Origin of the sequence: Streptomyces sp. NPDC047453 (assembly GCF_040643155.1) — a bacterium.
In the GTDB taxonomy this organism is placed as follows: domain Bacteria; phylum Actinomycetota; class Actinomycetes; order Streptomycetales; family Streptomycetaceae; genus Streptomyces.
This window is the reverse complement of record NZ_JBEYTS010000026.1, coordinates 1-56515: the sequence shown is the minus strand read 5'-3', so window position 1 is coordinate 56515 and position 56515 is coordinate 1. Positions and strand designations below refer to the sequence as shown.

At 68.5% G+C, this 56515-nt stretch carries 53 protein-coding genes and 1 tRNA gene (1 of these 54 cut by a window edge); 10 read left to right on the top strand and 44 right to left on the bottom strand.

The window, feature by feature from the left end; all coding sequences use genetic code 11:
- From ABZ818_RS22730 to ABZ818_RS22720, 3 genes are all read right to left on the bottom strand, one after another.
- Positions 1 to 351 carry the 5' portion of an ATP-binding protein gene (locus ABZ818_RS22730; RefSeq protein ID WP_361417406.1) on the bottom strand. Its footprint begins 2352 nt before the window's first position, so only the first 351 of its 2703 coding nucleotides appear in the window; the start codon lies at positions 349 to 351; its stop codon lies beyond the left edge, outside the window.
- A 351-nt stretch (positions 352 to 702) separates the two neighbouring features.
- On the bottom strand, positions 703 to 1026 hold the full coding sequence (locus ABZ818_RS22725; protein ID WP_141358314.1) for an STAS domain-containing protein: 324 nt from the start codon (positions 1024 to 1026) through the stop codon (positions 703 to 705).
- A gap of 144 nt (positions 1027 to 1170) precedes the next feature.
- On the bottom strand, positions 1171 to 2019 hold the full coding sequence (locus ABZ818_RS22720; protein WP_361417403.1) for a 3-hydroxyacyl-CoA dehydrogenase family protein: 849 nt from the start codon (positions 2017 to 2019) through the stop codon (positions 1171 to 1173).
- Between the two features lie 267 nt (positions 2020 to 2286).
- Here ABZ818_RS22720 and ABZ818_RS22715 point away from each other — a divergent pair, with 267 nt between their 5' ends.
- Positions 2287 to 2859, top strand: a complete 573-nt coding sequence (locus ABZ818_RS22715) for a cob(I)yrinic acid a,c-diamide adenosyltransferase (RefSeq protein ID WP_361417400.1) — start codon at positions 2287 to 2289, stop codon at positions 2857 to 2859.
- Positions 2860 to 2893: 34 nt separating this feature from the next.
- Here the strand turns inward: ABZ818_RS22715 and ABZ818_RS22710 are convergent, their stop codons facing one another.
- Positions 2894 to 3472 carry a hypothetical protein gene (locus ABZ818_RS22710; protein ID WP_361417397.1) on the bottom strand — a complete coding sequence of 193 codons (579 nt, stop codon included), beginning with the start codon at positions 3470 to 3472 and terminating at the stop codon, positions 2894 to 2896.
- 151 nt (positions 3473 to 3623) lie between these two features.
- Between ABZ818_RS22710 and ABZ818_RS22705 the strand changes: the two genes are divergently transcribed.
- The 3 genes from ABZ818_RS22705 (at position 3624) to ABZ818_RS22695 (ending at position 7429) form a co-directional block, all read left to right on the top strand.
- Positions 3624 to 4799 (top strand): histidine kinase, encoded by a 1176-nt coding sequence (locus tag ABZ818_RS22705; protein ID WP_361417393.1) that lies wholly within the window; start codon positions 3624 to 3626, stop codon positions 4797 to 4799.
- Positions 4796 to 5437: a response regulator transcription factor gene (locus tag ABZ818_RS22700; protein ID WP_361417390.1), complete on the top strand. Its 642-nt coding sequence runs from the start codon at positions 4796 to 4798 to the stop codon at positions 5435 to 5437. The genes ABZ818_RS22705 and ABZ818_RS22700 overlap by 4 nt, the downstream gene beginning before the upstream one ends.
- Before the next feature lie 165 nt (positions 5438 to 5602).
- Positions 5603 to 7429, top strand: a complete 1827-nt coding sequence (locus ABZ818_RS22695; protein ID WP_361417387.1) for a glycoside hydrolase family 18 chitinase — start codon at positions 5603 to 5605, stop codon at positions 7427 to 7429.
- Between the two features lie 87 nt (positions 7430 to 7516).
- On the opposite strand, the gene ABZ818_RS22690 is transcribed toward ABZ818_RS22695, so the two are convergent.
- The 25 genes from ABZ818_RS22690 to ABZ818_RS22570 form a co-directional block, all read right to left on the bottom strand.
- Positions 7517 to 7963, bottom strand: coding sequence for a DUF2550 domain-containing protein (locus tag ABZ818_RS22690; protein ID WP_361417383.1), 447 nt, complete (start codon positions 7961 to 7963; stop codon positions 7517 to 7519).
- A 130-nt stretch (positions 7964 to 8093) separates the two neighbouring features.
- On the bottom strand, positions 8094 to 8468 hold the full coding sequence (locus ABZ818_RS22685) for a F0F1 ATP synthase subunit epsilon (RefSeq protein WP_361417380.1): 375 nt from the start codon (positions 8466 to 8468) through the stop codon (positions 8094 to 8096).
- A gap of 110 nt (positions 8469 to 8578) precedes the next feature.
- Complete coding sequence (gene atpD / locus ABZ818_RS22680) at positions 8579 to 10015, bottom strand: F0F1 ATP synthase subunit beta (protein ID WP_361417377.1); 1437 nt, start codon at positions 10013 to 10015, stop codon at positions 8579 to 8581.
- Positions 10015 to 10932 carry a F0F1 ATP synthase subunit gamma gene (locus tag ABZ818_RS22675; RefSeq protein ID WP_361417374.1) on the bottom strand — a complete coding sequence of 306 codons (918 nt, stop codon included), beginning with the start codon at positions 10930 to 10932 and terminating at the stop codon, positions 10015 to 10017. Before ABZ818_RS22675 ends, atpD begins: the two co-directional genes overlap by 1 nt.
- 21 nt (positions 10933 to 10953) lie before the next feature.
- Entirely contained in the window at positions 10954 to 12546 is a 1593-nt protein-coding gene (atpA, locus tag ABZ818_RS22670) for a F0F1 ATP synthase subunit alpha (RefSeq protein WP_361417371.1), read from the bottom strand.
- Positions 12547 to 12684: 138 nt separating this feature from the next.
- Entirely contained in the window at positions 12685 to 13500 is an 816-nt protein-coding gene (locus ABZ818_RS22665; RefSeq protein WP_361417541.1) for a F0F1 ATP synthase subunit delta, read from the bottom strand.
- 2 nt (positions 13501 to 13502) lie between these two features.
- The gene (locus tag ABZ818_RS22660; RefSeq protein WP_361417368.1) at positions 13503 to 14045 is read right to left on the bottom strand and encodes a F0F1 ATP synthase subunit B; all 543 of its coding nucleotides are present in this window, start codon (positions 14043 to 14045) and stop codon (positions 13503 to 13505) included.
- Positions 14046 to 14087: 42 nt separating this feature from the next.
- The gene (gene atpE, locus ABZ818_RS22655) at positions 14088 to 14318 is read right to left on the bottom strand and encodes an ATP synthase F0 subunit C (protein ID WP_030672351.1); all 231 of its coding nucleotides are present in this window, start codon (positions 14316 to 14318) and stop codon (positions 14088 to 14090) included.
- A gap of 74 nt (positions 14319 to 14392) precedes the next feature.
- The gene (gene atpB / locus ABZ818_RS22650; RefSeq protein ID WP_361417365.1) at positions 14393 to 15214 is read right to left on the bottom strand and encodes a F0F1 ATP synthase subunit A; all 822 of its coding nucleotides are present in this window, start codon (positions 15212 to 15214) and stop codon (positions 14393 to 14395) included.
- Between the two features lie 225 nt (positions 15215 to 15439).
- On the bottom strand, positions 15440 to 15886 hold the full coding sequence (locus tag ABZ818_RS22645) for a hypothetical protein (RefSeq protein ID WP_361417362.1): 447 nt from the start codon (positions 15884 to 15886) through the stop codon (positions 15440 to 15442).
- Positions 15887 to 16187: 301 nt separating this feature from the next.
- A complete protein-coding gene (locus ABZ818_RS22640) occupies positions 16188 to 17591 on the bottom strand; it encodes an MraY family glycosyltransferase (protein ID WP_361417359.1) in 1404 nt (467 codons plus the stop codon).
- Positions 17592 to 17730: 139 nt separating this feature from the next.
- Positions 17731 to 18969, bottom strand: a complete 1239-nt coding sequence (gene glyA / locus ABZ818_RS22635) for a serine hydroxymethyltransferase (protein WP_361417537.1) — start codon at positions 18967 to 18969, stop codon at positions 17731 to 17733.
- A 542-nt stretch (positions 18970 to 19511) separates the two neighbouring features.
- Positions 19512 to 20144, bottom strand: a complete 633-nt coding sequence (locus ABZ818_RS22630) for a protein-tyrosine-phosphatase (protein ID WP_361417356.1) — start codon at positions 20142 to 20144, stop codon at positions 19512 to 19514.
- Positions 20141 to 20788 (bottom strand): L-threonylcarbamoyladenylate synthase, encoded by a 648-nt coding sequence (locus ABZ818_RS22625; RefSeq protein WP_361417353.1) that lies wholly within the window; start codon positions 20786 to 20788, stop codon positions 20141 to 20143. Before ABZ818_RS22625 ends, ABZ818_RS22630 begins: the two co-directional genes overlap by 4 nt.
- 52 nt (positions 20789 to 20840) lie before the next feature.
- The gene (gene prmC, locus ABZ818_RS22620) at positions 20841 to 21680 is read right to left on the bottom strand and encodes a peptide chain release factor N(5)-glutamine methyltransferase (RefSeq protein ID WP_361417534.1); all 840 of its coding nucleotides are present in this window, start codon (positions 21678 to 21680) and stop codon (positions 20841 to 20843) included.
- Between the two features lie 95 nt (positions 21681 to 21775).
- Positions 21776 to 22843: a peptide chain release factor 1 gene (prfA, locus tag ABZ818_RS22615; protein ID WP_361417350.1), complete on the bottom strand. Its 1068-nt coding sequence runs from the start codon at positions 22841 to 22843 to the stop codon at positions 21776 to 21778.
- A 117-nt stretch (positions 22844 to 22960) separates the two neighbouring features.
- On the bottom strand, positions 22961 to 23185 hold the full coding sequence (gene rpmE / locus ABZ818_RS22610; protein ID WP_014675000.1) for a 50S ribosomal protein L31: 225 nt from the start codon (positions 23183 to 23185) through the stop codon (positions 22961 to 22963).
- A gap of 171 nt (positions 23186 to 23356) precedes the next feature.
- Positions 23357 to 24496 carry an LCP family protein gene (locus ABZ818_RS22605; protein ID WP_361417347.1) on the bottom strand — a complete coding sequence of 380 codons (1140 nt, stop codon included), beginning with the start codon at positions 24494 to 24496 and terminating at the stop codon, positions 23357 to 23359.
- Between the two features lie 408 nt (positions 24497 to 24904).
- Positions 24905 to 26926: a transcription termination factor Rho gene (gene rho, locus ABZ818_RS22600; protein WP_361417344.1), complete on the bottom strand. Its 2022-nt coding sequence runs from the start codon at positions 26924 to 26926 to the stop codon at positions 24905 to 24907.
- A gap of 417 nt (positions 26927 to 27343) precedes the next feature.
- A complete protein-coding gene (gene thrB, locus ABZ818_RS22595) occupies positions 27344 to 28273 on the bottom strand; it encodes a homoserine kinase (RefSeq protein WP_361417341.1) in 930 nt (309 codons plus the stop codon).
- Between the two features lie 693 nt (positions 28274 to 28966).
- Positions 28967 to 30025, bottom strand: coding sequence for a threonine synthase (gene thrC, locus ABZ818_RS22590; RefSeq protein WP_361417338.1), 1059 nt, complete (start codon positions 30023 to 30025; stop codon positions 28967 to 28969).
- A 6-nt stretch (positions 30026 to 30031) separates the two neighbouring features.
- On the bottom strand, positions 30032 to 31324 hold the full coding sequence (locus ABZ818_RS22585; protein WP_361417335.1) for a homoserine dehydrogenase: 1293 nt from the start codon (positions 31322 to 31324) through the stop codon (positions 30032 to 30034).
- A gap of 209 nt (positions 31325 to 31533) precedes the next feature.
- Positions 31534 to 32925: a diaminopimelate decarboxylase gene (gene lysA / locus ABZ818_RS22580; protein ID WP_361417332.1), complete on the bottom strand. Its 1392-nt coding sequence runs from the start codon at positions 32923 to 32925 to the stop codon at positions 31534 to 31536.
- A gap of 26 nt (positions 32926 to 32951) precedes the next feature.
- The gene (gene nrtL, locus ABZ818_RS22575; protein WP_361417329.1) at positions 32952 to 34001 is read right to left on the bottom strand and encodes an ArgS-related anticodon-binding protein NrtL; all 1050 of its coding nucleotides are present in this window, start codon (positions 33999 to 34001) and stop codon (positions 32952 to 32954) included.
- A gap of 191 nt (positions 34002 to 34192) precedes the next feature.
- Positions 34193 to 34714 (bottom strand): response regulator, encoded by a 522-nt coding sequence (locus ABZ818_RS22570; protein WP_361417326.1) that lies wholly within the window; start codon positions 34712 to 34714, stop codon positions 34193 to 34195.
- A gap of 61 nt (positions 34715 to 34775) precedes the next feature.
- Between ABZ818_RS22570 and ABZ818_RS22565 the strand changes: the two genes are divergently transcribed.
- A tRNA-Arg gene (locus ABZ818_RS22565) sits at positions 34776 to 34847 on the top strand.
- 172 nt (positions 34848 to 35019) lie between these two features.
- Here ABZ818_RS22565 and ABZ818_RS22560 read toward each other — a convergent pair.
- From ABZ818_RS22560 to ABZ818_RS22500, 13 genes are all read right to left on the bottom strand, one after another.
- On the bottom strand, positions 35020 to 35400 hold the full coding sequence (locus ABZ818_RS22560) for a DUF6083 domain-containing protein (RefSeq protein WP_361417323.1): 381 nt from the start codon (positions 35398 to 35400) through the stop codon (positions 35020 to 35022).
- A 192-nt stretch (positions 35401 to 35592) separates the two neighbouring features.
- Complete coding sequence (locus ABZ818_RS22555) at positions 35593 to 36966, bottom strand: tyrosine-type recombinase/integrase (RefSeq protein WP_361417320.1); 1374 nt, start codon at positions 36964 to 36966, stop codon at positions 35593 to 35595.
- Positions 36963 to 37151 (bottom strand): helix-turn-helix domain-containing protein, encoded by a 189-nt coding sequence (locus ABZ818_RS22550; protein ID WP_361417317.1) that lies wholly within the window; start codon positions 37149 to 37151, stop codon positions 36963 to 36965. Before ABZ818_RS22550 ends, ABZ818_RS22555 begins: the two co-directional genes overlap by 4 nt.
- On the bottom strand, positions 37148 to 38527 hold the full coding sequence (repSA, locus tag ABZ818_RS22545) for a replication initiator protein RepSA (protein WP_361417314.1): 1380 nt from the start codon (positions 38525 to 38527) through the stop codon (positions 37148 to 37150). Before repSA ends, ABZ818_RS22550 begins: the two co-directional genes overlap by 4 nt.
- A complete protein-coding gene (locus ABZ818_RS22540) occupies positions 38520 to 38705 on the bottom strand; it encodes a hypothetical protein (RefSeq protein WP_361417311.1) in 186 nt (61 codons plus the stop codon). Before ABZ818_RS22540 ends, repSA begins: the two co-directional genes overlap by 8 nt.
- Positions 38706 to 38790: 85 nt before the next feature.
- Positions 38791 to 39342, bottom strand: a complete 552-nt coding sequence (locus tag ABZ818_RS22535; protein ID WP_361417308.1) for a GGDEF domain-containing protein — start codon at positions 39340 to 39342, stop codon at positions 38791 to 38793.
- 85 nt (positions 39343 to 39427) lie between these two features.
- Complete coding sequence (locus ABZ818_RS22530) at positions 39428 to 39751, bottom strand: SpdD-like protein (RefSeq protein WP_361417305.1); 324 nt, start codon at positions 39749 to 39751, stop codon at positions 39428 to 39430.
- Between the two features lie 22 nt (positions 39752 to 39773).
- Positions 39774 to 39929 (bottom strand): hypothetical protein, encoded by a 156-nt coding sequence (locus tag ABZ818_RS22525; protein ID WP_361417302.1) that lies wholly within the window; start codon positions 39927 to 39929, stop codon positions 39774 to 39776.
- A gap of 12 nt (positions 39930 to 39941) precedes the next feature.
- Positions 39942 to 40133 (bottom strand): mobile element transfer protein, encoded by a 192-nt coding sequence (locus ABZ818_RS22520; RefSeq protein WP_361417299.1) that lies wholly within the window; start codon positions 40131 to 40133, stop codon positions 39942 to 39944.
- A gap of 21 nt (positions 40134 to 40154) precedes the next feature.
- A complete protein-coding gene (locus tag ABZ818_RS22515) occupies positions 40155 to 40841 on the bottom strand; it encodes a DUF2637 domain-containing protein (protein WP_361417296.1) in 687 nt (228 codons plus the stop codon).
- Positions 40841 to 41326 carry a hypothetical protein gene (locus ABZ818_RS22510; protein WP_361417293.1) on the bottom strand — a complete coding sequence of 162 codons (486 nt, stop codon included), beginning with the start codon at positions 41324 to 41326 and terminating at the stop codon, positions 40841 to 40843. Before ABZ818_RS22510 ends, ABZ818_RS22515 begins: the two co-directional genes overlap by 1 nt.
- A gap of 78 nt (positions 41327 to 41404) precedes the next feature.
- Positions 41405 to 42760, bottom strand: a complete 1356-nt coding sequence (locus ABZ818_RS22505; protein WP_361417290.1) for an FtsK/SpoIIIE domain-containing protein — start codon at positions 42758 to 42760, stop codon at positions 41405 to 41407.
- A 3-nt stretch (positions 42761 to 42763) separates the two neighbouring features.
- Positions 42764 to 43117 (bottom strand): hypothetical protein, encoded by a 354-nt coding sequence (locus ABZ818_RS22500; RefSeq protein ID WP_361417287.1) that lies wholly within the window; start codon positions 43115 to 43117, stop codon positions 42764 to 42766.
- 155 nt (positions 43118 to 43272) lie between these two features.
- Between ABZ818_RS22500 and ABZ818_RS22495 the strand changes: the two genes are divergently transcribed.
- The 3 genes from ABZ818_RS22495 (at position 43273) to ABZ818_RS22485 (ending at position 45601) form a co-directional block, all read left to right on the top strand.
- The gene (locus ABZ818_RS22495) at positions 43273 to 43644 is read left to right on the top strand and encodes a GntR family transcriptional regulator (RefSeq protein ID WP_361417284.1); all 372 of its coding nucleotides are present in this window, start codon (positions 43273 to 43275) and stop codon (positions 43642 to 43644) included.
- 234 nt (positions 43645 to 43878) lie between these two features.
- Positions 43879 to 45093, top strand: a complete 1215-nt coding sequence (locus ABZ818_RS22490) for a helix-turn-helix transcriptional regulator (RefSeq protein ID WP_361417281.1) — start codon at positions 43879 to 43881, stop codon at positions 45091 to 45093.
- A gap of 19 nt (positions 45094 to 45112) precedes the next feature.
- A complete protein-coding gene (locus tag ABZ818_RS22485) occupies positions 45113 to 45601 on the top strand; it encodes an NUDIX hydrolase (RefSeq protein ID WP_361417278.1) in 489 nt (162 codons plus the stop codon).
- Positions 45602 to 46480: 879 nt separating this feature from the next.
- On the opposite strand, the gene ABZ818_RS22480 is transcribed toward ABZ818_RS22485, so the two are convergent.
- Entirely contained in the window at positions 46481 to 47269 is a 789-nt protein-coding gene (locus ABZ818_RS22480) for a hypothetical protein (protein WP_361417275.1), read from the bottom strand.
- A 786-nt stretch (positions 47270 to 48055) separates the two neighbouring features.
- Between ABZ818_RS22480 and ABZ818_RS22475 the strand changes: the two genes are divergently transcribed.
- On the top strand, positions 48056 to 52891 hold the full coding sequence (locus ABZ818_RS22475; RefSeq protein ID WP_361417272.1) for a type ISP restriction/modification enzyme: 4836 nt from the start codon (positions 48056 to 48058) through the stop codon (positions 52889 to 52891).
- Between the two features lie 320 nt (positions 52892 to 53211).
- Positions 53212 to 54138 (top strand): DUF4365 domain-containing protein, encoded by a 927-nt coding sequence (locus ABZ818_RS22470; RefSeq protein ID WP_361417269.1) that lies wholly within the window; start codon positions 53212 to 53214, stop codon positions 54136 to 54138.
- A 273-nt stretch (positions 54139 to 54411) separates the two neighbouring features.
- On the opposite strand, the gene ABZ818_RS22465 is transcribed toward ABZ818_RS22470, so the two are convergent.
- Positions 54412 to 55530: a hypothetical protein gene (locus ABZ818_RS22465; protein WP_361417266.1), complete on the bottom strand. Its 1119-nt coding sequence runs from the start codon at positions 55528 to 55530 to the stop codon at positions 54412 to 54414.
- Positions 55531 to 56515 lie beyond the last annotated feature (985 nt).

The following is a 56515-nucleotide window of genomic DNA, read 5'->3' as shown; positions in this document are numbered from 1 at the left end:
CCGTACCAGTTGCTCGCGCTCGTCCTGGCGCTCCAGGAGCGGTTGGGCGGACGGCGCCGGGCCGGCCGGGACGGGCGGCCCCGCCACGCGGTCGTGCTCCGCGCGCTCGGCCGCTGTGTACTTGCGCGGCCGGTCGGGGTGCTCCCCGGGCGGGCAGGCCTCGATCTCGCTGCCGTCCACGGGGTTGACGGTGAGCAGGAAGTCGCCCGAGACGAGCCGCGCCGTACGGGCCGGTGCGGGTGCGTGCTGGACGAAGTCGGATGCGAGGGAATCCCTGGGTGGGCGCCGGCTCGGCACGTGGCCGTCGCCGCCATGGCCCATGTCCTCGGGTTCCCGGGTGTTCGGGTCCATAGGTTCCAAGCCCCCCAAAAGCGTCGTGTGCCGACGACGGCCGGCCCCTCCCGGCCTTGCCGCACACCGCGCTGTCGCTTCTGGTCCGGGCCCGCTCGAGGGTTGCTGAGCTGCGGGCGACCGAACCCTAAACCTTCGGCCAGTATCCATGACAGCCCGGGGTACCGACCGGCCCGAGACGTCACGGTCTCATGAGGATTGCGCGCCACGTACGGTTCGCCGACGTGCGCCCGGGTCTCCCCCGTCGCCCGGTTCACACCTGTTCGAACCGGGGTGACACGGACCGGTCCAGGGCCTGTCCGGCGGATCAAGGCGCAGGAAACCGACGGTCGTTGTCAGCCCCAGCGGGCCCTAGACGCGGGGCAGGGACTCGACGCCGATGCCGCCCTCGATGGCGAGGATGCGGTGCAGCCGGGTGGCCACCAGCAGGCGCTGCATCTGCGGCGGTACGTCACGCAGCACCAGCCGCCGGCCGCACCGGCCGGCCCGCCGGTGGACACCCATGATCACGCCGAGTCCGGTGGCGTCCCATGAGTCGAGCTCGGACAGGTTGAGCACCAGGTCGCCGACACCGTCGTCGACGGCCGAGTGCAGGACCGTACGGGCGTCCGCCGCGCTGCGGACGTCGAGGCGGCCCCCGACGACCAGCTCGGCGTGGTCGCCCCTGATGTGCATATGCGCTCCCCGTGAATGCTGTGGCGTACCCCGTGACGGTGGCTGTGCAACCTCTGACTGCTTCCGTGGCGGTCTGGTTGCTGCTTGTAAGCGAACCGATACCGAATTCACCCCGGAGGGTGACCCCGTGGCCCTTGTGCGGTCTCAGTGCTTGTAGAAGCCCTGCCCGCTCTTGCGCCCGATGTCACCGGCGTCAACCATCCGGCGCATCAGCTCCGGCGGCGCGAACTTCTCGTCCTGGGTCTCGGTGTAGATGTTGCCGGTGGCGTGCAGCAGGATGTCGACGCCGGTCAGGTCCGCGGTGGCGAGCGGTCCCATGGCGTGGCCGAAGCCGAGCTTGCAGGCGAGGTCGATGTCCTCGGCGGTGGCGACGCCCGACTCGTAGAGCTTGGTCGCCTCGACGACGAGCGCCGAGATGAGCCGGGTGGTCACGAAGCCGGCCACGTCCCGGTTGACCACGATGCAGGTCTTGCCCACGGACTCGGCGAACTCCCGTGCCCGGGCGAGGGTTTCGTCGCTGGTCTTGTAGCCGCGGACCAGCTCGACGAGCTGCATCATCGGCACCGGCGAGAAGAAGTGCACGCCGACGACCCGCTCCGGGCGCTCCGTCACGGCCGCGATCTTGGTGATCGGGATGGCGGAGGTGTTGGAGGCGAGCACGGTGTCCTCGCGGACGAGCTTGTCGAGGGTGCGGAAGATCTCGTGCTTGACCTCGAGCTTCTCGAAGACGGCCTCGACCACGAGGTCGGCGTCGGCGGCCGCGTCCAGGTCGGTGGTCGCGGTGATGCGGGCGAGGGCGGCGTCGGCGTCGTGCGCCTCCAGCCTGCCCTTGGCGACGAACTTGTCGTACGAGGCCTTGATGCCGTCCGTGCCGCGCCTCAGTGCCTCGTCGGTGACGTCCCGCAGGACGACGTCCCAGCCCGCCTGCGCGGCGACCTGGGCGATGCCGGACCCCATGAGACCGGCCCCGATGACGGCGAGCTTCCGTGACACTGACGACTCCCCTTCGAAACGACTGCATGACGACTGCGCGAGTGCTTGGTGCTTACCCGCTGCTTACGCATGGCTCCTGTGCGGACATTAGCGCTCACGCGGGGCCTTGAGACCCGTAAGTAATGCGTGTCACTGTCTCAGGGCGTGAGACGCCCGTCACGTCCGGTGCGGCGGACTACGCCACGAAATCCTCCCGCCTCGGGCCGGGTTGGCGCCACCGCGAAATCGCCGCATCGCGCCCGTCGCGGAAACGTCTAGATTGGCCTCATGGTCAACCTCACACGCATCTACACCCGGACCGGGGACAAGGGCACCACCGCCCTCGGCGACATGAGCAGGGTCGCCAAGACCGACCTGCGGATCTCGGCGTACGCCGACGCCAACGAGGCGAACGCGGTGCTCGGCACGGCGATCGCGCTGGGCGGGCTCGGCGAGGACGTCGTCGAGGTCCTCACCCGGGTGCAGAACGACCTGTTCGACGTGGGTGCGGACCTGTGCACGCCGGTGGTGGAGAACCCGGAGTTCCCGCCGCTGCGGGTCGAGCAGTTCTACATCGACCGGCTGGAGGCGGACTGCGACCGCTTCAACGCCGAACTCGACAAGCTCCGCTCCTTCATCCTCCCTGGCGGGACGCCGGGCGCGGCCCTGCTCCACCAGGCGTGCACGGTGGTCCGCCGGGCCGAACGCTCGACCTGGGCCGCCCTGGAGGTTCACGGCGAGACGATGAACCCGCTCACCGCGACCTATCTCAACCGGCTGTCGGACCTGCTGTTCATCCTGGCGCGCACGGCCAACAAGGCCACCGGGGACGTGCTGTGGGTGCCGGGCGGCGAACGCTGAGCGCCCCTTCCCACCATGGCGTCCCCCCGCCCGTTCACCGTCCGGCCGGTGTGCGCTCCTCGTCCGGGCGGGCCGACCCGGCCGGAGCCTTCTTGGGGAAGAGCAGGTACGACAGCGCGATCAGCCCGTGGATCCCGGCGATGCGCAGCGTCGTCCCCTGCCAGGACCTGAGCGGCTCGGCGGCGGACGGGTCGCCGACGTACAGGATCGCCGCCTGGAGCAGGGCGAGGGAGACGCACGACGCGACGAGGGTGCGCAGCCAGAGGCCGCCCTCGTAGCGCGCCCGTGCCAGTCCGTGACGGGGCGGCTTCCCGGGGCGCGGGCCGCCGGCCAGGCGGTGGGCCGCGTGGGCGTCGAGCCGGCCGACGGTGTAGTGGCCGTAGCCGACGGTGAAGCCGATGTACAGGGCGGCCAGTCCGTGCTCCCAGCCGGGCTCCGCGCCGTTCCTCAGATCGACGGCGGTGGCCGCGAACAGGACCAGTTCCAGCACCGGCTCGCACAGCAGCAGGGCCATGCCGGTGCGGCGCCACCGCAGGAGGTAGCGGGCAGTCAGGCCCAGCGCCAGCAGTACCCAGAAGCCCACCTCGCAGGCGATGATCAGCGCGACGATCATGATTGCTCCTCTCGGTTCCTCCTCCAGGCTCGCGGAGGACCACGTCCGGTGCGTCGTCGGCGGTGACGAACCGCGCGTGCATCCTTCGATGTACGCGCGGACCCTCCCGGAGCATCAGGCGGCGGACCGCTCCCCCGTGTTGGATGGACGCATGGCCCGAGGACTGCGCCCGCACCGCCACGACGTGTACATCGCCGTGGGCGGGCTGCTCGGCGGGCTGGTGCTGATCGGCGTCGGGCTGCACACCCGCACCCACCACGCCCCGGCCTCCGTCCTGGACCAGGACTGGGCGGTCGCCGTCCCGCTGCTGGTGATGGCGGGGTGCGAGCTGCTGCGCCGCACCCGGCCGGGGCCCGCCCTGCTCGTCGGCACCGCGGCGGTCGTCGCGGACCTCCCGACGCGGGGCAGCCTGGCCACCGTGGTGATGTTCACCGACCTGGTCTACGCGGCGGTGCTGTACGGCCCGCCCGCCTTCGCCCGCCGCCTTCCCTGGATCGCCGGTCTGCTCACGGTGATCGGCACGGTCGTGCCGCTCGTGGTCTGGCGCACGCCGCAGGCACTGCTGCTTGGCGTGGGCGTCGCCCTGGTCAGCCTGGTGCCGGCGGCCACCGGCTGGGTGGTGCGCAATCACCGTGACACAGCCGTCGCCGAGCGGCTGCGGGCCGAACGGACCGCACTGCTCGCGGACATGGACCGCACACAGGCGGTCGTCGCCGAACGCGCGCGGGTGGCTCGGGAGTTGCACGACATGATCGCCAACCACATGTCCGCCATCGCCATCCACTCCACGGCCGCGCTGTCCCTGGACGACCCGGAGACCTCGCGGCAGGCGCTCACCGTGATCCGGGAGAACAGCGTCGAGGGACTGGCGGAGATGCGGCGGCTGATCGGCATCCTGCGCGACAGCGGGGGCGAGCACGCCCCGGCCGCCGCGCCGACCCTGGACGGTCTCGAGGCGCTGGCCGAGGCGGCCCGCGGCAACGGTCTCCAGGTCACGCTCGACGCCCGGCACGGCGAGGTGCCGACGCCGGTGGAGCTGGCGGCGTACCGCATCGTGCAGGAGTCGCTGACCAACGCCCTCAAACACGCGGCTCCGGGCCGCGTCACCGTCGCCCTGGCCCGGCGCGACGGCGCGCTCGAGGTGGCGGTGACCAGCCCCTACGGGCATCGGGGCGCACCGCGCGCCCCGGGCTCCGGTGCCGGTCTGGTCGGGATGCGGGAGCGGGCCGCGCTGCTCGGTGGCGCATTCGCGGCCGGTCCCGAGGGCGCCGTCTGGACCGTCCGTGCCACCCTGCCCCTGGGTGATGGCGAAGGAGATCCCACATGATCCGTGTCCTCGTCGCCGAGGACCAGTCCGCCGTTCGCGCCGGGCTGGTCCTGATCCTGCGCAGCGCGCCCGGCATCGAAGTGGCCGGCGAGGCGGCGGACGGCGAGCAGGCGGTGGCGCTGGCCCGCGAGCTGCGCCCGGACGTGGTGCTGATGGACATTCAGATGCCGAGGCTGGACGGGGTGTCGGCGACCCGGCAGGTGGTCGCGGAGCAGTTGGCGGACGTCCTCGTGCTGACCACCTTCGACCTCGACGAGTACGTCTTCGGGGCGCTGCGCGCGGGAGCGGCCGGGTTCCTGCTCAAGAACGCCGAGGCGCGGGAACTGGTGGAGGCGGTGCGCACGGTGGCGCGCGGGGAGGGGATCGTCGCGCCCGCCGTCACACGGCGTCTGATCGCCGAGTTCGCCGCCGGGCCGGTACGGGAGACGAAGGCGGCGCCGGCCGCGCTGGGCACCCTCACCCCCCGGGAACGCGAGGTGCTGTCGTGTCTGGGTGAAGGGCTGTCCAACGCCGGGATCGCCGTCCGCCTGGACCTCGCGGAGGGCACCGTGAAGACCCATGTCAGCCGCCTGCTGGGCAAGCTTGAGCTGCGCAGCCGGACCCAAGCGGCGGTGCTCGCACAGGAGTTGGGGATCTGAGAGCAACGGGACAACTGGTCCAGACCTATTGACCCGTGGTCCAGACCTTTCTATTCTCGCGGCACCGGTGGGCGTGATGGCTCAGTCACGCCCCCGACCACAACCCCCACCGCCGAAGGGGTGGCCGTAGCGCCCCGCCGGCGACATCACAAGAGGAGGCGCGGTATGCGCTTCAGACACAGAGCCGCGGCCGGGTTCGCGACCCTGCTGCTCCCGCTGGCCGGCCTTGTCGGCCTCGCGGGCTCCGCTCAGGCCGCGGCATCGGCCACCGCCACCTACGCCAAGACCCAGGACTGGGGCTCCGGCTTCGAGGGCAAGTGGACGGTGACCAACTCCGGCACCACGAGCATCAGTTCGTGGACGATCGAGTGGGACTTCCCCTCCGGCACGTCCGTCACCTCCGCCTGGGACGCGGACGTGACCAGCTCCGGCACCCACTGGACCGCCAAGAACAAGTCCTACAACGGCACCCTCGCCCCGGGTGCCTCCGTCTCCTTCGGCTTCAACGGCGCCGGCGCCGGCTCCCCCAGCAACTGCAAGCTGAACGGCGGCAGTTGTGACGGTGGCAGCACGGTTCCCGGTGACAACCCGCCCTCCGCGCCGGGCACCCCGACCGCCTCGAACATCACCGACACCTCGGTGAAGCTCACCTGGGGCGCGGCCACCGACGACAAGGGCGTCAAGAACTACGACGTCCTGCGCGACGGCAGGACGGTCGCGACCGTGACGACGACCTCGTACACGGACACTGGTCTGACCGCCGGCACCGACTACTCCTACAGCGTCCAGGCCCGTGACACCGCCAACCAGACCGGCCCGGTCAGCGGCTCCGTCGCCGTGCGCACCACCGGCGGCGGTGGCGGCACTCCCCCGCCCGGCAACAAGGTCCGGCTCGGCTACTTCACCGAGTGGGGCATCTACGGACGCAACTACAACGTCAAGAACATCGTGACGTCCGGCTCCGCCTCGAAGATCACGCACATCAACTACGCCTTCGGCAACGTCACCGGCGGCAAGTGCGCGATCGGCGACTCCTACGCCGACTACGACAAGGCGTTCACCGCCGACCAGTCGGTCAGCGGCGTCGCCGACACCTGGGACCAGCCACTGCGCGGCAACTTCAACCAGCTGCGCCAGCTGAAGGCCAAGTACCCGAACATCAAGGTGCTGTGGTCCTTCGGCGGCTGGACCTGGTCCGGCGGCTTCGCGGACGCGGCCAAGAACCCGACGGCCTTCGCCCAGTCCTGCTACGACCTGGTGAAGGACTCCCGCTGGGCCGATGTGTTCGACGGCATCGACATCGACTGGGAGTACCCGAACGCCTGCGGCCTGACCTGTGACACCAGCGGGCCGGCGGCCATCAAGAACGTGGCGGCCGCACTGCGGGCCAAGTTCGGCAACGGCGCCCTGGTCACGGCGGCGGTCTCCGCCGACGGCACCTCCGGCGGCAAGGTCGACGCCGCCGACTACGGCGGCGCCGCGCAGTACCTCGACTGGTACAACGTGATGACGTACGACTTCTTCGGCGCCTGGGACGCGAAGGGCCCCACCGCCCCGCACTCCCCGCTCACCTCGTACAACGGCATCCCGCAGGCCGGCTTCACCACGGCCGACGCGATCGCCAAGTACAAGGCCAAGGGCGTACCCGCGAGCAAGCTGCTCGTCGGCATCGGCCTGTACGGCCGCGGCTGGACCGGCGTCACCCAGGACGCCCCGGGCGGCACGGCCACGGGCCCGGCGACCGGTACCTACGAGCAGGGCATCGAGGACTACAAGGTGCTCAAGACGTCCTGCCCGGCCACCGGCACCATCGCGGGCACGGCCTACGCCAAGTGCGGCAGCAACTGGTGGTCCTACGACACCCCGGCCACCATCGGCACCAAGATGTCCTGGGCGAAGACCCAGGGCCTGGGCGGCGCCTTCTTCTGGGAGTTCAGCGGTGACACCAGCAGCGGCGAACTGGTGAACGCCATCAACAGCGGTCTGTCGTAAGGGCCACCGGCCCCGAGACCAGGAGAGCTCCCCCGGACCACGTCCGGGGGAGCTCTCCTGTCGTACTACGCCAACGAGTGAGTGCGGCTACGCCACATTCACTCGTTGTCCGGGCGGCGCCGCCTCCAGCCAGGCGAGGAAGCCGGTCAGCGCGTCCTCGCTCATCGCGAGTTCCAGGCGCGTACCGCGGTGCAGGCAGGTGAGGACGATCGCGTCGGAGAGCAGGGCGAGTTCCTCCTCGCCCTCGGGCAGACGGCGGCCGGCCACCTCGATGGACGCCCGCTCCAGGGTGCGGCGCGGACGGAGCGCGTAGGAGAAGACACGGAACCACTCGACGCGGTCGCCGTTGTAGCGGGCGACTCCGTAGCTCCAGCCCTTGCCGCTGGTGTCGGTCTTCTCCGGTACGTCCCAGCGCAGACTGCAGTCGAAGGTGCCGCCGGAGCGCTGGATGAGCCTGCGTCGCAGGCCGAAGACGAACAGTCCCACCACCACGAGCAAGACCACCAGCCCGCACACAGTCAGAGCGAGGACCATCGACACCGACCTCCTCGTCTCCTAGGTAATGGAACGGAAAAAACACCCACATTCACCTCAGCCGCGGCCGGTACCGGATTGCTCCGGTACCGGCCGCGGCTGAGTGACGTCATCACACGGCTGGCTGGGTTCAGCTGGCCGTCGCCGCGCGCAGTCGGACCTCCGCGCGGCGCTCGGCATGAGCGTCGCCCTCCGCCTTCGCGCGTTCGAGCTCTCGCTCGGTGCGCTGGACATCGATCTCGTCCGAGAGTTCGGCGATCTCCGCCAGCAGCGACAGCTTGTTGTCCGCGAACGAGATGAAACCGCCGTGCACAGCGGCGACGACCGTCCCACCTTCACTCGTACGGATGGTCACCGGGCCCGACTCCAGCACACCGAGCAGCGGCTGGTGACCGGGCATGACGCCGATGTCGCCGGACGTGGTGCGCGCGACGACCAGGGTGGCCTCGCCGGACCAGACCTGGCGGTCGGCGGCGACCAGCTCGACGTGCAGCTCAGCAGCCAAGGGTGGCTCCTCGGGTCACCACCCGGCGGTAGTGCCGGGTGTTGGGGTCAATTCTAAGGGGCGTGGACGAGGGGGCGGGACGCACCCGCCCCCTCAGATGAGCTCGATGCTCAGGAGACGCCCAGCTCCTTCGCGTTCTTCTTCAGGTCCTCGATACCACCGCACATGAAGAACGCCTGCTCGGGGAAGTGGTCGTACTCGCCGTCGCAGATCGCGTTGAACGCCGCGATCGACTCCTCCAGCGGCACGTCCGAGCCGTCCACACCGGTGAACTGCTTGGCGACGTGGGTGTTCTGGGACAGGAAGCGCTCCACGCGACGGGCACGGTGGACGACGAGCTTGTCCTCCTCGCCGAGCTCGTCGATACCGAGGATCGCGATGATGTCCTGCAGGTCCTTGTACTTCTGCAGGATGTTCTTCACGCGCATGGCCGCGTTGTAGTGGTCCGCCGCGATGTAGCGGGGGTCCAGGATCCGGGACGTGGAGTCCAGCGGGTCCACGGCCGGGTAGATGCCCTTCTCCGAGATCGGACGGGACAGCACCGTCGTCGCGTCGAGGTGGGCGAAGGTGGTGGCCGGGGCCGGGTCGGTCAGGTCGTCCGCGGGAACGTAGATCGCCTGCATCGAGGTGATCGAGTGACCGCGGGTCGAGGTGATGCGCTCCTGGAGCAGACCCATCTCGTCGGCCAGGTTCGGCTGGTAACCCACCGCGGACGGCATACGGCCGAGCAGCGTGGAGACCTCGGAACCGGCCTGCGTGAAGCGGAAGATGTTGTCGATGAAGAACAGCACGTCCTGCTTCTGGACGTCGCGGAAGTACTCGGCCATGGTCAGGCCCGCCAGCGCGACGCGCAGACGGGTGCCCGGGGGCTCGTCCATCTGACCGAAGACCAGCGCGGTCTTGTCGATGACGCCCGACTCGCTCATCTCGTCGATGAGGTCGTTGCCCTCACGGGTGCGCTCGCCGACACCGGCGAACACGGAGACACCGTCGTGGTTGTTGGCGACGCGGTAGATCATCTCCTGGATGAGCACCGTCTTGCCGACGCCGGCACCGCCGAACAGACCGATCTTGCCGCCCTTGACGTACGGGGTCAGCAGGTCGATGACCTTGACGCCGGTCTCGAACATCTCGGTCTTCGACTCGAGCTCGTCGAAGTTCGGCGCCTTGCGGTGGATCGCCCAGCGCTCGCCGTCGTACTCGGCGTCGACGTTCAGCACCTCACCGAGGGTGTTGAACACCTTGCCCTTGGTGAAGTCGCCGACCGGGACCGAGATCGCCGAGCCGGTGTCCTTCACCGGGGACTGGCGGACCAGGCCGTCGGTGGGCTGCATGGAGATCGTGCGGACGATGCCGTCACCGAGGTGCTGGGCGACCTCGAGCGTCAGCGTCTTCTTCTCGCCCGCGTTCGCCGGGTCGGCGACCTCGACGTGAAGGGCGTTGTTAATGTCCGGCATCGCGTCGACGGGGAACTCCACGTCGACGACCGGGCCGATGACCCGCGCGACGCGGCCCGCCGCCGTGGCCGTCTCAACAGTGGTGGTCATTACTTGTCACTCCCCGCGGTCGCGTCGGCCAGGGCGCTCGCGCCACCGACGATCTCGCTGATTTCCTGGGTGATTTCGGCCTGGCGGGCCGCGTTGGCAAGACGCGCGAGCGTGTCGATCAGCTCGCCCGCGTTGTCGGTGGCCGACTTCATCGCGCGCCGCGTGGCGGCGTGCTTCGAAGCGGCCGACTGGAGCAGCGCGTTGTAGATACGGCTCTCCACGTAGCGCGGCAGCAGCGCGTCGAGTACGTCCTCCGCCGAAGGCTCGAAGTCGTACAGCGGAAGGATCTCGTCCTTCGGCGCGGCCTCTGCCGAGACCTCGTCGAGGCTCAGCGGCAGCAGCCGGGCGTCGATCGCCGTCTGCGTCATCATCGAGACGAACTCCGTGTAGACGATGTGGAGCTCGTCCACGCCGCCGTCCTCGGTGCCCTTCTCGATGGCCTCGATCAGCGGGGCCGCCACCGTCTTGGCGTCCGCGTACGAGGGCTCGTCGGTGAAGCCGGACCACGACTCCGTGATCTTGCGCTCACGGAAGTTGTAGTGGGCCACACCGCGCCGGCCGACGATGTAGGCGTCGACCTGCTTGCCCTCGCGCTCGAGGCGCGCGGTCAGCTGCTCCGCCGCCTTGATGGCGTTGGAGTTGAAGGCGCCGGCCAGACCGCGGTCGCTCGTCAGGAGCAGTACCGCGGCGCGGGTCGGGTTCTCCGCCTCCGTGGTCAGCGGGTGCTTGGTGTTGGACCCGGTGCCGACCGCCGTGACCGCGCGGGTCAATTCCTGCGCGTACGGCGTGGAGGCCGACACCTTGCGCATCGCCTTGACGACGCGCGAGGCGGCGATCATCTCCATCGCCTTGGTGATCTTCTTGGTCGCGGTGACGGATCGGATGCGACGCTTGTAGACCCGGAGCTGGGCTCCCATGAGTCAGGTCCCTTCCTTACGTCACTTGGCGGCAGCGGCCGGGGTGTCCTCGCCGAGCAGCTTTCCGTCGCCCGTCTCGAACTGCTTCTTGAACTCGACGATCGCCTCGGCGACGGCCTGCAGCGTGTCGTCGGACATCTTGCCGCCCTCCTTGATGGAGGTCATGAGGCCCTGCTCCTTGCGGTGCAGGTACTCCAGGAGCTCCTTCTCGAAGCGGCGGATGTCGGCGACCGGCACCTCGTCCATCTTGCCGGTGGTGCCGGCCCAGACGGAGACGACCTGGTCCTCGGTGGCCATCGGCTGGTACTGGTCCTGCTTCAGCAGCTCGACCATGCGCTGACCGCGCTCCAGCTGGGACTTCGAGGCGGCGTCCAGGTCGGAACCGAAGGCAGCGAACGCCTCCAGCTCACGGAACTGGGCCAGGTCCACGCGCAGACGGCCGGAGACCTGCTTCATCGCCTTGTGCTGCGCGGAACCACCGACTCGGGAGACGGAGATACCGACGTTCAGCGCGGGGCGCTGACCGGCGTTGAACAGGTCCGACTCCAGGAAGCACTGGCCGTCGGTGATGGAGATGACGTTGGTCGGGATGAACGCCGAGACGTCGTTGGCCTTGGTCTCGACGATCGGCAGACCGGTCATCGAGCCCTTGCCCATGTCGTCGGACAGCTTCGCGCAGCGCTCCAGCAGCCGGGAGTGCAGGTAGAAGACGTCGCCCGGGTAGGCCTCACGGCCCGGCGGACGGCGCAGCAGCAGCGACACGGCGCGGTAGGCGTCGGCCTGCTTCGACAGGTCGTCGAAGATGATCAGGACGTGCTTGCCCTGGTACATCCAGTGCTGGCCGATGGCGGAACCGGTGTACGGCGCCAGGTACTTGAAGCCGGCCGGGTCGGACGCCGGGGCGGCCACGATGGTCGTGTACTCCAGCGCGCCGTTCTCCTCCAGCGAGCGCCGGACCGACGCGATGGTGGAGCCCTTCTGCCCGATGGCGACGTAGATGCAGCGGACCTGCTTGTTCGGGTCGCCGGTGCGCCAGTTGTCACGCTGGTTGATGATCGTGTCGACAGCGAGGGCGGTCTTGCCGGTCTGCCGGTCGCCGATGATCAGCTGACGCTGACCGCGGCCGATCGGGGTCATGGCGTCGACGGCCTTGTAGCCGGTCTCCATGGGCTCGTGCACCGACTTGCGCTGCATGACCGTGGGGGCCTGCAGTTCGAGGGCGCGGCGGCCCTCGGTCGCGATCTCGCCGAGGCCGTCGATCGGGTTGCCGAGCGGGTCCACCACGCGGCCGAGGTAGCCCTCGCCCACGGCCACGGACAGGACCTCACCGGTGCGCTGCACCGGCTGGCCCTCCTCGATGCCGCTGAACTCACCGAGGACGATGGCACCGATCTCCCGCTCCTCGAGGTTGAGGGCGAGGCCGAGGGTGCCGTCCTCGAACTTCAGCAGTTCGTTGGCCATGGCCGAGGGAAGCCCCTCGACCTTCGCGATGCCGTCGCCGGCAAGGGTGACCGTACCGACCTCCTCGCGCGAGGCCGCGTCCGGCTTGTACGACTGGACGAAGTTCTCCAGCGCGTCCCGGATCTCCTCCGGCCGGATCGTGAGCTCCGCCATCTGGGTTCCCTGCTCTCCTTGTTGGGCCCGAAGTTTCACTTGGGGGTATTGCGAGTCCCGGACTCCCCCCAAAAAGAGGTGAATCCTCTGCACGGCCCAACCAGGGCCGTCGTGTACGTCTTGCGTGTTGAGTTGCTGCTAGCTCGCCATGCGGCGGGCGGCGTCCTCGAGCCGGTCCGCGAGGGAGCCGTTGATGACCTCGTCGCCGACCTGCACCCGCATCCCGCCGATGACGTCGGGGTCCACGTCGAGGTTGAGGTGCATCTGACGGCCGTAGAGCTTCGCGAGGGCCGCGCCGAGGCGCTGCTTCTGCGTGTCGCTCAGCGGGACCGCCGAGGTGACGACGGCGACCATGCGGTTGCGACGGTCGGCGGCGAGCTTGGTCAGGGACTCCAGTCCCGCTTCCAGGCTACGTCCCCGCGGCGCGGTCACAAGGCGCGTCACCAGACGCTCGGTGGTCGCGGCCGCACGGCCGCCGAGCAGCCGGCGCAGCAGCTCCTTCTTGGCCGAGACGGTCGCGGCGCGGTCGGTCAGGGCCGCGCGCAGCCCGGTGTTCGAGGAGACGATCCGGCCGAAGCGGAACAGCTCGTCCTCGACGTTGTCGAGCGTGCCGACCCGCTGCGCCGCGGTGAGGTCGGCGACGTCCGCCAGCTCCTCCAGCGTGTCGACCAGGTCGCGGGGCTGCGACCAGCGGGATCGCACCATGCCGGACACCAGGTCGACGGCCGTGCCGCCGATCTGCCCGCCGAGCAGGCGCTGCACCAGCGTGGCCTTGGCCTCGCCGGACTGCGCCGGGTCGGTCAGGACCCGACGCAGGCCCACCTCGCGGTGGAGCAGCGCGGTGACGGCGGCCAGCTCGTCGGCAAGCCGGCCGGCGTCCACCGAGGTGGAGTCCGTCAGCGCGTCCAGACGCTCACGTGCGGCGGTCAGTGCCTCACGGCTGGCTCCGTGCATGGTCATCGAGTCGCCTCGGCCTTCTCCTCGAGCTCGTCGAGGAAGCGGTCGATCACACGGCTCTGCCGGGCGTGGTCCTCGAGGGACTCGCCGACGAGCTTGCCGGCCAGCTCGGTGGCCAGCGTGCCGACGTCCTGCCGGAGCGCGGACGCGGCGGACTTGCGGTCGGCCTCGATCTGGGCGTGGCCTGCGGCGACGATCTCCTCGCGCTGACGCTGGCCCTCGGCCCGCATCTCCGCGATGAGCGTGGCGCCCTGCTCCTGCGCCTCCTGGCGCAGGCGCGCGGCCTCGTGCCGGGCCTCGGCGAGCTGAGCCTTGTACTGCTCAAGAACGCTCTGGGCCTCGGTCTGCGCGGCCTCGGCCTTCTCGATACCGCCCTCGATGGCCTCGCGGCGCTCCTCCAGAACCTTGTTGATGTTCGGGAGGAGCTTCTTGGCGAGGAAACCGAAGACGATGACGAAGGCGATCAGGCCGATGACAAGCTCTGGGATCGGCGGGACGAGCGGGTTCTCCGTCTCGGCCGCGACCGTGAGCAGCGGGCTCATGTTTCTGCCTTTCGTCTAGTCGGCTGGAAGTGGATCAGCTGATCACTTGCCGTAGACGAACGGCATGACCAGACCGATCAGCGCCAGCGCCTCACAGAAGGCGAAGCCGAGGATCTGGTTGGCGCGGATCAGGCCGGCGGCCTCGGGCTGGCGGGCCAGGGCCTGGGTGCCGTTACCGAAGATGATGCCGACGCCGACGCCGGGACCGATGGCAGCGAGGCCGTAACCGACGGAGCCGAGCGAGCCGGAAACAGCGGCAAGGGTCTGGGACATGCCAGTTCTTCCTTTTCTTTACGGACCGGTGGGGGTTGGCCACCGGACGATCAGGGGGTTGCTCTGCGGGGTGCTCAGTGGTGCTCTGCGAGCGCACCCTGGATGTACGTGCAGGTCAGGAGGACGAAGACGTACGCCTGCAGTGCCTGGATGAAGAGCTCGAAGGCCGTCATCACGATCGTCATGATGAAGCTGACGCCCGCGTAGGCGATGCCGATGCCGTTGAGCAGGTACCAGCTGGCGATCGTGAAGAGCAGCAGCAGAGTGTGGCCCGCGAACATGTTCGCGAAGAGCCGGACCGCGTGGGTGAAGGGCCGGACCAGCAGGTTCGAGAAGAACTCGATGAGCATGGCCAGCGGGAGCACCGCGCCCAGCGACTTGTCGTAGCCGGTCACGTTCTTGAAGAAGCCCACGAAGCCGTGCCGCTTGAAGGTCAGCGAGACCCACAGCACGTACACGATCAAGGCCAGGATGGCCGGGTACGCGATGATCGAAGTCACCGGGAACTGGGCGACCGGGATGATCGACCAGAGGTTCATCATCCAGATGAAGAAGAACAGGGAGACGACGAGCGGAACGTACTTCTCGCCTTCCTTCTTGCCGATCGTCTCGTAGACGACCCCGCGCCGGATGAAGTCGTAGCCCGCCTCGGCGACCATCTGGAGCTTGCCCGGCACGACCTGGGGCCTGCGGAAGGCCGCCCAGAAGAATCCGACGACGATGATGGAGCCGAGCAGCGCCAGCAGCATCGGCTTGTTGAAGTACAGGTTGCTGTCCGCGTTGCCCCAGAGGGGCTCGAACAGGAACGAGTGCAGGCCCGGAGCGGGGAAGCCACAGCCGGCGAAGATGTGGCAGTCGGTCTCGAAGGCGAGCACCTGCGTCGGGTCAGCACTCACCGCGGGCTCCTTCAGCGTGGCGCATAGGTACGGCAACCTCGTTGTGTCGGCGCGGCGTGCGGCCGCGGTTCGGCACGGGACTGGTGTTACGGATGTGGGGGCGGCAGTGGGGCATCTCGCCTCGCGATCGAACAGGCGTCAGCTGTGATGCCCGCGCCCGCGATGCCGCAGTTGGCACCGGACGATAGCAGGATCTCTCAAGCGTCTTTATCCCGGCCCTACCGCTCACGACGAGCGCTCCGTCTTTTCGGACTTCTCGCCCGCCGTGGACGGGGCCGAGTCGGGCTCGACGTAGAGGATCTTGGACTTCATATGGGCCCGCGTCTGCGCCGCGGTCCACGCCAGCGTGGCGGCGAGCAGGGTGAAGGCGAAGGCCTTGGGGTTGAACAGCGTGGTGTGCTTGAACGCGGCCAGGAAGACGAACAGCAGCAGGATCTGGGCCGCGTAGAGCATCAGGCCCATCGCCTGGAAGAGATGCGGAAGCGACTTGGCCGTGCGCTGCAGGACGTACAGGCCGAGCCCCATGAACAGGATCACGACCAGGGTCGCGACGACCGCGCCGATCGCCCCCTTGCCACCGGCGACCACACCACTGACGACGGCGGCGACCACACCGACGGCGACTGTGGGCACAGCGGCCTCGGCCAGGATCCGGGCGTCATTGGACGGCATCGCGGCAACTCCGCATTCACAGGGGGCAGGGCGTCGTCATGGGACGAGCGTAGTCCCGGTGCCGAGGGAGAAAACCTCGGCCCCACCAGGACCTTCTCACTGTGGCCCTTCGGCTCTCCGGGATACTCGTGAACGGTATCACAAACTATTTGATGAGGTCTTTACCTCCATGGTGTGCTGACCCTCACACGTGAGAGTACAGCTGCACTTCTGTGCAAAATCCAGACCTATTCGCCCGATATTGTGGGGATTTAGTGTCCCACGGGTTGGCAACGCCTTAGTCAGATTCTTACCTTGGCCGTCAGCGCGACGTTCCGGCCTTCCGCCCGTCCAGAACCCGCGAACGAGTTCCGACGGCGGTCGCTCCGTTGACACCGGCCGACCCGGCACGGACCCGCACGCCCGCGGCCACGGGCGTCTCCTCCGGCACGGGGCTCTCCGCGGTCGCGGAAGCCCCCACGGCCGCCTCCTGCGGCGTGGAGGCCGTGGACGACGCGGACGGCGCCGTCGCGGAGGCATCCGGGGCCATCACCACGCCCCGGCGCCGGTAGCGCGGCGGCACGAACTGCTCGGCCCAGCGCGGGGCTCGCGGGGTGAAGCGCGGCAGCAGGAGCAGCACCAGGCCGATGAAGCTGAGGGCCACGATGCCCAGCACTATCCACATGGACGCCGACTTGACCGAGTAGGCGAGCGCGCCGAAGCCGATCAGGGCCGCCCAGAAGTACATGATCAGCACGGCCCGGCTGTGCGAGTGGCCGATCTCCAGCAGGCGGTGGTGCAGATGGCCGCGGTCGGCGGCGAACGGCGACTTGCCGTGCCAGGTGCGCCGCACGATGGCCAGGACCAGGTCGGCGGCCGGGATGGCGATGATCGTCAGCGGCATCAGCAGAGGGATGTAGACCGGCACCATCTGGTGCACGGCGTTGCGCTCGGACCCGGAGAACAGCTTCATCACGTCCGGGTCGACCTGCCCGGTCACCGAGATCGCGCCGGCCGCCAGCACCAGGCCGATGAGCATCGACCCCGAGTCGCCCATGAAGATCCGCGCGGGATGCATGTTGTGCGGCAGGAAGCCAAGGCACATGCCCATGAGGACGGCCGCGAAGAGGGTGGCGGGGGCGGCGGCCTCGATGCCGTACGAGTACCAGATCCGGTAGGCGTACATGAAGAACGCGGCCGCCGCGATGCACACCATGCCGGAGGCCAGGCCGTCGAGGCCGTCGACGAAGTTGACCGCGTTGATGGTGATGACGACCAGCGCCACCGTGAGGAGGGTGCCCTGCCACTGGGTGAGCGCGACCGTGCCGACGCCGGGCACGGGCAGCCACAGGATGGTCAGACCCTGCATGACCATCACACCGGCCGCGATCATCTGACCGCCCAGCTTGATCAGGGCATCGATCTCGAACTTGTCATCGAGGACGCCGATCAGCCAGATCAGGGCGGCGCCGGAGAGCAGCGCCCGTGGCTCGTTCGACTTCTCGAAGACCTCGTTGAGGTTGGTGAGGTGGCTTGCGACCAGCAGGCCCGCGCACAGGCCGAAGAACATCGCGATCCCGCCGAGCCGGGGCGTGGGCTCACGGTGCACGTCACGTGCCCGGATCTCCGGCATCGCACCCGCGACGATCGCGAACTTGCGTACCGGCCCTGTCAGCAGATACGTCACCGCGGCCGTGATGCAGAGCGTCAGCAGGTATTCACGCACGGGCTTCCCCACAGGTCTCGCTGGCCTTCTCAGCCCCACACCCTAGCGACGCAGGCATATGTATGTGGACTTCCGGGTAGCGACGATGGTTGCACGTGTGGCTGTGTACGGTTTTGTACGACCGTTCTGCTACCCCGTCTCAGCCGGGGTACGGCGGAAACCGGCCAGTGAGTTCGCGCACATCCTCACGCGCGCTCGCCCCGTCGACCTCGCCGCGCAGCACTTTGCCGAACAGGACGGCTATCCACTCCATCTCCTGCTGGCCCATGCCCTGGCTGGTCACCGCGGCGGTGCCCAGCCGCAGCCCGCGGCCGTCGGCGTGCGGCAGCGCGCAGCAGTCGAGGACGATACCGGCCGCGGCCAGCCGTCCGCGCGCGGTACGCCCCTCGACGCCGAGCGGCGCCGGGTCGGCGGTGATCAGGTGGGTGTCCGTGCCGCCGGTGGTGACGGTCAGGCCCTCCGCGGCCAGCCGGGCGGCAAGCACCCGCGCGTTGGCGACGACCTGGTGGGCGTAGGCGGAGAAGGCCGGGGTCGCGGCCTCGCCGAACGCCACGGCCTTGGCGGCGATGGTGTGCATCTGGGCGCCGCCCTGGGTGAAGGGGAAGACGGCGCGGTCGACGCGCTCGGCCAGCTCGCCGCCGCACAGGAGCATCCCGCCGCGCGGCCCGCGCAGCACCTTGTGGGTGGTGGCGCACACCACGTCGGCGTACGGGACGGGGTTGGGCGCCGCCCTGCCGGCCACGAGTCCGATGGGGTGGGCCGCGTCGGCGATCAGATAGGCGCCGACCTCGTCGGCGACCGAGCGGAAGAAGGCGTAGTCGATGTGGCGCGGGTAGGCGATGGAGCCGCACACGATCGCCTTGGGCCGGTGCGCGTGGGCGAGCGTGCGCACCTGCTGGTGGTCGATGAGTCCGGTCTCGGCGTCGACGCCGTAGCCGACGAAGTCGAACCAGCGGCCGGAGAAGTTCGCGGGCGAGCCGTGCGTGAGGTGGCCGCCGTAGGGCAGGCCGAGGGCGAGGACGGTGTCGCCGGGCCGCAGCAGCGCCGCGTACGCGGCGAGCACCGCGGACGAGCCCGAGTGGGCCTGCACGTTGGCGTGTTCGGCACCGAACAGGGCCTTGGCCCGCGCCATGGCGAGGCGTTCGGCCGCGTCGACGATCTCGCAGCCGCCGTGGTGCCGGGCGCCCGGATAGCCCTCGGCGTACTTGTTCGCCAGCACCGAGCCGAGCGTGGCGAGCACCGCCGGCGAGGTGAAGTTCTCCGCCGCGATCAACTGGAGCGTCGTCGACTGCCGGTCGAGTTCCCCCAGCAGGACGTCGGCCAGTTCGGGGTCCTGCCGGCGCAGGAGATCGGCCTCGAGAACGGGGATGACCGACATGTCGGGCTCCGGGCGGTCGACGTTGACGTACGTCCAATGTAGGCCCACCAACCCCACCCCGCGCGGCCCTTTACGCCGACACGGCGACCCCAGACGTCTGTCTGCTCACACGCGCGCAATGCAGAAGCCCCGTCCGGCAGACCGCGACGAGCGGCGAGCGCCGGGTCACCCACAGGACGGTACGCCCCTCCAGGAGCCTCCAGCCGGGGCGTACCGGTCCAGGAACCTCCGGCCGGGCCCCGGAGCCACGCACGAGCTTGCGAGCCGCCAGACGCCCGACAGACACGCGCCGAGGCCGATCATCGACGCAGCCCACGCACGACCCACGACGCACCCGCACCATGCCCACTGGCCAGAGCAGGCCAACTGGACCCGACTCGCCCCGTGCGCGGCCCCGCGGGGCACTCCCGACCAGGGCTAGGGGCCCTTCAAGGTCAGGCGACTCACAGGCACACACCAAGGCCGGCGCCCGTCGGCAGGTACTGGGTGGTCGGTGGCCGACCCCGGGGCGGATACCCGTCCGCTGCGGGGCCCGGCGGGCGTCAAGCGCGGGCCGGGACTCCCGTCAGGGCCGTTACCACCGGGTCCAGGGCCTGGTGTATCTCGTCGCCGACCGAGCGGAAGAACGTCAGAGGGGCGCCGTAGGGGTCGTAGACCTCGTCGGCCTCGGCGGTCGGGGCCAGGAGCCACCCGCGTAGAGCGGCGGCCGCACGGACCAGGGCGCGGGCGCGTTCGACCACGCCGTCCTCCAGGGGAGGCAGCGTGGCCGGGTCTATCGCCTTCACCAGGCGGGTGAACTCCTTGAGGGTGAAGGTGCGCAGGCCGGCCGAGTGGCCCATGGAGATGACCTGGGCACGGTGGTCCAGGGTCGCGGTGAGCACCAGGTCGGCGCAGATCACATGCTCGTCCAGCAGTTCCCGGCCGGTGAAGCCGGAGGCGTCCGCGCCGAAGTCGGCCAGCACGGTCTCCGCGTTGGCCTCCATCGGCGCGCCCTCGTGGCCCCAGGTGCCCGCGCTCTCCACGATCAGCCCGCCGCCCCGCGAATCCCCGAGCCGGTCCGCCACGAAGTGCCGGGTCAGCCGCTCGGTGATGGGCGAACGGCACACGTTGCCGGTGCTGACGTGCAGGATGCGGAAGGTGTCGCCTATGCCACGCCCCGCGTCAGGGGCCGTCAATTCGCCACCTCGAGGTCGGGTACCACCTTGCGCAGCTCCTCCGGCGACAGGGCGCCCTCGCGCAGCAGCACGGGCACCTTGCGGGTGACGTCGACGATGGAGGACGGGACGTTTCCGGGGGTCGGGCCGCCGTCGAGGTAGACGGAGACGGAGTCGCCGAGCATGTCCTGCGCGGCGCCGCAGTCCTCCGGCGCGGGGTGGCCGGTCAGGTTCGCCGACGACACGGCCATCGGGCCGACCTCCGTGAGCAGTTCGATGGCGACCGGGTGCAGCGGCATCCGCACCGCGACCGTGCCCCGGGTGTCCCCGAGGTCCCACTGGAGGGACGGCTGGTGCCGCGCGACCAGCGTCAGCGCACCCGGCCAGAAGGCGTCCACGAGTTCCCAGGCCATCTCGGAGAAGTCCGTGACCAGTCCGTGCAGCGTGTTCGGGGAGCCGATGAGGACGGGGGTGGGCATGTTGCGGCCCCGGCCCTTGGCGGCGAGCAGGTCGGCCACGCCCTCGGAGGAGAACGCGTCGGCGCCGATGCCGTAGACCGTGTCGGTGGGCAGCACCACGAGTTCGCCGCGACGGACGGCGGACGCCGCCTCGCGCAGACCCGTCACGCGGTCGGTGGCGTCGTTGGTGTCGTATCGCCGTGCCATTGTCAGCGGGCCTCCTCGTACACGTACTGCTGGTCAGAAGTCCTGATGGGGGTCACGGCAGCGCCTTGCGGGCGGTGGCGAACCGCGGCCGGTTGTTGAGGTCGGGGTGGTCGGCGGCGTCGGCCCAGCCCCGCTCCTCGGTGAAGATCCACGGCACCTGTCCGCCCTGGGTGTCGGCGTGCTCGACGACGACGACTCCGCCGGGCCGCAGCAGCCGGTGCGCGGTGCGCTCGATGCCGCGGATCAGGTCGAGGCCGTCCTCCCCGGAGAACAACGCCAGCTCCGGGTCGTAGTCGCGGGCCTCGGGGGCGACGTACTCCCATTCGGTGAGCGGGATGTACGGCGGGTTGGAGATGACGAGGTCGACCTGGCCGTCGAGGTCCGGGAAGGCCGTCAGGGCGTCGCCCTGGCGCAGGTCGACCCTGGACCCCTCCATGTTCTTGCTGGTCCACTTCAGGGCGTTCTCGCTCAGCTCCACGGCGTGCACGCGCGAGCGCGGCACCTCCTGGGCGAGGGCGAGCGCGATGGCCCCCGAGCCGGTGCACAGGTCGACGATGCACGGCTCGACGACGTCCATGGCCCGTACGGCGTCTATGGCCCAGCCGACCACGGACTCGGTCTCCGGCCGGGGCACGAACACCCCTGGCCCGACCTGGAGTTCCAGATACCGGAAGTAGGCCCGCCCGGTGATGTGCTGGAGCGGCTCGCGCTGCTCGCGCCGGGCGATGACCTCCCAGTAGCGGGCGTCGAAGTCGGCGTCCTTCACGGTGTGCAGCTGGCCCCGCTTGACGCCGTGCACGAACGCGGCGAGTTCCTCCGCGTCGGTGCGCGGCGAGTCCACGCCCGCGTCGGCCAGCCGCTGGGTGGCCTGCGCCACCTCCGCGAGCAGCACGCTGCGGGGACTCGGGGGTCGCCCCCCGGATTCTTGCTGCACGCTGGTCCTCCGTTGGTGCTCGTACGTGCGCACGTCCCGCGTGCGTACGTGTCTTACGCGGCCGCGAGCTTGGCGGCCGAGTCCGCGTCGACGCAGGCCTGGATCACCGCGTCCAGCTCGCCGTCCAGGACCTGGTCCAGGTTGTACGCCTTGAAGCCGACGCGGTGGTCCGAGATGCGGTTCTCCGGGAAGTTGTAGGTGCGGATCTTCTCGGAGCGGTCGACGGTGCGGACCTGGCTGCGGCGGGCGTCGGCGGCTTCCCGCTCCGCCTCCTCCTGCGCCATGGCGAGCAGCCTGGAGCGCAGGATACGCAGCGCCTGCTCCTTGTTCTGCAGCTGGCTCTTCTCGTTCTGGCAGGAGGCGACGACTCCGGTGGGCAGGTGTGTGATGCGCACGGCGGAGTCGGTGGTGTTGACGGACTGGCCGCCGGGCCCGGAGGACCGGTAGACGTCGATGCGGAGGTCGTTGGGGTTGATCTCCACGTCCACCTCCTCGGCCTCGGGGGTGACCAGCACACCGGCCGCGGAGGTGTGGATACGGCCCTGGGACTCGGTGGCCGGCACCCGCTGCACGCGGTGCACCCCGCCCTCGTACTTCAGCCGGGCCCACACGCCCTGGCCGGGCTCGGTCTGCCCACGGGTCTTCACCGCGACCTGGACGTCCTTGTAGCCGCCCAGCTCGGACTCGGTGGCGTCGATGATCTCGGTCTTCCAGCCGACCCGCTCGGCGTACCGCAGGTACATGCGCAGCAGGTCGCCGGCGAACAGGGCCGACTCGTCGCCGCCCGCGCCCGCCTTGATCTCGAGGATGACGTCCTTGTCGTCGCTGGGGTCACGCGGGATGAGCAGGAAGCGCAGCTTCTCGGTCAACTCCTCGCGCTGCCGCTCCAGCTCCTTGACCTCGGCCGCGAAGTCGGGGTCGTCCGCGGCGAGTTCGCGCGCGGTGTCGATGTCGTCGCCGGTCTGCTTCCAGGAGCGGTACGCGGCGATGATCGGGGTGAGCTCGGCGTAGCGCTTGTTGAGCTTGCGCGCGTTGGCCTGGTCGGCGTGGACCGACGGGTCGGCGAGCTTCTTCTCCAGATCGGCGTGCTCGGCGACGAGTTCCTCGACGGCCTCGAACATCTTTCGGCTCCTGTACTGCCTGTACTACTGGGGTGGGGGAAGGCGGGCGACCAAAAACGCCGGTCCCGGCGCACCCCGCGGTGGGGGCACGACCGTGGACCGGCGAAATGGGGCTCGCTACTTCTTGGAGCCGGCGGCAGCCTTGCCGAAGCGGGCCTCGAAGCGGGCCACACGGCCACCGGTGTCGAGGATCTTCTGCTTGCCCGTGTAGAACGGGTGACACTCGGAGCAGACCTCGGCCCGGATGGTGCCGGACTCGATGGTGCTGCGGGTGGTGAACGACGCGCCGCAGGTGCAGCTGACCTGCGTCTCGACGTACGCGGGGTGGATGTCGCGCTTCAAGGTGTCTCCTAGAGTTCCTGGAGGGCGCCGGGTCGCAGCCGCGGGATGCGGAGCGTGAACCGGAGCCGACGTACCAGTCTGCCAGGACTGGGGCCATCCACCCAAACCGGGGGGTGGGGTCGGGTATTCCCTGCGGGTCCCCCGCGGGCGGGGGTGGGTTTCCCCCCGTCCCTAGGAGGCGCTCACCACTCCGCTTGCCTTGCCGGTGGCCGTGCCTTCCGTGGCCGTCCTGGGGATGGGGCGGTCGTTCCTCAGGGCGTTCCAGATCTGCTGGGCCTTGGCCTTCTCCACGAGGACGCGGTTCGGGTTGGCCGGGTCGTACCGCACCGGCATCGTGACCATGGTCATGTGGGAGGAGCTGATGCCCTTCAGGCCGTCGGCGAAGGCGATCAGGGCGTTCACCGAGCCGAGGTCGGAGTCGGCGGTGACGGTCTTGGTCGCGGTGTCGGCGAGGTCGTAGAGCTTCTTGGGGTTGGTGAGCACGCCGATGTGCTTGACCTGGTCGGCCAGGGCCTTGACGAAGGCCTGCTGGAGTTGGATGCGGCCGAGGTCGGAGCCGTCGCCGACGCCGTGCCGGGTGCGGACCAGGCCGAGGGCCTGCTGTCCGTCGAGGGTGTGCGTGCCGGCCTTGAGGTCGAGGTGGCTCCGCGGGTCGTCGATGTTCCTCGTCGTGGTGACCGGGACTCCGCCGAGTTCGTCGACGAGCTTCCGGAAGCCGCTGAAGTCGACCTCCAGGTAGTGGTCCATGCGCAGGCCGGTCATCGACTCGACGGTCTTCACCGCGCAGGCGGCGCCGCCGGTGGAGTACGACTCGTTGAACATCGCGTCGTGCGCCGCGGCGTGCGTGCCGCCCTTGGCGTCGGTGCACTCGGGGCGGTCGACGAGGGTGTCGCGCGGTATGGAGACGACACCGGCCTTCTTGTGGCCCTCGTAGACGTGCACGATCATCGCCGTGTCGGAGCGGGCACTGCCGTCGTCGGTGCCGCCGCCCAGCTTCTTGTTGCCGCCGGCGCGGGTGTCGGAGCCGAGGACCAGGATGTTCTCGGAGCCGTTGTCGGCCTTGGTGGGCCGGTCGCCGCCGAGGGCCTGGTTGATGTCGATCGTCCTGAGGTTGCCGTTGAGCTTGAAGTAGAGGAAGCCGGCCCCCGCGCCGCCGAGCACGACGATCCCCGCGGCGGTCCAGGCCATGGCCGTCAGGGCCCTGCGCCGCCCAGTGGGGGGCTTGCGACGGCGGCCCTTGGCGCGGCGGCGGGGCCCGGTGTCGCCGGACTCCCCTGGTATGCCCGGTCCTCGCGTGCTGTCGGCAGGCATGCGCTCCTCGGTTCTCGTGTCTACGGTCGTTGCCCCCTGCGGTCGGGTCGGGCCCCGGTCTTTTCTCGGTCGATTGACCCGTACCGCACTATCGTCGCTCGTACGGTCAGACGGGGGAACTCGGGAAAGGGTTGCACAACGCTGTGTGTCCACCACATACGGACATAGGCACCATGCGGGGCTGTGTACCGCTTGGTAACCCGGCTCACCTGCGATGACACGGGGCGGGACGGCGCCGTGGGGAGCCGGGGCGGGGCGCGGCGCCTGTGGCGAAGGTCTCGTACGGGTCAACGCTCGTACGGCCCGGCCCGCAACGGCAGAAGGCCGCCCCCCCTGAAAACAGGGGGGCGGCCTTCGGTGCGCCTCTTGCCGGCTTACCCGGCTGGTCCGGCTGACCTGGCGTAACGCCTAGTCGCCGTTGCCGGGAGTCGGGGTGGTCTTCTGGATCTGCATCAGGAACTCGACGTTCGACTTGGTCTGCTTCATCTTGTCGAGGAGCAGTTCGATCGCCTGCTGCTGGTCGAGCGCGTGCAGCACCCGGCGCAGCTTCCAGACGACGCCGAGCTCCTCGGCGCCGAGCAGGATCTCCTCCTTACGGGTGCCGGACGCGTCGACGTCCACCGCGGGGAAGATGCGCTTGTCGGCGAGCTTCCGGTCGAGCTTGAGCTCCATGTTGCCGGTGCCCTTGAACTCCTCGAAGATCACCTCGTCCATGCGGGACCCGGTGTCCACCAGGGCGGTGGCGAGGATGGTGAGCGAGCCGCCGTCCTCGATGTTGCGGGCCGCACCGAAGAACCGCTTCGGCGGGTACAGGGCCGTGGAGTCGACACCACCGGACAGGATCCGGCCGGAGGCCGGGGCCGCCAGGTTGTACGCACGGCCCAGACGGGTGATCGAGTCCAGCAGCACGACCACGTCGTGACCCAGCTCCACCAGGCGCTTGGCGCGCTCGATGGCGAGCTCGGCGACCGTGGTGTGGTCTTCGGCCGGGCGGTCGAAGGTCGAGGAGATGACCTCGCCCTTGACCGACCGCTGCATGTCGGTGACCTCTTCCGGACGCTCGTCGACGAGGACGACCATCAGGTGGCACTCGGGGTTGTTGTGCGTGATCGCGTTGGCGACCGCCTGCATGATCATGGTCTTGCCGGTCTTCGGCGGGGCCACGATCAGACCGCGCTGGCCCTTGCCGATGGGCGAGACCAGGTCGATGATGCGGGTGGTCAGGACGCCCGGGTCGGTCTCCAGACGGAGCCGGTCCTGCGGGTACAGCGGCGTCAGCTTGTTGAACTCCGGCCGCCCACGGCCGTGTTCGGGCGCCATGCCGTTGACGGAGTCCAGCCGGACCAGCGCGTTGAACTTCTCGCGGCGCTCGCCGTCCTTCGGCTGGCGGACCGCACCGGTGACGTGGTCGCCCTTGCGCAGGCCGTTCTTGCGGACCTGGGCGAGGGAGACGTACACGTCGTTGGGACCCGGCAGGTAGCCCGACGTGCGGATGAAGGCGTAGTTGTCGAGGATGTCCAGGATGCCCGCGACGGGGATCAGGACGTCGTCCTCGGCGATCTGCGGCTCGGAGACGTCGTCGCGGCCACGGCGGCCACGGCGGTCGCGGTAGCGGCCGCGACGGCCACGGCGGCCGCCCTCGAAGTCGTCCCCGTCCTCGTCGGGCCGCTGCTGACGGTCCTGCCGGCCGCCGCCCTGCTGCTGGCCCTGCTGGCGCTGCTGCTGGCCGCCCTGGCCCTGCTGGTCGTCGCCCTTGCCGCGGCGGTCGCGGTCGCGGTCCCGGCCGCGCTCACGGCGGTCGCGACGACGGCCCTCGCCGCCGTCACCGGCGTCGCCCTGCGACTGCTGCTGGGCCGGGGTCTCGGTCTTGGGCTCGCTCTTCGCCTCGGCGGCGACGGTCTCGGCGCTGCCCGACGGGGCGCCCGCCTCCGCGGTGGCCCGACGACGGCGGCGCTCGGCCGGAGCGTCCTCGCTGGCCGGCTGGCCGGGGATCTCGATCTGCTGCTGCGCCACGGCCTTGGCGGGGGCGCCCGACTGCTCCACGTCGTTCGAGGGCTTGGCGGAGGGGGCCTCGGCCGCCTTCTTCGCGGGCGCGGCCTCGTCGCCCGTACGGGTGCGGGAGGTGCTGCGGCGCTTCGGCTTGGTCTCGGTGGCGTCCCCCGCGGCAGGCGCGGCCTTCGCGGCGGGGGCACCCCCGGCCGCCTGCGCCTCCTTGATGACCTCGATCAGCTGGCTCTTGCGCATGCGCGCGGTGCCCCTGATACCGAGGCCGGATGCGACCTGTTGCAGCTCGGCCAGCACCATGCCCTCGAGGCCGGTACCGCGGCGCCGCCGGGAGCCGGCACCGGTGGCAGGCGCGGAGGCGTCCGTGGCGGGCGCGGCAGCGGTCTCCTCGACACGTGCGCCCATCAGATCGGTGGTGTCGCTCACGAAGGGTCCTTCCCTGGAGCGGACGTCGGCCTGTCTGGCTCGGCGACCGGTTGTGCTGTCCGGCTTCGGTCCTTGCTGGTGAACCGTGCCGGGGCGGTGGTCCGCCCAAAGCGGCGGAAGAGATTTCTGGTGATTGGCGCTTCCTCGACCATCAGCGGCACCGAGTGTCACTGAGTCACGTGGCGTGGTCGCACCGATTCCGGAGCGTGCCCGGCGGACCGCTCAGTGTGCGCATACGAGGTACTGCCCAGGTACGACGTACACCACACAGTGCGGCTTGGGGGGCTCCCGGAGGAATGTCTGTCCCGGACGGGGACACAAAGCACCTCGCCATGGTGGGGTCGGGTGCAGACTTGAGGTTAACACTACCGGATCCAACAAACATTCCCCCTCTCGAAATCCGGCAACCGCCGGATTTCAGATCTCCCCGCCTGCCGCGAGTGGCAGTACGCAGGCTCCTTGCACATCGAGACTCAGTCTGTTGGCGGCCCAGTCGGCGCCCGCCAGTTGCTCCACCTTGTCCGCGGTGTCCGCGTCCGCGAGCGCCATGACGGTGGGTCCGGCGCCGGAGATGACGGCGGGGATGGCGTCCGCCCGCAGCCGCTCCACCAGTGCCGTGCTCTCCGGCATGGCGGGGGCGCGGTACTCCTGGTGGAGGCGGTCCTCGGTGGCCGGCAACAGCAGCTCGGGGCGCCGGGTGAGGGCCTCGACGAGCAGGGCGGCGCGGCCCGCGTTGACGGCGGCGTCCACGTGCGGCACGGTGCGCGGCAGCAGGCCGCGCGCGGTTTCGGTGAGCACCGGCTTTCCCGGCACGAAAACCACCGGAACGATGGAATCGGAGGGCTCCATCCTGATGGCCCGGGCCGCTCCGGCCTCCATCCAGGACAGGGTGAACCCGCCCAGCAGACAGGCCGCCACGTTGTCCGGGTGGCCCTCGATCTCGGTGGCCAGCTCGAGCAGCGCGGTGTCGTCGAGCCTGGCCTCGGCGCCTATGGTCACGGCGCGGGCGGCGACTATTCCGGCGCAGATGGCGGCGGAGGAGGAGCCGAGGCCGCGGCCGTGCGGAATGCGGTTGGCGCAGACGATCTCCAGGCCGCGCGGCTGGCCGCCGAGGACGTCGAAGGCGGTGCGCAGCGAGCGGACGAGCAGGTGCTTCTCGTCCCGCGGCAGCGTCTCGCTGCCCTCGCCGGCGATGTCGATGTGCAGCCCGGAGTCGGCCACCCGGACCACGACGTCGTCGTAGAGCCCCAGCGACAGGCCGAAGGCGTCGAAGCCTGGGCCGAGGTTGGCGCTGGTGGCGGGGACGCGCACCCGGACGGCGGCGGCGCGGAACGCGGGACCGGCCATCGCTCGTTGACTCTCCTTGAGCTGCGTGATGGTCGAATGACACTCGATAGGAACGGGGAAGACCCTCAGGCCGCGGAGACGACGCGGCACCGCCACCTGCGTGGGCGTGTGCGGCGGTCGGGTTCCCTACAGCCTATCGAAGGAAAGTTCAGTGGCGACATAGGGCGCACGGGAGGCGCACGATGCGTGTCGCAAGCCCCCCGTGCCACCCTCCTCCGAAGTCTCCTGGGACAGACGCCTCCGCACGCCACGCGGTTGCGTACCTTGCGCGGTGCGCGCGCGTTGCGCCGACCGGGCGAAACGCGGCGGGCGAGCGGCCTGAGCGCGGGACCGACAGGCGCCGGCAGCGTCGACGGCGGGTGCCGCCGACCGGGCCGCGCTCGGGGACAGGACGACGGCGGCCGCCCCGCCCCGAAACCCCTGTGCGCGACGAGCCCGAGCCGTACGTGTCCGGCACTCGGAGCCACCTCGGTCGGGCAGGGCACGACGTGCGGCGGACGGCTGAACCGGCGACGACCGACCGGTGACGGCTGAGCCGTCACCGGCCCCACCGTCACCGGGTCGACCTGCGCCGGCCCGTGCGAGGCCGACCCGTGCAGGGCCAAGCTGTGCGGGGCCGGACGCGGTCGGTCGTCGTCGCGTTCGTCGTCGCACTCGTGGTCGCGCTCGTCGTCGACGGTGCGGGTGGTGCGGTCAGGCCAGGCCCAGGCGTTCGGCCGCGGTGGCCGCGTCGACCGGGACCGTGACCGGCTGGGGGGCGCCGGCGACGGCCCAGTCGGGGTCCTTGAGGCCGTTGCCGGTGACCGTGCACACGATGCGCTGGCCGGGGTCGACCTTGCCCTGCTCGGCCGCCTTCAGCAGTCCGGCCACGGACGCGGCGGACGCCGGCTCGACGAAGACGCCCTCCTGCGCGGCCAACAGCCGGTAGGCGCGCAGGATTTCACGGTCCGTCACCTCGTCGATGGCACCGCCGGACTCGTCGCGCGCGGCCAGGGCGTACGTCCAGGAGGCGGGGTTGCCGATACGGATCGCGGTGGCGATGGTCGACGGGTCCTTGACGACCTCGCCGCGCACGATCGGCGCGCTGCCGGAGGCCTGGAAGCCCCACATGCGGGGCGTCCTGGTGGCGACGCCGTCCGCCGCGTATTCGCGGTAGCCCTTCCAGTAGGCGGTGATGTTGCCCGCGTTGCCGACCGGCAGGACGTGGATGTCGGGCGCGTCGCCGAGCATGTCGACGATCTCGAAGGAGGCCGTCTTCTGGCCCTCGATACGCACCGGGTTGACCGAATTGACCAGCGCCACGGGGTAGTTGTCGCTGAGCGCGCGGGCGAGCGTGAGGCAGTCGTCGAAGTTGCCGTCGACCTGGAGGATCTTCGCGCCGTGCACGAGCGCCTGGCCCATCTTGCCGAGCGCGATCTTGCCCTGCGGCACCAGCACCGCGGAGACCATCCCGGCCCGTACGGCGTAGGCGGCCGCAGAGGCGGACGTGTTGCCGGTGGAGGCGCAGATGACAGCCTTCGCGCCCTCCTCCTTGGCCTTGCTGATCGCCATCGTCATACCGCGGTCCTTGAAGGACCCGGTCGGGTTCGCGCCCTCCACCTTGAGGTGGACCTCGCAGCCGGTGCGCTCGGAGAGCACCTGCGCGGGCACGAGGGGCGTACCGCCCTCACGGAGCGTCACGACCGGCGTGCTGTCGGACACCGGCAGCCTGTCCCGGTATTCCTCGATGATTCCGCGCCACTGGTGGGTCATTGCTGGTTACTCTCCTTCAACCCGCATGATGCTGGCGACACCCCGCACGGTGTCGAGCTTGCGCAGCGCCTCCACGGTCCCGCCGAGGGCGGCGTCGGAAGCACGGTGGGTGACGACGACGAGTGAGGCCTCGCCGTCCTTGCCCTGCTGGCGAACAGTGTCGATGGAAACCCCGTGCTCGGCGAACACGGTGGCGACCTGGGCGAGCACGCCCGGTTTGTCGGCGACGTCCAGGCTGATGTGGTAGCGCGTGACGACCTCGCCCATGGACGACACGGGCAGCGCCGCGTACGCCGACTCGCCGGGCCCGGTGGCCCCGCTGAGCCGGTTGCGGCAGACGGCGACGAGGTCGCCGAGCACGGCGGAGGCGGTGGGCGAGCCGCCGGCGCCGGGCCCGTAGAACATGAGCTGCCCGGCCGCGTCGGACTCGACGAACACGGCGTTGTAGGCGCCGCGCACGGAGGCCAGCGGGTGGGTGAGCGGAATCATCGCGGGATGCACGCGGGCGGTGACGGACCCCCCGTCCTCGGCCCGTTCACAGATGGCCAGCAGCTTGATGGTGCAGCCCATCTCCTTGGCGGAGACGAAGTCAGCGGCGGTGATCTCGGTCATGCCCTCGCGGTAGACGTCGTCGAGCCGTACGCGCGTGTGGAACGCGATCCCGGCGAGGATGGCGGCCTTGGCGGCGGCGTCGAACCCCTCGACGTCGGCGGTCGGGTCGGCTTCCGCGTACCCGAGCGCGGTGGCCTCGTCGAGGGCCTCCTGGTAGCCGGCCCCCGTGGAGTCCATCTTGTCGAGGATGAAGTTGGTGGTGCCGTTGACGATGCCGAGCACCCGGTTGACCTTGTCCCCGGCGAGGGACTCGCGCAGCGGCCGGATCAACGGGATGGCACCGGCGACGGCGGCCTCGTAGTAGAGGTCCCTGTCGTTCGCCTCCGCGGCGGCGTGCAGGGCGGCCCCGTCCTGGGCGAGCAGGGCCTTGTTCGCGGAGACGACGGAGGCGCCGTGCTCGAAGGCGGTGGTGATGAGCGTCCGGGCGGGCTCGATCCCCCCGATGACCTCGACCACGACGTCGATGTCGCCCCGTTTGACGAGCGCGGTGGCGTCGGTGGTGACGAGGTCGGCGGGGATGCCCTCGCGCACCTTGTCGGGACGCCGCACGGCGACCCCGGCGAGTTCCACCGGGGCCCCGATCCTGGCTGTGAGGTCGTCGGCGTGCGTCGTCATGATGCGCGCCACCTCTGAGCCGACAACCCCACAGCCCAGCAGCGCCACCTTCAGCGGACGCGTACGCATCATCCGACCTCGTTTCCTCATACCGTCTACGGTTGGACCAGTCTCACCCACCGGAAAGGAGTTTCTGCTATTTGTCCGGATCGTGAGACGTTTATTTCATTTTCGTCGGCCTGGAAAACAGGAGATCTTCCGGCCGCCCCGCGCCGCGGTCACCGTCGGCGTCATTGACGTCGTCGGCATTGCTGTCGTTGCCATTACGGGAGTCATTGGGGTCATCCGACGTCGAGCCGCAGGAGGTCCTCCTCCGTCTCCCGGCGGACGATCACCCGGGACTCCCCGCCCGCGACGGCGACGACCGGCGGACGCAGCGCGTGGTTGTAGTTGCTGGCCATGGACCGGCAGTACGCACCCGTGGCCGGCACGGCGATGAGGTCACCGGGTGCCAGGTCGGCCGGCAGGAAGGCGTCCTTGACCACGATGTCCCCGCTCTCGCAGTGCTTGCCCACGACCCGGACGAGCATCGGCTCGGCCTCGGAGACCCGGGAGACGAGCGCGACGCTGTACTCGGCGTCGTACAGCGCGGTGCGGATGTTGTCGGACATGCCGCCGTCCACGGACACGTATGTCCGCAGCCCCTCCAGCGGCTTGATGGTGCCGACCTCGTAGAGCGTGAAGGCGGTGGGCCCGACGATGGCGCGCCCCGGCTCGACGGAGATACGGGGCGTACGGAGCCGGGCGGCCTCGCACTCACGGGTGACGATCTCGGTCAGCGCCTTGGCGATCTCGTGCGGCTCACGCGGGTCGTCGTTGCTGGTGTACGCGATCCCGAGCCCGCCGCCGAGGTCGATCTCCGGCAGCTCGACCCCGTGCTCGTCCCGGATGTCCTTGAGCAGCCGCACCACGCGGTGCGCGGCCACCTCGAACCCGGACATGTCGAAGATCTGCGACCCGATGTGGGAGTGGATGCCGATGAGTTCGAGCCCGTCGAGCTGGAGGGCCCGCCGTACGGCCTCGGCGGCCTGTCCCCCGGCCAGCGGGATGCCGAACTTCTGGTCCTCGTGCGCGGTGGCGATGAACTCGTGCGTGTGCGCCTCCACGCCGACCGTGATCCGGATCTGCACCCGCTGCCGCTTCCCGAGGGACTGCGCGATGTGGGCGACCCGCACGATCTCCTGGAAGGAGTCGAGCACGATCCGCCCGACCCCGGCCTCGACGGCCCGCTGGATCTCGTACGGGGACTTGTTGTTGCCGTGGAAGGCGATCCGCTCGGCCGGCATTCCGGCGGAGAGCGCGGTGGCGAGTTCGGTGCCGGAGCAGACGTCGAGGTTCAGCCCCTCCTCGTCGAGCCACCTCACGACGGCCCGGGACAGGAAGGCCTTCCCGGCGTAGAAGACGTCGGCGTCGTGCCCGAAGGCGTTGCGCCAGGCCCGCGCCCGGGCCCGGAAGTCGGCCTCGTCGAGGACGTAGGCGGGGGTGCCGACCTGTTCGGCGAGGTCGGTGACGGCGATACCGCCGACGGTCACGACACCGTCCTCGCGCCGGTGGACGGTCTGCGCCCAGACCTTGGGGTCGAGGGCGTTGAGGTCGGCGGGCGGGGCGGAGTAGTGCCCCTCGGGCAGGACGTCGGCGTGACGGGGCCCGGCGGGATGTGCGGAACGGCTCATGTCAGTGCGGCTCTCTGTGGACTCTCTCAGAGGTGTTCGGGTGCATCGATGCCGAGCAGGGACAGGCCACCGGCCAGCACCGTCCCGGCGGCTTCGGCAAGGGCGAGCCGGGCGCGGTGGGCGGCCGAGGGTTTCTCCTCCCCGCGCGGCAGCACGGTCGCGAGGAAGGGCAGCACGGCATCGGCAACGCTGACGAGGTGCCGGGCGAGAACGTCGGGAGCGCGGTGGTCCGCGGCGCGGGACAGCACGCGAGGATGGTCGGCGAGCAGGGCGACCAGCTCGGACGGGACCACGTCGACGGGCCCCGCCTCGGCGCCGAAGCCCAGGTCGGCCGCGTTGCGGCCGAGGGCCCGGGTACGGGCGTGGGCGTACCGGACGCGGAAGAGCGGGTTGCTCTCGCGCTGGACGAGATGCTCGTCGCCGATACGGGGCCGGTCGTGACCGGCGGGGAGCAACAGGGCCCAGCGGGCGGCGTCGCGGGCGAGAGGGAGGGGGTCGGCGGGGGCGGGGACGGGCCGGATGTCGACACCGGGGCGCGCGTCACCGGGGGCATCGACATGGACGCCGAGGATCCGCTGCCAGTCGGCGGGGAGAGCACTCGCGCAGCTGACCCTTCCCTCGCTCCCCTGGGACCGGAGAAGCCGGGCCACGGCATCCGCGACGACGACGGCACGGACCTCGCCAGGACAGCGCAGCTCGACGACGGTCCCGGTCGGCCGCGGGGCGTACCCGTACCGCTCGCCGGACCGCCGAATGCCGTCCACCAGCCGGACGAGGGCGGCATCCGCGTCGCCATCGCGGAGGCTGATGTTGAGGAACCCGGGCCCGGTGACGGTGACGTCGTCGATGCCGTCGAGGCCGAGCAGATGGCCCCGGAGCACCTGGGCGACGAGCGGGGCGGGCCGCCCGGCGGGCCGGGCGAGCTGGAGGGCGATGTTGGTGGCGTAGTCGCCACAACCGCCGGGCCGAGGCGGCGTGACCACGACCCGCTCGGGCACGCCGACGCTCAGCTCCCCCACGTCGACAGCGCGACGAACCGCGCTCAGCACGGTACGGGAGAGCTCCACGGGGGTCACGGGACAAGCGTAGGGGAGGAGGGGGGTGGGTATGCGAACTCATTTGGGCGCGGTATCGCCATGTGGACGGAAACCGAAGGATCCACGGGGCCGTGGAGCGCCCGAGTCCGGGCCTGCCGGCCTGGGCGAAGACGTCGATCAGCTGGGGCAGCGGCGAATGCCCCGCCCACTTGCCGATACCCACGAACCGATCAACCGCTGCTGCGCCCGGCGGGCTCGGCCTCCCCGGCCCCACGGGCCCCACCGTCGATCAACCGCCGCACGAGCCGCACGAGCTCCGCCGGCTCGAAGGGCTTGGCGAGGAAGGCGTCGACACCGACGTCGAGCCCGGCCTCGACCTCGTACTGCGAACAGGCGCTGACGATGGCAAGCGGAAGCTCACGGGTGAGCGGATCGGCCCGCAGCCGGGCCGCGGTCCGCAGCCCGTCCAGCCGCGGCATGACGACATCGAGCGTGACGACATCGGGCTGCACCCGATGCACGACATCCAGACACTCGGCACCATCGGCTGCGGTCACGACCTCGAGCCCCTCAAGCTCAAGATTGACCCTGATCAGCTGCCGGATGACCTTGTTGTCGTCCACAACAAGCACCCGACCCGAAGCGGCTGGCACCACTCGAGAGTAGGTCCGGACCGGCCACCGCGTCCGGCTTTTCCCCACTTCCACCCCGTCCGGAGGACCCACCCCGGGGCCCCACCGGAAAACGTTCATGACCACCCTCCCGGAACTGGTAGTGTTCTACCCGTCGCCGCGCAGACAACGCGCCCGACCCGCCCCCGTAGCTCAGGGGATAGAGCAACGGCCTCCGGAGCCGTGTGCGCAGGTTCGAATCCTGCCGGGGGCACCCTTCATGAGGTGCCCAAAGACCCCGTCACCAGCGGAAACGCTGAGGCCGGGGTCTTCTTGTATGCGCAGGCGTATGCAGCGCTGAGCGGCCCTAGGACGCCGTCTGTGGACTATTCGTGGACAGGATCTTGGAGCGTCTGCCCAGGTCAGCCGTCGAATGCGGAAGACCGTTAACCGGCGTCCGTCCATTCCGGCAGCTCTGGCGACTCCGGATCCTCCTGCCGCTTCGCACCCCGCGCGTTCTCGTCTCGCAGTGCCGTCAGCCATGGCCAAAGATCCGGCAGCGGTTGCTTCGAGCAGGCAAGCCGGTGTTCGATACGACACCGCTGATACGGATCTGGCGGGCATACCCCGTAGACCGTTACCCGCCCGTCAGACAGCTCGATCCACCGATGCTCCGCCGGCACCGTATGGGCCAGTGGAGCCATGTCCGGCTCCAACAGCACCCAATCATGCTCAAGCGTCGCCACCCGCTCCCCCACCAGCCCGCAGTACGGACAGCGGGACTGCCCACCACCGAGCCGACGCGGTTCCTCTTCGAAAACCCCCATACCGCGAGAGTCGCCATCCCAATGGCACATGCGTAGACCGCGAACCGGACGGGACACCTGGGGCACTCGTCCACCAATGAAACGGAAGACGACGCGGCAGGTGCAACCAGCAACCAACGGCCGACGACGCGCGGCTGAGACACGACGAAGCCCCCGGCCAGGGCGGCTGGGGGCTGACGCCTGTGCACGTGATCACTCGTATTCGCGCAACAGCTCCTCGATCTTGCGGTTGGCGATCTCCTGCCGTCCGTCGATGCACTTGGCGTAGCGGCTCAGCAGGACCTCAACGCTGTTGCCCGCGCGTTCGGCCACCTCTGTGGGGTCCACACCGGAGTTGAGCCACGTCGACAGCGCCGAATGCCGGAGGTCGTACGGCCGGGCAGCGAGCGGCGAAGCGACCGCAGTTGGCGAGAGCGCCAGTGCCCGAGCCTCCTGCCAGACGCGGTAGTACGTCGAGGAGCCGACCACTCCCCCGCGTTCGTTAGTGAACAAGCGCCCGTCCTCCGCGGTGCCGAAGGTGTCGAGGTGCTGCCGGAGGATGGCGACGAGCTGAGGCGGGATCGGTACGAGCCGGACCTCTTCGGCCGGCCGGTTCTTCAGGCCGCGGTCGTCGTGGGTCTCGCCGGAGTCCGTCCACTGCTTGCCGACACTAGGACGCGTCCGGTTCAGCAGGGCCGTCCCCCAGCCGGTCTTCGGCAGCTTCAGGTCTGCTTTGGTGAGTCCGACAGCCTCAGCGGGACGTAGGGCGCCGTAATACATGCAGGCGAACAAGCCGACGAGTCGACGACCACGTGCCCGGCCGTACCCGCCGACGTACGAGACCGCAGTCAGTAGGGACCGAGCCTGCTCCGGATTGGCGACTACCCGGGGATCGACTTCCCCGGCTACCTTCGGCTTCTTCCAGCGGATAACAGTGATCGGGTTTTCTTTGAACTCCCCGAGATCCACCGCATAGTGCAATGCGTTCACGAGAGTCCGACGCTTGCGCTGAACGGTCTCCGCGGCCGCCGCCGTCCCGTCGAGCTTCAGTTTGAGCGAGTCCAGGACTGCCCTGCCGATCGCAGCGTCGCCGAGGTCAGACAGAGGGCGTGAAGCCTTGGTCACCCAATGCAGGGTGTTCGCGATCTCGGTCGGTAATTCGCGATCACTGGGGCCGGGCAGGACAAAGGCCCAGTTACGCAGCGCCTTCCTGAGTAGATCATCGGACGGCCGCCCCGGACGGTCGTCGAGAAGAGCCATGGTCACGGTGGTCAGCGACTCATTGATCCCGTTGCGCGTGTTCGGCGCGGCGTGCGGCCACTTCATGGCGAGGTACTTCAGAGCGAAGGCGTACCAGGTCGTCGAAGGCTCCTTCTCGACCATCGAGTCAGGCAGTCCCGTGACGGTGTCGAACTCTTCACCATCGCGGGTGGCTCGAAGGAGCTTGGCCCGGTAGTGGTCCGCAAGCCCCTTGGTACGGAACTGTTCGGAGAACACGTTGCCGGCGACCGTCCACCTGACGTCATAAGACGACTTCTTGGTGTTTCTCTTCCGGACTCCCCAAACCTTCACATCAAGAGACTTCATGCTGCGGCCCGCTCTCGGGCATTCAGCCATGCGTTGAAGTCGCTGCGCCACACGCGCAGTTCTCCGTTGGGCAACTTGAAGGCCTGCGGTGCCTCCCCCAACTCGCGCCAGCGATAGAAGGTCCGACGTGAGATGCCCTTGAGTTCAGCGCAGACCTCCCAAACGGTCATCAGCTCGTCTTTCATGTCAATGCTCCTTCCTGGCTGAGTTGGTCACGTAGGGCTTCGCGCGCGATCTCGCGGTTGAGTTGGAGATCACGAGCGATGGTGGCGGCGAGGGCGGACTCGCCGGGGGTGTGGCCGTGTCCGGCGTACTGCCAGTCGGCGAGGACCAGGACGGTGTCGGGGTCGCGATCGTCGAGGCCGAGGGCGGCGTGTTCCTGGGTGGCGCGGTAGTCGGCGCGGGCCTGGCGGAGGGCGCCGAGGGTGGTGGAGTAGCGGCGGGACTTGGAGGAGAAGTGGCCGCGGAAGCCGAGCATGTGAGCCCAGGCCCACAGGCGCCGGCCCGGGTACAGCTCGTCGAGGTCGCGGCATGCGGTGATGAGGCGGCGGGCGTGGTCGGGGACGCCGTGGCGGTCAAGGTCGGCGAGTTCGCCGATACGCCGGTCGAGGGTGCCGGTGTTCTCGGCGGCTTTGGTGGCGTACTTGGCGACGTAGGAGGCGACGGCCTGTTCGGTCAAGTCAGAGCCGTCCCCGAACGCATTCACCGGCCGCACGTCGAGCTGTCGCCCCCACTGGAAGGTGCGGGCGGGTTGGTCGCCCGCGGCGGGCACGGTCACGCTGCTGTAGCCGTGGCGAGCAGCGGCGTGGATCGCCTCGGTGAGCAGGGTGATGGTGGCCCAGGAGGGCGGCGGGGAGTCCGGGCCGTCCGGTCCGTCGATGCGGATTACGGCGTGGAAGTGGACGGCACCGCGCTTTTGGAACTCGGCGACCTTGCCGTACGAGACGCGGCAGTTCTCTTTCAGTTCGCGTTGGGTGAGGCCGGCGCGGGCGGCGATCTCGCGGCGGAGCCGGTTGGCGAAGCGCACCCACAACTCACCGGCGTGGTTGTTGAACAGGACCGCGCCCGCGTAGTCGTAGGTGGCCGGGTCGAGGGCGGTGCCCAGTTCCGGGGCGTCCGCGGCGTGACGGGTGCCGCAGCGGCAGGCGCCACGGTCGGGACGGTTGTGGACCGGACCGAACGAGGGCGCGGTGAGGGTGGCGAACACGCGTGGGTGGTCGCGGACGGTGGCGGGAATGTCGCGGCGGCCGTCGCCCGCGAGCCCTGCGCGGATGAGGTGGTAGGTGTCGCCCGCGTAGATCCAGGCGCAGGACGGGCAGCGGGAGGCGCGGCGGTTGCCGCAGGCGACCCGGAGCCGTCCGCCCGGCTCGTTCTCGGTGGTGTAGTAGTGCAGGGTCTCGCCGGTGGTCTTGTCTTTGTGCAGGACCCAGCCGGTCAGATGAATGGGGTCGGCGCAGCCGCCGGTGCGGCGGATCTGGTCTTCCCAGCGGTGGTAGTCGGAGGCCGAGGCCACCCTCAGCAGGTCGCCGAGGGTGGTCGGGTCGAGCAGGGCGTCAGGCACGGGCGCCCTCCCGGTCGCGGCGGGCGGGGACGGTGCCGGTGCCGTGGCAGGCCGGGCAGTGTGCGGTGATGGTGCGCAGGTGGCCGCGCGGGTCCCGGCCGCCGAGGGTGATGGCGGCGGAGGCGAAGCCGTCGCAGGCCGGGCAGATCCTCGGTGCGGGCGGGGTGTGCTGGGTCATGATGGTGGTTCCTTTCGATTGCGGTTGGAAGGAACGGCCCCGGGTGGCGGCGTGCTTGGCGGCTTGTGCGCCACCCGGCGGCCGGTCAGCGAGAGACGTGCGAGCCTCGGCGGCCACGGCCCTTGGCCGCGTACATGGCCGCATCGGCGGCGGCGAGGGCATCGGTCAGGGCGGGCACCGGCAGTTCGGCGACGAGGCAGGCGCCGACCGAGGCGGCCAACGGCAGCGACGCGCCGTCGTAGTCCAGCGGCCGGTGAAGTGCCGCGGTGAGCGCGTCGAGGTCGGCGGCGGCCAGGTCCTGGACGACAGCGACGAATTCGTCTCCGCCCAGGCGTCCGACGGTGCCGTGGCGTCCGCACCAGGCGCGCAGCCGGTGAGCGGTGGCGACGAGGGCGGCGTCCCCGGCGGCGTGGCCGTGGGTGTCGTTGAGGGTCTTGAAGTGGTCGAGGTCGACCAGGAGGACGGCGGCTTGCGGGTGCCGGCGGATGAGATGTTCGGCGCGGGCGGTCCATCCGGCGCGGGTGTGCAGGCCGGTGAGCGGGTCGCGGCGGGCGGAGGCGAGGCGGCGGGTGAGGATGCCTCCGTGCACGGCCCAGCCCAGTAACGGCGCGAGACTCGCAGCGAGCTGCATGTCCATGGGTGTTCTCCCTTGCGATGGCGGTTGGAGGGAACGGCCCCGGGTGGCGGCGTGCTTGGCGGCTTGTGCGCCACCCGGTGGCCGTTCAGCGGCGATGCTGGGCGGAGGCGAGCGAGCGGACGACCAGGGCGCAGACGGCGACCGAGGCGCCGGTGATGGCGACCGCGAGGAGCATGGAGACCAGGACGGCGCCGACGACCAGGACGACGGCGGTGCCGCCGCCGACCAGGGCCAGCGCGGTGCCGGGCGTGAGCTGGACCGTGGGCCGGGTCGAGGTCGGGACCGGGGCGACGGGTGCCGGCGGCGGGGCCGGGGTACCCGGGGTGATGGCGGTCGGCTCGACGACGACCGCGGGCGGGGTGACCGTGCCGGTGGGTTGGGGCATGGTCGGGAGCTTGGGCCGGAACATGAGCGGATCTCCTTTCGCGGCTTTACTTGACGGCGGTGTCGATGACCGGGGCGAAGAGGCTGTCGGCGAGGAGGTAGCCACCGAGGAGCAGGACGGCGACGAGCCACCAGGGCGGGCGGATGAGCTTGACGCCGAGGACTCCGACGCAGAGCAGGGCGAACCAGAGCGGGACCTGCATGGCGCTGGCCTCCTAGCGGACCTTGCAGCGGTGGGTGCGGGCGGCGAGCTGGGCAGCGGAGGCGCTGGTGTAGTCGGCGGACCAGCCGCAGCCGTCGGAGCTGCACACGGCGGCGTGCTTGGTGGTGCCGTGGCGGTCGCGGTGGGTGCCGATCTGCACGGGGCCGATCCGCATCACGGAGTGGAAGAAGTCGCGGGCGGGCATGTCAGTCGGTCTCCTCTCGGGTCAGGCGAGTTGGGCGGCGACGGCATCGGCCAGGTGCGGCGGGACGCCGAGACGGGCGCGCAGGGTGTCGGTGTCGATCCGGGAGCCGGTGCGGGCGTGGTGGTCGTCGGCGACCTTGCGGGCGTGGTCGACCAGCGCGGCCGGGACCGGCACGGCCGGGGGCGGTTCTGGGGTGGGCAGGGCCGGGGGTTCCTCGGGCGCGGGGACCGCGACGGGTTCGGGCGCCGGGTCCGGCTCGGCGACGGCGGCCGGTTCGGGCTCCAGCTCAGGCACGGGGTCCGGGTCCGGGGTGGCGGGTGCCGGCGGGGCCGAGGAGTGGTGCGCGGGTGAGTGGGCCAGCAGGGTGCCGCCGAGGAAGGCGAGGGCGGGCCATCCGGCGACGCCGAGGCGGAGCAGGGCGGGCGGGTGGTCCAGGTCGAGGAACCCGGCGGTGGCCACGTTCGCGCCGAGCGAGGCGACCAGGGCGATCAGGAACCAGCACCAGGCCAGCCGGGACGGACCGTCGGAGCGGAGCCGACGCCAGGCGGCGACCAGGAGCAGGTCGACGCTGACCGGGTAGGCCCACGCCTTCCAGCCGGTCTGTCCGGCTGCGGCGGCCAGGTCGTGCAGGTGGGCGAAGGACAGGGCACCGGCGATGACGGCCTGGACCAGGACGGCGTCAATGCGCAGTCGAGACGGCATGGCCATCACCGCATCCGGGGGCGGCCGTTGGCTTCGGCGATGGCCGCCAGGACCAGGTCGAGGTTGGCTGTGTCCAGGCCGCTGACTGCGTCCCCGAGCGGGATACGGGCGGCGGGGTGGGCGAGGGAGGCGGCCAGAGCGAGGACGCGCAGCTCCCCACCGGAGGCAGGCAACTCCTTCGCGTCCAGGGCTTCAACGACCTTGACCCAGTCGACTCCGTACGGCTCGGGGGCGGAGCCGGAGTAGTCGATGAGCAGCAGCCCGGGCCGTTCGGCCAGACGCTTGATCCACAGGCTGTGGACGACCAGGAGGCCGATCGCGGCCCGCAGGGCGGGAACGCCGTCCGCCGTGGCCTTCAAGGTGTCGGCCAGCTGGTCAGCGTCGATCGTGACGGCGCCGTTGTCGGTGTCGTGCCAGGGGCAGTCGCGTTCGTCGTGGTCGACGCCGGTTTCCTCGCCGTTGACGTCGCCGCAGTACTCGCAGAACATCATGGCTCCCTTCGGAATCAGGCATGGAGGGGGTAGGGACGTGGCGCGGTGTGGTCGCGCCGACCGTGGAGCGGGGAGGGATCAGGCGGCGGCCGGGGCGGACTCAACGGCTGGGGCCGGAACGGGCTTGAGGGTGCCGAGCGCGGGCCGGAACGACGCGAGGGCGGGCAGGTCCGGGGTCAGGTCGGCGTGCCGGTTGCAGATGTTCACGGCTTGGCGCAGTGAGGTGTGCGGGGCGCGGATGCGGGTCCATCCGCCGGTGGAGTCGCCGGTGATGGCGACGCCGGGGGTGTCGGTGGGGATCTGGATCGCGGCCAGCACGGCGTCCGGGGCGATGTCGCCGAAGGCCATGTTCGCCGAGGCTTCGTCGTTGACCCGGTGCGCGGTGCGGCCGGTGAGCTGGGCGCGGAGCATGGTGATGCCCTTGCCGAGTTCGGAGCCGAAGCGCTGCCCGCAGACCTCCAGATAGATGCCGGCGGCGCGGCCGAGCTGGGCGAGCCGGGCCAGGGCGGTGATGATCCGGTCCCGCCGCTTCTCCTCCTCCTTGCTGGCGAAGAGGGCGAGTTCGGCGACCTCGTCGACCAGGACCACGACCGGCACCGGCCGCAACTCTTCGCGCAGGTCCCAGATGTCGGCGGCGATCTCCGCATCCGGCACGTCAGCGGTGATCCGCTGCTCAGCGCGGATGAGCTGATACACGTCCTGCATGTGGGACACCAGCGCATCGAGGACTTCGGCGGCGGTGTCGGGGTTGTCAGCGAGCGCGGAGAACCGGCGGGCCAGCGGGAACAGCTCCACCCCCTGCTTGCAGTCGATGCCGACCAAGGCGACCCGGTGCGGGGCGAGCCCGGCCACGAGGTTGCGCTGATAGACGGACTTGCCGGACTCCGTGGCGCCGAGGGTGAGCGCGTGCGGCACGGCGCGGTAGTCGCGGTAGTGCACGGCCCCGTCCTCGCGCAGGGCCACCGGGACCCGCATCGGCCGGGTGTCAACCAACGTCGGCATCTGCACCCGCTTGAGCACGTCATAGCCGGTCATCCGCACCTCGACCACGCCCGAGCGCAGCTCACGGGAGGTGACGCCGTACATCCCGAAGGAGTGCCGCAACCGGTCACATGAGGCCGCCACGTCGAAGGCGTCCTGACCGGGGCGGAGCCCCAGCCGCAGGACCAGGCCGGTCCGGGTCGGCCGCACCCGCAGGATGCGCGGGGCACGCGGAGCGGGGACGGGCCGGTTGGTCATCCGCGCCACCGTGAGGCGCCAGCGGGGGGCCGGGACCGTCAGGCCGCAGGCATCCATGACCGAGCCGTACCGGACCAGGACCCGTAAGGCCGCGAGGGTGACTCCGAGGGTCAGCCAGTACCAGGCGGGGCGCCGCCACCGCAGGAGACCCGCAGCGGCGACGACCAGCACCAGGGCGACGAACAGCCACGTCATGGCTCAGGCCGCCTTCGGTTCCGACACGCCGGCGGCGAGCGAGGTCACCGCGACCGCGCGGAAGGCGATCCCGTGCCGCTTCTGGCCGTTGAACTCGTTCTCCCACGCCGAGGCGACCAGGCCGGTCAGGGCGACCGGGGTGCCCATGGTCAGGTCCTCGGAGACGCCGGGCTGCGGGACGGTGAGCTTGAGGATCTCGACCTCGTCGGGCGTGGAGAACATGACCTCCACGACCATCAGGGTGACGCCGTCCTTGTCGGTGGCGATCTCACCGGTACGGCGGTCCTTGACCTTGGGCTGCGGAGCCTTGGCGACCATCACGGTCGCGTTGGTGGTGTCGACGGGAATCTGACGCATGAGTTGCGCTCCTAGAGTCGGATGAAACTTGACGTACTTAGTACGTCATGCTGGTTCGAGATTGCACCTGTACTACTTGGCGTGTCAAGTGGGTGGTCCTCGACTGCTGTCCGAGGGGTGTGCTGCACTAGGTACGACAACCACGGAGAGGGGCTATGGCCGACTTCACTGCCGGGCGGGCCGCGTACTTGCAGATTGCCGACGAGTTCAAGCGCAAGATCCGAGACGGGGAACTCGCGCCGGGGGACAAACTGCCCTCAGAGGCAAAGCTGATGACCGAGCACGGCGTGTCCCGCACCGTGGCCCGGCAGGCGATCTCTCGACTCCGCGAGGACGGCTACGCGATCTCCCACCAGGGCAAGGGCAGCTTTGCCGCTCTGCCCAGCGAGGGCGCCTCGGCGAAGCGGAGCCCGGAGTTCGAGCAGATCACCGAGTACCTGTCGGAGGTTCGCCGGGACGTGCGCCGCCTCGCCGAACGGATGGACCAGCTTGAGGAACTGGTGCGGCAGCAGGCCGGAGGACAGTGACCAACGCGTCCATGCGGCGCGCCAGTTCGGCCGCCTCATCGCCAAGCTCCCTTACCTGGTTGATCAGTTCCAGCCGTTCCACCGGGGTCAGTGCCATCGCGGCCCCCTCGTTGCACTCTCGGTCTGACAGCTCGTCGGGTTGTCAGCAACGCTAGGACCGGTCCAGCTCACCACCCCGGAAAATCTCTCCGGGGTCGCGCGAAGAGACAGGGGGACGCTCTTCCCATGCGAGGAATGACGACGAACCTGACGATCGGTGAGCGAGTCGCTTGGTACCGCCGCCGACGTGGCATGTCCCAGGAAGTTCTGGCCGGTCTGGTGGGCCGTACGGTCGACTGGTTGAGCAAGGCCGAGAACAACCGGCTGGAGCTGGACCGGCTATCGGTCATCAAATCCCTGGCCGACGCACTGGACGTGACCCTTGGCGACCTGATCGCCGAGCCGACCCTGATGGAGTGGACCGCCGACAGCGGGACCCGCACGGTGCCAGCGCTTCGGTCGGCGCTGATGAACTACCGTCAGCTCACCCCGCTTCTGGGCGTGACCACCGAGGGTGAGCCGACACCCCTCATTGAGCTGAAGAACAGCGTGGCTGAAGTCTGGGACGCCTACCAGGATTCCCGGTACGGGTTCGCGACCCGGCGTCTTCCTCTCGTATTGGCGGACGCGCTCATTACGGCCCAGGCGCAGGCAGGCCAGGACCGCGAGCGCGCGCACGAGCTGATGGCGATGACCTACCAGGGCACTGCCATGGTGTTGACCAAGGTCGGTGAAACCGACCTCGCATGGATCGCGGCGGATCGCGGATTGGCCGCAGCTCAGCAGTCCGACAACATGGCCGTTACCGGATCGCTCTTCCGTTCCGTGGCTCACTGCCTCCTGTCCAACGGCCGCTTCGATGCCGCCGTGCAACTGGTCAGCGACGCAGCCGACTACCTTCGCCCAGCGCTCAGGGGCGCCAGCGCGGAGTTCCTGTCGATCTACGGAACGCTCTTCCTCGCAGGATCGATGGCCGCCGCGCGCGCCGACGACCGCGCCACGACTCGCGCATTCCTCGCCGAGGCGGACCAGGCAGCACAGCGGCTTGGACGGGATGCCAACCACATGTGGACCGCGTTCGGGCCGACGAACGTCGCCATCCACCGGGTCGCCACGGCGGCGGAGCTGGGAGACATGCAGGTGGCCATGGATCTTGGCCCGCAGATCGACACCAGTGGCCTGCCCATCGAGCGGCGGACGCGCCACAACCTCGAAGTGGCCCGAGCCCTCAGCGCGCACAACCGGCTCGACGACGCCCTGTCGATGATCCTTGAAGCGGAACAGTGGGCACCGGAGCAGGTCCGCAGTCACTACCTCGCTAGGGAGCTTGTCCTTACCTGGGTGCGGAACCAGCGAGGCCGACCGAGCCGGCCCCTGGCGGAGCTTGCCGACCGGCTGCATGTCGTCTGAGGTAGGTACGCTCGACCACATGGCAGCGAGCGAGCACGAAGCGAAGATGGCGCATCCGCGCATGGCCGCGGGTGCGCTTTTCTTTGATGCCGACGGGCGGGTCCTCATGGTGCAGCCCACCTACAAGGACTACTGGGACATCCCCGGCGGCTACGTCGAGGTGGGGGAATCGCCGCTCCAGGCCGCCGTCCGCGAGGTGAGGGAGGAGCTGGGCATCACTCCTCCACTGGTGCGCTTGCTGGCCGTCGACTGGGCGCCAAACGACGCCGAGGGCGACAAGGTGCTGTACCTCTTCGATGGCGGGCAGCTCACGCCGGAGGCTCAGGCTGGAGTGACCTTGCAGGCGGACGAGCTGAAGAGCTTCGCGTTCGTGACCCCCGACGAGGTGGCCGAGCGGACGATCCCCCGCCTGGCTCGACGGATCCTTGCCGCCATCGAGGCCCGATCATCAGGAGCCGCACCGATCTATCTCGAGCATGGCCAGCAGCCGAACGGCGTTGCCGCATAGCGGTACGGAGGAGGCCGACACGGCCTGAGCCTGGCGCGGTGGAAGTTTCTCTACGTTCATCAAGGCTCGCTCCGCTCGCTAGCCGGGAGGCCAACGGCGCTCGATGATCTCCGCCTACCCGACCGCCGCAGACTCCGCCCAGGCGCATCAACGGCCGCTTCCGGCCCACATGCCACCGCCACCAAGATCCGGCCTCGGAAGGGGAGAACCACCACAGCAGCCAGCCCCAAGCACCGGTCCGGGACCACCTGCCCCCTTCCACCCGACTGCCTGACAGGTCAGGTCGATCCTGGATCGATGGCCGCGCACAGCGCGGCGGCGACGGGCGGCCGCCGCCCCGCTGCCTCCATGTCTCCGCCACCGGCTGCGTCGCGCCGTCCGCCCGTCGCCACTCGCAGCGGCCAAAACACAGCACGGGCCCGGGGCACGAGGCGATCCCAACAGTGCAGGTCAAAGAGGCTTTGTGTCACCGCAGGAGGCCGGATCGTGGTGCCGATGGCACGCGGTCCGACGCTGGCCGATGCGCTAGCGTTCGCACGGCCCGCTGATCCCGCCGGACAACAGGCCGGACGGCGGGCGCAGCCTGGTGAGTGGAGAACACCCTCTGTGGCTGGGGCGGCCGGCTCCACGACTTTAGCCAGCCACTTTGGCGCGAGCCTCGAAGATCATGGCCCCAACGTCGTGCTTTACGGGGCAGGTCCACAGACTGCCCGACGCGCGGAAGCTTACGGGGCCATGATCACTCGCGCCAAAGCAGCTCCCGGCCAAAGTCGCTACGCCGACCGCGTATTTCCGCACCTCAGCCAGGTGGGTGCCGAAATTTCACTTTGGACGCCGATGCTTTGGGTCGGCAATCGATCACTGGTCGGCACGGATTCCTCAATGTGCAGCTGCTGTTTCCTGGAGGGCCCTTTGGACCGCGGACTCTACTGCGCCCTTGTCACCGAAGAACTCGACATCAGCTACGCTGCCAAGCTCACTGAGGAGTTCGCTCGGCCAGTCTGACCGCTTGCCATCCAAAGCGGCGACTCGGCTCCGAGTCGGCACGTCAGCCCAGCTGAACAAGTAGTAGCAGTGCTCGGCAGCCTGGTCCTTGTCCTTGGCACTGAGGGCTTGCACGTACGCGGCCGCGGTGGGCGTCTCAATAGCGACCGTTACAGCACGCTCGCGTCCGGAACGCAACCGCAAAAAAGCGTTCCGCTCGACCTTCCAGTCACGCCGAGCTACCGACTGCACACGCTCAACAACTTGGTCCGCGAACCGCACAGGAGCGCGTCGAATCGCGAGCCAGCGAAGCTGCTCAACCCGGATGCTCGCTTGCGCGACGGCGAGCATCATCGTGCCCAGGTCTTCGAGGGGCCCGAAGGTTGCAATCTCATCCTCCTCGCCTCCCACATTGGCGAGGCCAGCCACCCGGACAGTGGTCGCGATAGCCTCAGCTGCCCGGCCGGCGTCTGTATTGACATCCGCGAGAAGCAGCCGTTCGTAAGCGGAGGCTTGGTCGGACACGCGGACGCCTGTGCCCAAGGGCTCCACGAGGAGACGGACACTGTCACCGTCGCTGTAGGTGAGGGGCAGGTCCGCAAGGAGGCCGTCGCCATACTCGTGGATCACGATCCGGTCGTTGATCGCACGCAAGAACGCCGCAACGACACTGTTCCGATCCATGTCATGCCCTCCTTCCCGGCTCGGTCCAGACGTAGTCTTCCCCGAGACGTATCTCGCACTCGCCGGCGAACGCTTCAAGGATGGCACGGTAGGTACCCGGAGCGACCCGCGGCGCCAGTGGGACTGTCGGAATGTCTTTAGGCTCGTAGGCGTCTTCCTCACTGCCCAGCGGATTGATGACGTGTTTATGAGTTCCGTCATACGGAGGATGCGGATCGTTGACGCATAGCCGACGCACTGAGGCTCCCCCGATGAGGTACTGGTAACGCGGTTGCGAAGGCGCTGGCCAGCGGATGTGGATCCGGACAACCCCTTCCTCCAGTCCTGGAAGAACGGTCCGGACCCTTAGCAATCCCTCGGTCACTGATCGTCTGGGCTTCCAAGTGATCTGGCCGAACGTGGTCGCCATTGAACTCTTCGAAAGCAGCAGGCCGACCGACTGCTGCGTCAGCAGCGGCGAAGACTGTCGCGACAACGTGCCCCCCTTCACGACGCGCGCACAGACTACGCCGCATCGTTGACGACCGCACCGGCTCTTGAATCCAGACGTGTCACCTCCAGCCCGTGGTGAGGACGCCGGAAGGGCCCGCCGCCTGGAGAGCCTGGGCGTGTAGCTGCGCGACCGACACGGACTCGCTTCGCAGGGACAGCCGCCACGCATCGTCACCTCGTGCACACCCGAAGCGAGGCAGTAAAGTGCAAAGAAGGTGGCGGGAGAGGCGCGCTCCAGCGCGTCGGCGAGAGCGATGGGGGTAGGGCGCGTTGGCGACCACGACGGTGCATGACGTGCTAAAGGCGATCCGTGACGGCTCGACCGGGAACCGGGACCGGGGCACCCGCTTCGAGGAGTTCATGGTCCAGTACTTGAGCACTGATCCGCAGTGGACCGAGCAGTTCAGCCGCGTCTGGATGTGGGCCGACTGGCCGGGGGCCGAGCACGACAAGCGGGACACGGGCATCGACTTGGTCGCGCAGGACCGGGAGACGGGTGGCTTTTGTGCCATCCAGTGCAAGTTCTACGAGCCGCACCACACGATCCGCAAGGAGGATATCGACTCCTTCTTCACGGCCTCCGGTAAGGGCGCCTTCACCCGCCGGATGATCATCTCCACCACCGAGAAGTGGAGTGATCACGCCGAGTCGGCCTTGGACGATCAGCAGATCCCCGTCACTCGACTCGGGCTGTCCGACATCGCGAGCAGCCCGGTGGAGTGGCGCATGCCCACTCCAGGCCTGCACGTCGAGTTCGAGATGACGCTGCGGGAGAAGAAGAAGCCGCGCCCGCACCAGCGTGATGCGATCGGCGACGTCTTCGCCGGTTTCGGCGAACACGACCGCGGCAAGCTCATCATGGCCTGCGGCACTGGCAAGACCTTCACCAGCCTGAAAATCGCTGAGCGCCTCCAACGCGAACGTGCCGAGGCAGGGCAGGGCCACCACACCACCGTCCTATTCCTGGTGCCCTCCATCGCCCTCCTCTCGCAGACGCTGCGCGAGTGGTCGTACGAGGCCGAGGTACCGCTGCGTGCCTTCGCTGTCTGCTCGGACACCAAGGTTGGCAAGCAGAAGGCCCAGGGCGACGACAAGGACATGGCCACCCATGACCTGGCCCTGCCCGCCACCACCGACCCGGACCGACTGGTCACGCAGATGGCCAGTGTCGAGGCCACGCCGGGTCTGACGGTCGTGTTCTCCACCTACCAGTCGATCGCGACCGTGGCCGCCGCCCAGCAGCAAGGGCTGGCGCGGTTCGACCTGATCCTGTGCGACGAGGCCCACCGCACCACCGGCGTCACCCTGCCCGGCTACGACGAGTCCGCGTTCGTCCGGGTCCACGACGACAGCTTCATCGGCGCGGACCGCCGCCTGTACATGACCGCCACCCCGCGCGTGTACAGCGACGACACCAAGCAGGACGCCAAGGGCGCAGACGCGGGCGTTGCCTCCATGGACGATGAGTCGAAGTACGGCCTTGAGTTCCACCGCCTCGGCTTCGGTAAAGCCGTGGAGCAGGGCCTGCTCACCGACTACAAGGTCCTCATCCTCACCGTGGACGAGGGCGTGGTCGCCAAGACCCTCCAGGAAGGGTTCGCCGGCGGCGCCTCCGAGCTGAACCTCGATGACGCTGCAAAGATCATCGGCTGCTGGAACGCGATGGCCAAGCGCACCGGTACCTTCACCGATGGCTCCGGCTTTGGTGAGGACGAGGCCCCGATGAAGCGCGCTGTAGCCTTTGCTCGCTCCATCAACGACTCCAAGAAGATCGCCACCCACTTCAACGAGATCGTTGACGCCTACGACGACGGCGACGACGAGGTGCTTCGCTGCGACGTGGACCACGTCGACGGCAACTTCAACACCCTCCAGCGCAACCGGCTCCTCGACTGGCTCAAGCAGGACCCGGGGCCGACGAACGCCCGCATCTTGTCCAACGTCCGCTGCCTGTCAGAGGGTGTCGACGTGCCGAGCCTGGACGCGGTGTTGTTCCTGCATCCACGCAACTCCGTGGTCGACGTAGTCCAGTCGGTCGGTCGTGTGATGCGGGTTGCGTCGGGCAAGAACTACGGCTACATCATCCTGCCGGTCGCCGTCCCGGCGGGGATGCCGCCGGAGCAGGCGCTCGCCAAGAACGAACGCTTCAAGACCGTATGGCAGGTCCTCCAGGCACTGCGTGCCCACGACGACCGCTTCAACGCGACCGTCAACCAGATCAAGCTGAACAACAAGGCTCCCGAGAACATCGGCGTGGGCCACATCGGGCCGGGTGACGAGACCGTCGGTGACCAGGACGGCTCCAGCACTCCCGACCACGCAACCCAGGAAGCCAAGAGCGCCCAGCAGATTCAAGAGGCCCTGTTCAGGGTCGAAGACTGGCGTGACGCGATCTACGCTCGCATCGTGGACAAGGTCGGCGAGCGCAAGTACCTGGAGGACTGGGCCAAGGACATCGCCGAGATCGCCCAGGCTCACGTCACACGGATCAAGGCCGCCCTCGCCCTCCCCGACAAGCGGGCCGCGTTCGAGCAGTTCCTTGCCGAACTGCGTACGACCATAAACCCTGGTGTCACCGAACCCGACGCCATCGACATGCTCGCCCAGCACATCGTCACCAAACCTGTCTTCGACGCGCTGTTCAGCAGCTACGCCTTCGCCGAGCACAACCCGGTGTCCCAGGCCATGCAGCGGATGCTCGACGTCCTGGACGACCAGGGCCTGGAGACCGAAGCCAGGACCCTGGAGGACTTCTACCGGTCAGTGCGGGTGCGTGCCAAGGGCGTCGACAACCACGAGGGTCGTCAGCAGTTCATCGTCGAGCTCTACGACAAGTTCTTCAAGAAAGCCACGAAAAAGGCAGCCGACGCGCTTGGCATCGTCTACACCCCGGTCGAGGTCGTCGACTTCATCATCCGCTCCACCGAGCAGGCGCTGACCAAGCACTTCGGACGGTCGCTCTCGGACCAGAAGGTCCACGTCATCGACCCGTTCGTCGGCACCGGCACGTTCCCCGTGCGACTGCTCCAGTCCGGCCTGATCAAGCCAGAGGATCTGCTGCGCAAGTACACCAGCGAACTGCACGCCAACGAAATCGTGCTGCTGGCGTACTACATCGCGGCCGTCAACATCGAGGCGGCCTTCCACGATCTGACCGGCGGCGAGTACCAGCCGTTCGAGGGCATCGTCCTAACCGACACATTCCAACTCGCCGAAGGAACGGCCAAGCTCGACGGCATGGACGTACTGGAGGGCAACAGCGAGCGGGCCAGGAAACAGCGCACGCAGCCCATCACCGTCGTGATCGGCAACCCGCCCTACTCAGTGGGACAGGACAGCGTCAACGACAACAACCAGAACCTCAAGTACGAGGTGCTAGACGCCCGCATCGCCGAGACGTATGTGGCCGAGTCCGCGGTCGGTAACAAGAACAAGCTGTACGACTCCTACATCCGAGCCATCCGCTGGGCATCGGACCGCATCACGAGCGAAGGCATCGTCGCATTTGTCTCCAACGGCGGCTACATCGACGGGACCAGCGCAGACGGTCTGCGCAAGTCTCTAGTCAACGAGTTCGATGCGATCTACTGCTACAACCTGCGAGGCAACGCGCGGACCGCCGGGGAGCAGCGGAAGAAGGAAGCGGGTAACGTCTTCGAGTCGGGCAGCCGCAACACCGTCGCCATCCTGATTCTCGTCAAGGGCAGCAAGACGGGCACCCCCGGAGCGGGCTGCGAACTGCACTACCGCGACATCGGCGACTATCTCACCCGTGAGGGTAAGTTGAGCACGCTCCGCACCCAGAGCCTGGAAACCGTGGAGTGGAAGAAGATCGCGCCGAACGCCGAGGGCGATTGGATCAACCAGCGAGACGAGAGTTACGCCGCATTCCAGGCGATCGGTGACAAGGACAAGATCCTCGCCAGCCAGTGTGTCTTCGCGCTCTACTCCAGCGGTCTCAACTCAGCCCGCGACGCCTGGGTCTACAACTTCTCCGAGGAGAAGGTCCGCACCGACATGGAGTCGATGATCGACTTCTACAACGACCAGGTGCAGGGATTCCACGCCCACTGCAAGGCCAGCGGAGTCGGCGTGCCCAGCGTCAAGGACGTGGAGCAGTGGATCGACACTGACCCGAAGAAGATCAGCTGGAACCGCGCCGACAAGACCAGGCTCTCCAAGGGACAAAAGTACGTCTACGACGCCGCCTGCATCGTCACGGCTTCCTACCGACCCTTCACCAAGCAGAAGCTGTACTTTCACTCGCGGCTGAACGACATGACGTATCAGCTGCCTCGGCTCTTCCCGACGGATGAGCATGAGAACTTCGGCTTCTACGCAACGGGCTCGGGCAGCGGGAAGCCCTTCTCTGTGCTCGCAGTCGACCACATCCCTGATCTTGCAACCTGGGGCTCTGGTACGGGTCAGTTCTACCCTCGCTACTCGTACCGGGAACTGGCGGTCGACGGTGGCTTTGACTTCGGGGAGGGCGAAGGTTACGAGCGCGTCGACAACATCACCGACGCCGCACTTGCAGGGTACCGCGACGCCTACAAGGACCCCTCCATTACGAAGGACGACATCTTCTACTACACCTACGCCCTGCTCCACTCTCTGGATTACCGGGCGCAGTTCGCTGCCGACTTGAAGAAGTCCCTGCCCCGCATCCCCAAGGTCCAGGACTTCCACGGCTTCGCCGCGGCCGGCCACTCGCTCGCCAAGCTGCACTTGGACTACGAGCAGGCCGAGCCGTACAAGGGCATCGTCGAGACGGTGACCGGTGACGCGACTGCCACGCCCGCGACCGAGCTGTACCGGGTCACCAAGATGAAGATCCCGAAGGTGAAGGGTCAGGCTGACCGATCCACGATCGTCTACAACACTCGGGTCAAGCTGACCAACATCCCGGAGGAGGCGTACCACTACCAGCTCGGTGCCCGCTCCGCGATCGAGTGGATCATCGAACGCTACCAGGTCAAGGTCGACAAGGCCTCGGAGATCGTCAACGACCCCAACGACTGGTCTGACGACCCGCGCTACATCATCGATCTGCTCAAGCGGATCGTCACAGTCAGCCTGGAGACGATGAAAATCGTGAATGCCCTGCCGCCGTTGGACATCCTCGAGTAGCTGACAAGGGGCGTACCCCTGACGACCAGGGGCCCTGCGACGACCCGGGGACCGTGAGACGTCAGGACGTTGAGGGAGGACGTACCCTCCAACGTGCTAACCCGAGGCGGTCGTCCGCTCCATACGCGGAAGCGACCCCGAGCCCCACACTGACAGCAGCCTGTTCGCCGCAGTCGGCGCGACTATACCGAGACGCTCGTGGTGAGGAAGCCGGCTGAGTTAGTCGGCTACCCTCCGTCCCTCTGCCCGAACTCTTCGAGAGACTACCTTGAAGGACGCTCCACCTCGGTCAGGCGGATTTTCCATCAGGAAGGATCGTCATGGAGAGAAAGGCATCGGCCCGAACTGGGAGCATCGGAGTCACCCAGACTCAATTGGCCGTACAGAGTAAGCTCGATTGGCTTTTCCGCGAACAGCCGAATGATGATTATGGCATCGATGCTCAAGTAGAGGTCGTTGATGGAAAATATGTACGCGGTAGACTTCTTGCCTTGCAGATAAAGAGCGGGGAAAGTTTCTTTCGCGAGCCGACGCCAGGCGGCTGGTGGTTCCGGCCGGAGTCGAAGCACGTCCAGTACTGGATGAACCACTCTCTGCCGGTGGTTGTGATTCTCTACCACCCAGACACTCAAACCTGTCATTGGCAGTTGGCCAGTAGTGAACATCTCATGGAATCGTCCAGAGGTGGATGGAAGCTTCTCGTTCCAAAGCGCCACGTGCTGGATGAAAGTGCATGCCGGCCGCTTGCAAGAGCAGCCCTGGGAAACTCTTATTCTTTGCGAATTCGCGATCTACGGCTTTCGCGTCCATGGATGGAACTACTCGGCAACGGTGAGCGCCTAGTGATCGACATCCAAGAGTGGGTGAACAAAATATCGGGGCGCGGGACGATTTCTTTGGGAATCGACCACAAGGATGGGAATGCACCCGAGTCCATAGCAAGATGGGATGTCTATCTAGGGTCCGAACCCTATAGCGAAGCCGTCCCTCCACTATTCGCCTGGGCCGATGTGACCCTCCACGAGGAGACATATCAAGAGGCCGAATATGACTGGACCCCTGGTCAGCTCGAAGACTTGCGACCCTACGCCAACGCGTGTGGGGAGATCGAATACTGGCGGCTTGAGTTGACACTGAACGACCTTGGGAAGGCATTTCTGCTTGTTGATCAATTCGCAGCTAACGGCTGGGGTCTACTATCGAGACCCTCTGGGTCATCTAAGGAGATATACGGGTTTCCGCTCTGAGATGTGCGCCTGTAGAGCAACCAGCTCGCAGCCACGTTGATCGACTGGTCCGCAGCCCCGGACGTCCTCGAACTAGCTCTCTTTAGCGCTGCCTGGGACCCTGCCCTACAAGCGTCCTCCCAGGCTGTCCTGGGGCCGTGGGGGGCGCTTAACGGTGAGTCGACACAGCACGGTCCTGGCTCACCATTCCCCTAATGATTGATGACCTACGGACTGCGAACAGAATGAAGCTCATGCTTGGCACGCGGAGTAACAAGTCTCCCAGATCACAAACTAAATAGCTTCAGCCCTCCGCGACGCCGATATCTGAGGGCGGGCATCCAATACTCGGACCTCGATTGTGTCATCAGTGTTAAGCGTGCGAAGTTTAGCCTCTAGTTCGACAACGTCTGAGTTTGGGCCAGCGGCACCAGAAAGAATCACCAGAAGCCACCCCCGACCCAGCTTCTTTGATTTCATATAAGTAGGTAGCTGAACCTTTAGGCCCCTTTCTACCCCGGAGAGATCCCCCCTGTACACTTTGAACTCTATTCCGTGCCGCTCACCGAGCCCAGACACAGTGAAATCTACCGGGCCGAGTCCGGTTTCCGTTTCGCGATCTACTAGGATCTGCTCCACAGCATGCCTAGCGATGATGTCAAAGAGGACCTGGCAACTCCTCTCGTCGACTGCACCGCCTGCGCCGACAAGGCTCCACCCTCGGCAAAGGCGAAGAGCGTCCTCATAGACAGTGATCAATCTTTCGACGAATGCAGTCAGATTGCCGAATTCGACTTCAGGAAATCCTGCTCGAATCAGATGACCGGTCATCCTGAATCCGCTGCTGGAGTCCACCAACTCTGGGAAGAGATTCTTATGCCCCACCGCATAGGCGTCGAATCCACCGGACGCCTCAACCCGGCCCAGCAGAAACGTATTCTCCACATAACCTTTAAGATTTACCCATGACGTGGTGGTGAGCATAGAATCTGCTCTCAATGATGCCCGCAGCGTAACGCCCAACCGAGGGTGCACGATCTCCACGGAACCGGTTCGGCGATCTTTATTCCAGTCGAAACGCGCCGGACCTGAGTAGTGAAACCAAGTCCCTGGCGTTACAGAGCCACTCTCGGCAAGACTCTCGATCTGGCGGACGCCAATCAAAAAAGACACGGCATTTTCAGCGATTTCAGATTTGTAGGCGCCGGCGAGATGCTGCTGAGCTCCCCACGCCCACATCTGCGAAAAACTGTTGATCATACCGTGAGGAAACGCTCGCGCCAGCGCGTTCTCACGTGCGTACAGGATATCCAGGTCCACCAGGCCCCCCAAATAGTGCCATTCATCGGATTCGAGGCTGCCCCTCAAACACCGGACCGGCCAACGAAGACGTTTATCGGTCTTCGCGTTCATGCTGCTCCTGGCCATCGTCAACTATTCGCTCAGACGCGAGCAGAACTTCTCGGCCGCCTTCCCTCAGTCATCGGCCGCCGACGGCTGGCTCCCCCTCAGACCAACAGCCCTTACCGCTGCCCAACCTCGCCCCGCCACTAGGCCCTGAACTTACGGTCCAGCCTGCTCGGCAGCAGCGGCACGCGGACACACCGCCCTGCGAAGGGCAGGTTCGAGGGACGCAGGCACCCCCTCCACCAGGGTTAGTGCAGGTGCAGCACCCAGGCGAACAGACAGTCGCTGCCGAGCAGTTGATCTCATGGGTCGACGATAGCTCCCGAATTAACACTTCACCCTCAATTTCCCCACCGTCGTCCCTGGTCACGTGAAAGGTCCGTGCGGATCGATCTCGTCGGCCGACCGCTGGGCGCTCGCGGAACACGTCGATGTCCAAGATCCTTGAGCCCGCTTTCCTCATTTTTGACCGAGCGGCACGCTGACTTCAGAAGGGCTTGCCATCAGGTGGCGACAGCGACGCCAGCATCCAGAGGGCCAGTGGTTGAATCGCTTTTGCCGGACTGCGGACTATACGTGGACGGCGAAGGCTCGCCAGCAGCCCTACGGACCTCTGACCAGCGCGGATGGAGAATTCACAAGGGGCCTCCGGAGCCGTGTGCGCAGGTTCGAATCCTGCCGGGGGCACTTCGCCTCAACCAGCACGATCATGCGGTTGACCAGCGCAGATGCCTAACGCGAAGAGCGGGACCCAGTCTCACTGGGTCCCGCTCTTTGTCGTTGATGCGCACTGATCGCGAGTGAGTGGCGATTGAGCCGTCCGCAGCGTCCCTAAGCGGCAAGACGATCCCGCCAGCGACCGCCCTCGGTAAACAGAAACAACCCGTTTGAGCTAACCTCGATTCGTCAGCGGGTTTCGGTCGCTGATCGGTGCGGCTGTTCGCCCGTAATGTCCTCTGCCGTTGGAGGACGGGCCGTCGCGTGACGCCGC

What these genes read in the sequence shown, in the direction of transcription:
- thrC (WP_361417338.1), bottom strand. Translation starts at nt 30,025, where the DNA reads ATGACCCACCAGTGGCGCGGAATCATCGAGGAATACCGGGACAGGCTG.
- ABZ818_RS22695 (WP_361417387.1), top strand. Translation starts at nt 5,603, where the DNA reads ATGCGCTTCAGACACAGAGCCGCGGCCGGGTTCGCGACCCTGCTGCTC.
- thrB (WP_361417341.1), bottom strand. Translation starts at nt 28,273, where the DNA reads ATGGCCGGTCCCGCGTTCCGCGCCGCCGCCGTCCGGGTGCGCGTCCCC.
- ABZ818_RS22505 (WP_361417290.1), bottom strand. Translation starts at nt 42,760, where the DNA reads ATGACGTGGCTGTTCGTCGCCCTGGTGCTGGTCGTCGCCGCTGCGGGT.
- ABZ818_RS22530 (WP_361417305.1), bottom strand. Translation starts at nt 39,751, where the DNA reads ATGTTCCGGCCCAAGCTCCCGACCATGCCCCAACCCACCGGCACGGTC.
- ABZ818_RS22560 (WP_361417323.1), bottom strand. Translation starts at nt 35,400, where the DNA reads ATGGGGGTTTTCGAAGAGGAACCGCGTCGGCTCGGTGGTGGGCAGTCC.
- ABZ818_RS22535 (WP_361417308.1), bottom strand. Translation starts at nt 39,342, where the DNA reads ATGGACATGCAGCTCGCTGCGAGTCTCGCGCCGTTACTGGGCTGGGCC.
- ABZ818_RS22540 (WP_361417311.1), bottom strand. Translation starts at nt 38,705, where the DNA reads ATGACCCAGCACACCCCGCCCGCACCGAGGATCTGCCCGGCCTGCGAC.
- ABZ818_RS22700 (WP_361417390.1), top strand. Translation starts at nt 4,796, where the DNA reads ATGATCCGTGTCCTCGTCGCCGAGGACCAGTCCGCCGTTCGCGCCGGG.
- ABZ818_RS22705 (WP_361417393.1), top strand. Translation starts at nt 3,624, where the DNA reads ATGGCCCGAGGACTGCGCCCGCACCGCCACGACGTGTACATCGCCGTG.
- ABZ818_RS22490 (WP_361417281.1), top strand. Translation starts at nt 43,879, where the DNA reads ATGACGACGAACCTGACGATCGGTGAGCGAGTCGCTTGGTACCGCCGC.
- ABZ818_RS22625 (WP_361417353.1), bottom strand. Translation starts at nt 20,788, where the DNA reads ATGGCACGGCGATACGACACCAACGACGCCACCGACCGCGTGACGGGT.
- glyA (WP_361417537.1), bottom strand. Translation starts at nt 18,969, where the DNA reads ATGTCGGTCATCCCCGTTCTCGAGGCCGATCTCCTGCGCCGGCAGGAC.
- ABZ818_RS22480 (WP_361417275.1), bottom strand. Translation starts at nt 47,269, where the DNA reads ATGGATCGGAACAGTGTCGTTGCGGCGTTCTTGCGTGCGATCAACGAC.
- ABZ818_RS22585 (WP_361417335.1), bottom strand. Translation starts at nt 31,324, where the DNA reads ATGATGCGTACGCGTCCGCTGAAGGTGGCGCTGCTGGGCTGTGGGGTT.
- ABZ818_RS22485 (WP_361417278.1), top strand. Translation starts at nt 45,113, where the DNA reads ATGGCAGCGAGCGAGCACGAAGCGAAGATGGCGCATCCGCGCATGGCC.
- ABZ818_RS22520 (WP_361417299.1), bottom strand. Translation starts at nt 40,133, where the DNA reads ATGCCCGCCCGCGACTTCTTCCACTCCGTGATGCGGATCGGCCCCGTG.
- ABZ818_RS22465 (WP_361417266.1), bottom strand. Translation starts at nt 55,530, where the DNA reads ATGAACGCGAAGACCGATAAACGTCTTCGTTGGCCGGTCCGGTGTTTG.
- atpD (WP_361417377.1), bottom strand. Translation starts at nt 10,015, where the DNA reads ATGACCACCACTGTTGAGACGGCCACGGCGGCGGGCCGCGTCGCGCGG.
- ABZ818_RS22725 (WP_141358314.1), bottom strand. Translation starts at nt 1,026, where the DNA reads ATGCACATCAGGGGCGACCACGCCGAGCTGGTCGTCGGGGGCCGCCTC.
- ABZ818_RS22570 (WP_361417326.1), bottom strand. Translation starts at nt 34,714, where the DNA reads ATGAACGTTTTCCGGTGGGGCCCCGGGGTGGGTCCTCCGGACGGGGTG.
- ABZ818_RS22470 (WP_361417269.1), top strand. Translation starts at nt 53,212, where the DNA reads ATGGAGAGAAAGGCATCGGCCCGAACTGGGAGCATCGGAGTCACCCAG.
- ABZ818_RS22515 (WP_361417296.1), bottom strand. Translation starts at nt 40,841, where the DNA reads ATGGCCATGCCGTCTCGACTGCGCATTGACGCCGTCCTGGTCCAGGCC.
- ABZ818_RS22675 (WP_361417374.1), bottom strand. Translation starts at nt 10,932, where the DNA reads ATGGGAGCCCAGCTCCGGGTCTACAAGCGTCGCATCCGATCCGTCACC.
- ABZ818_RS22495 (WP_361417284.1), top strand. Translation starts at nt 43,273, where the DNA reads ATGGCCGACTTCACTGCCGGGCGGGCCGCGTACTTGCAGATTGCCGAC.
- prfA (WP_361417350.1), bottom strand. Translation starts at nt 22,843, where the DNA reads ATGTTCGAGGCCGTCGAGGAACTCGTCGCCGAGCACGCCGATCTGGAG.
- ABZ818_RS22645 (WP_361417362.1), bottom strand. Translation starts at nt 15,886, where the DNA reads ATGCCGTCCAATGACGCCCGGATCCTGGCCGAGGCCGCTGTGCCCACA.
- ABZ818_RS22605 (WP_361417347.1), bottom strand. Translation starts at nt 24,496, where the DNA reads ATGCCTGCCGACAGCACGCGAGGACCGGGCATACCAGGGGAGTCCGGC.
- atpA (WP_361417371.1), bottom strand. Translation starts at nt 12,546, where the DNA reads ATGGCGGAGCTCACGATCCGGCCGGAGGAGATCCGGGACGCGCTGGAG.
- ABZ818_RS22710 (WP_361417397.1), bottom strand. Translation starts at nt 3,472, where the DNA reads ATGATCGTCGCGCTGATCATCGCCTGCGAGGTGGGCTTCTGGGTACTG.
- ABZ818_RS22715 (WP_361417400.1), top strand. Translation starts at nt 2,287, where the DNA reads ATGGTCAACCTCACACGCATCTACACCCGGACCGGGGACAAGGGCACC.
- ABZ818_RS22555 (WP_361417320.1), bottom strand. Translation starts at nt 36,966, where the DNA reads ATGAAGTCTCTTGATGTGAAGGTTTGGGGAGTCCGGAAGAGAAACACC.
- ABZ818_RS22665 (WP_361417541.1), bottom strand. Translation starts at nt 13,500, where the DNA reads ATGCACGGAGCCAGCCGTGAGGCACTGACCGCCGCACGTGAGCGTCTG.
- ABZ818_RS22690 (WP_361417383.1), bottom strand. Translation starts at nt 7,963, where the DNA reads ATGGTCCTCGCTCTGACTGTGTGCGGGCTGGTGGTCTTGCTCGTGGTG.
- ABZ818_RS22660 (WP_361417368.1), bottom strand. Translation starts at nt 14,045, where the DNA reads ATGAGCCCGCTGCTCACGGTCGCGGCCGAGACGGAGAACCCGCTCGTC.
- ABZ818_RS22500 (WP_361417287.1), bottom strand. Translation starts at nt 43,117, where the DNA reads ATGCGTCAGATTCCCGTCGACACCACCAACGCGACCGTGATGGTCGCC.
- atpE (WP_030672351.1), bottom strand. Translation starts at nt 14,318, where the DNA reads ATGTCCCAGACCCTTGCCGCTGTTTCCGGCTCGCTCGGCTCCGTCGGT.
- ABZ818_RS22510 (WP_361417293.1), bottom strand. Translation starts at nt 41,326, where the DNA reads ATGATGTTCTGCGAGTACTGCGGCGACGTCAACGGCGAGGAAACCGGC.
- ABZ818_RS22525 (WP_361417302.1), bottom strand. Translation starts at nt 39,929, where the DNA reads ATGCAGGTCCCGCTCTGGTTCGCCCTGCTCTGCGTCGGAGTCCTCGGC.
- lysA (WP_361417332.1), bottom strand. Translation starts at nt 32,925, where the DNA reads ATGAGCCGTTCCGCACATCCCGCCGGGCCCCGTCACGCCGACGTCCTG.
- ABZ818_RS22550 (WP_361417317.1), bottom strand. Translation starts at nt 37,151, where the DNA reads ATGAAAGACGAGCTGATGACCGTTTGGGAGGTCTGCGCTGAACTCAAG.